Annotated in this window: 46 protein-coding genes (1 of these 46 running past the window's edge); 10 read left to right on the top strand and 36 right to left on the bottom strand. The window is 41.8% G+C overall.

Annotated elements, in window-relative coordinates:
- Positions 1-168, top strand: the 3' end of a protein-coding gene (locus ACIQXN_RS17480; RefSeq protein WP_402969425.1) for an AAA family ATPase. The gene continues 1,563 nt to the left of window position 1, outside the view; only the last 168 of its 1,731 coding nucleotides appear in the window; its start codon lies off the left edge, out of view; its stop codon occupies positions 166-168.
- A gap of 310 nt (positions 169-478) precedes the next feature.
- Here ACIQXN_RS17480 and ACIQXN_RS17475 read toward each other — a convergent pair whose 3' ends face one another.
- From ACIQXN_RS17475 to ACIQXN_RS17430, 10 genes are all read right to left on the bottom strand, one after another.
- On the bottom strand, positions 479-1,828 hold the full coding sequence (locus ACIQXN_RS17475; RefSeq protein ID WP_402969422.1) for an MFS transporter: 1,350 nt from the start codon (positions 1,826-1,828) through the stop codon (positions 479-481).
- Between the two features lie 117 nt (positions 1,829-1,945).
- A complete protein-coding gene (locus tag ACIQXN_RS17470) occupies positions 1,946-2,659 on the bottom strand; it encodes a 4'-phosphopantetheinyl transferase family protein (protein ID WP_402969417.1) in 714 nt (237 codons plus the stop codon).
- Between the two features lie 121 nt (positions 2,660-2,780).
- Positions 2,781-4,232: an MDR family MFS transporter gene (locus ACIQXN_RS17465; protein ID WP_402969490.1), complete on the bottom strand. Its 1,452-nt coding sequence runs from the start codon at positions 4,230-4,232 to the stop codon at positions 2,781-2,783.
- 2 nt (positions 4,233-4,234) lie between these two features.
- The gene (locus tag ACIQXN_RS17460; RefSeq protein ID WP_402969413.1) at positions 4,235-4,456 is read right to left on the bottom strand and encodes an MbtH family protein; all 222 of its coding nucleotides are present in this window, start codon (positions 4,454-4,456) and stop codon (positions 4,235-4,237) included.
- A 17-nt stretch (positions 4,457-4,473) separates the two neighbouring features.
- Positions 4,474-11,643 (bottom strand): amino acid adenylation domain-containing protein, encoded by a 7,170-nt coding sequence (locus ACIQXN_RS17455; RefSeq protein ID WP_402969487.1) that lies wholly within the window; start codon positions 11,641-11,643, stop codon positions 4,474-4,476.
- A 35-nt stretch (positions 11,644-11,678) separates the two neighbouring features.
- A complete protein-coding gene (locus tag ACIQXN_RS17450) occupies positions 11,679-12,593 on the bottom strand; it encodes an isochorismatase (protein ID WP_402969410.1) in 915 nt (304 codons plus the stop codon).
- Between the two features lie 24 nt (positions 12,594-12,617).
- Entirely contained in the window at positions 12,618-14,255 is a 1,638-nt protein-coding gene (locus ACIQXN_RS17445) for a (2,3-dihydroxybenzoyl)adenylate synthase (protein ID WP_402969407.1), read from the bottom strand.
- 20 nt (positions 14,256-14,275) lie between these two features.
- Positions 14,276-15,493: an isochorismate synthase DhbC gene (gene dhbC / locus ACIQXN_RS17440; protein WP_402969404.1), complete on the bottom strand. Its 1,218-nt coding sequence runs from the start codon at positions 15,491-15,493 to the stop codon at positions 14,276-14,278.
- A gap of 55 nt (positions 15,494-15,548) precedes the next feature.
- A complete protein-coding gene (locus ACIQXN_RS17435; protein WP_402969400.1) occupies positions 15,549-16,334 on the bottom strand; it encodes a 2,3-dihydro-2,3-dihydroxybenzoate dehydrogenase in 786 nt (261 codons plus the stop codon).
- Positions 16,335-16,573: 239 nt separating this feature from the next.
- A complete protein-coding gene (locus ACIQXN_RS17430; RefSeq protein WP_402969397.1) occupies positions 16,574-17,446 on the bottom strand; it encodes an alpha/beta hydrolase in 873 nt (290 codons plus the stop codon).
- A gap of 402 nt (positions 17,447-17,848) precedes the next feature.
- On the opposite strand from ACIQXN_RS17430, the gene ACIQXN_RS17425 reads away from it, so the two are divergent.
- From ACIQXN_RS17425 to ACIQXN_RS17410, 4 genes are read left to right on the top strand one after another with little or no spacing between them, the layout of a single operon-like run.
- The gene (locus ACIQXN_RS17425; RefSeq protein WP_402969394.1) at positions 17,849-18,817 is read left to right on the top strand and encodes an iron-hydroxamate ABC transporter substrate-binding protein; all 969 of its coding nucleotides are present in this window, start codon (positions 17,849-17,851) and stop codon (positions 18,815-18,817) included.
- A gap of 22 nt (positions 18,818-18,839) precedes the next feature.
- Positions 18,840-19,847: a FecCD family ABC transporter permease gene (locus tag ACIQXN_RS17420; RefSeq protein ID WP_402969391.1), complete on the top strand. Its 1,008-nt coding sequence runs from the start codon at positions 18,840-18,842 to the stop codon at positions 19,845-19,847.
- 28 nt (positions 19,848-19,875) lie between these two features.
- Complete coding sequence (locus tag ACIQXN_RS17415) at positions 19,876-20,868, top strand: FecCD family ABC transporter permease (protein ID WP_402969484.1); 993 nt, start codon at positions 19,876-19,878, stop codon at positions 20,866-20,868.
- Positions 20,869-20,883: 15 nt separating this feature from the next.
- Complete coding sequence (locus ACIQXN_RS17410) at positions 20,884-21,702, top strand: ABC transporter ATP-binding protein (protein WP_402969387.1); 819 nt, start codon at positions 20,884-20,886, stop codon at positions 21,700-21,702.
- A gap of 176 nt (positions 21,703-21,878) precedes the next feature.
- Here ACIQXN_RS17410 and ACIQXN_RS17405 read toward each other — a convergent pair whose 3' ends face one another.
- Positions 21,879-25,004, bottom strand: coding sequence for an MMPL family transporter (locus ACIQXN_RS17405; protein ID WP_402969384.1), 3,126 nt, complete (start codon positions 25,002-25,004; stop codon positions 21,879-21,881).
- On the bottom strand, positions 25,005-25,469 hold the full coding sequence (locus ACIQXN_RS17400; RefSeq protein WP_402969381.1) for a MarR family winged helix-turn-helix transcriptional regulator: 465 nt from the start codon (positions 25,467-25,469) through the stop codon (positions 25,005-25,007). It abuts the gene before it with no gap.
- A 172-nt stretch (positions 25,470-25,641) separates the two neighbouring features.
- On the opposite strand from ACIQXN_RS17400, the gene ACIQXN_RS17395 reads away from it, so the two are divergent.
- Complete coding sequence (locus ACIQXN_RS17395; RefSeq protein ID WP_402969378.1) at positions 25,642-26,175, top strand: YtxH domain-containing protein; 534 nt, start codon at positions 25,642-25,644, stop codon at positions 26,173-26,175.
- Between the two features lie 47 nt (positions 26,176-26,222).
- Here ACIQXN_RS17395 and ACIQXN_RS17390 read toward each other — a convergent pair whose 3' ends face one another.
- The 12 genes from ACIQXN_RS17390 to ACIQXN_RS17335 form a co-directional block, all read right to left on the bottom strand.
- The gene (locus tag ACIQXN_RS17390) at positions 26,223-28,004 is read right to left on the bottom strand and encodes an ABC transporter ATP-binding protein (RefSeq protein WP_402969481.1); all 1,782 of its coding nucleotides are present in this window, start codon (positions 28,002-28,004) and stop codon (positions 26,223-26,225) included.
- Positions 28,005-28,035: 31 nt separating this feature from the next.
- A complete protein-coding gene (locus ACIQXN_RS17385; RefSeq protein ID WP_402969375.1) occupies positions 28,036-29,778 on the bottom strand; it encodes an ABC transporter ATP-binding protein in 1,743 nt (580 codons plus the stop codon).
- Between the two features lie 311 nt (positions 29,779-30,089).
- Positions 30,090-30,980, bottom strand: a complete 891-nt coding sequence (locus ACIQXN_RS17380) for a peptidylprolyl isomerase (RefSeq protein ID WP_402969372.1) — start codon at positions 30,978-30,980, stop codon at positions 30,090-30,092.
- 238 nt (positions 30,981-31,218) lie between these two features.
- Complete coding sequence (locus ACIQXN_RS17375; RefSeq protein ID WP_402969369.1) at positions 31,219-32,292, bottom strand: ABC transporter substrate-binding protein; 1,074 nt, start codon at positions 32,290-32,292, stop codon at positions 31,219-31,221.
- Positions 32,289-33,092, bottom strand: coding sequence for an ABC transporter permease (locus ACIQXN_RS17370; RefSeq protein ID WP_402969366.1), 804 nt, complete (start codon positions 33,090-33,092; stop codon positions 32,289-32,291). The genes ACIQXN_RS17375 and ACIQXN_RS17370 overlap by 4 nt, the downstream gene beginning before the upstream one ends.
- Before the next feature lies 1 nt (position 33,093).
- On the bottom strand, positions 33,094-33,897 hold the full coding sequence (locus ACIQXN_RS17365) for an ABC transporter permease (protein WP_402969363.1): 804 nt from the start codon (positions 33,895-33,897) through the stop codon (positions 33,094-33,096).
- The gene (locus tag ACIQXN_RS17360; protein WP_402969360.1) at positions 33,887-34,996 is read right to left on the bottom strand and encodes an ABC transporter ATP-binding protein; all 1,110 of its coding nucleotides are present in this window, start codon (positions 34,994-34,996) and stop codon (positions 33,887-33,889) included. Before ACIQXN_RS17360 ends, ACIQXN_RS17365 begins: the two co-directional genes overlap by 11 nt.
- A 75-nt stretch (positions 34,997-35,071) precedes the next feature.
- The gene (locus tag ACIQXN_RS17355) at positions 35,072-35,614 is read right to left on the bottom strand and encodes a helix-turn-helix domain-containing protein (RefSeq protein WP_402969357.1); all 543 of its coding nucleotides are present in this window, start codon (positions 35,612-35,614) and stop codon (positions 35,072-35,074) included.
- 335 nt (positions 35,615-35,949) lie between these two features.
- Positions 35,950-37,332: a protoporphyrinogen oxidase gene (locus ACIQXN_RS17350; protein WP_402969354.1), complete on the bottom strand. Its 1,383-nt coding sequence runs from the start codon at positions 37,330-37,332 to the stop codon at positions 35,950-35,952.
- 140 nt (positions 37,333-37,472) lie between these two features.
- On the bottom strand, positions 37,473-37,967 hold the full coding sequence (locus ACIQXN_RS17345) for a GNAT family N-acetyltransferase (RefSeq protein WP_402969352.1): 495 nt from the start codon (positions 37,965-37,967) through the stop codon (positions 37,473-37,475).
- Positions 37,968-38,085: 118 nt separating this feature from the next.
- Positions 38,086-40,119 carry a Na+/H+ antiporter gene (locus tag ACIQXN_RS17340; protein ID WP_402969349.1) on the bottom strand — a complete coding sequence of 678 codons (2,034 nt, stop codon included), beginning with the start codon at positions 40,117-40,119 and terminating at the stop codon, positions 38,086-38,088.
- A gap of 292 nt (positions 40,120-40,411) precedes the next feature.
- Entirely contained in the window at positions 40,412-41,302 is an 891-nt protein-coding gene (locus ACIQXN_RS17335; RefSeq protein WP_402969346.1) for a diacylglycerol/lipid kinase family protein, read from the bottom strand.
- Between the two features lie 395 nt (positions 41,303-41,697).
- Between ACIQXN_RS17335 and yhfH (ACIQXN_RS17330) the strand changes: the two genes are divergently transcribed.
- From yhfH (ACIQXN_RS17330) to yhfH (ACIQXN_RS17315), 4 genes are read left to right on the top strand one after another with little or no spacing between them, the layout of a single operon-like run.
- Positions 41,698-41,835, top strand: coding sequence for a protein YhfH (gene yhfH / locus ACIQXN_RS17330; protein WP_402969343.1), 138 nt, complete (start codon positions 41,698-41,700; stop codon positions 41,833-41,835).
- A gap of 40 nt (positions 41,836-41,875) precedes the next feature.
- The gene (gene yhfH / locus ACIQXN_RS17325) at positions 41,876-42,019 is read left to right on the top strand and encodes a protein YhfH (protein WP_402969478.1); all 144 of its coding nucleotides are present in this window, start codon (positions 41,876-41,878) and stop codon (positions 42,017-42,019) included.
- Positions 42,020-42,041: 22 nt separating this feature from the next.
- Positions 42,042-42,182 carry a protein YhfH gene (gene yhfH, locus ACIQXN_RS17320; RefSeq protein WP_402969340.1) on the top strand — a complete coding sequence of 47 codons (141 nt, stop codon included), beginning with the start codon at positions 42,042-42,044 and terminating at the stop codon, positions 42,180-42,182.
- A 23-nt stretch (positions 42,183-42,205) separates the two neighbouring features.
- Complete coding sequence (gene yhfH, locus ACIQXN_RS17315) at positions 42,206-42,346, top strand: protein YhfH (protein WP_402969337.1); 141 nt, start codon at positions 42,206-42,208, stop codon at positions 42,344-42,346.
- A 149-nt stretch (positions 42,347-42,495) separates the two neighbouring features.
- Here yhfH (ACIQXN_RS17315) and ACIQXN_RS17310 read toward each other — a convergent pair whose 3' ends face one another.
- The 12 genes from ACIQXN_RS17310 to ACIQXN_RS17255 all read right to left on the bottom strand — a co-directional run bounded on the left by ACIQXN_RS17310 (position 42,496) and on the right by ACIQXN_RS17255 (position 57,308).
- The gene (locus ACIQXN_RS17310; protein WP_402969334.1) at positions 42,496-44,130 is read right to left on the bottom strand and encodes a PucR family transcriptional regulator; all 1,635 of its coding nucleotides are present in this window, start codon (positions 44,128-44,130) and stop codon (positions 42,496-42,498) included.
- A 255-nt stretch (positions 44,131-44,385) separates the two neighbouring features.
- On the bottom strand, positions 44,386-44,601 hold the full coding sequence (locus ACIQXN_RS17305) for a hypothetical protein (protein WP_402969331.1): 216 nt from the start codon (positions 44,599-44,601) through the stop codon (positions 44,386-44,388).
- Positions 44,602-44,615: 14 nt separating this feature from the next.
- Positions 44,616-46,100 carry an NCS1 family transporter gene (locus ACIQXN_RS17300; protein WP_402969328.1) on the bottom strand — a complete coding sequence of 495 codons (1,485 nt, stop codon included), beginning with the start codon at positions 46,098-46,100 and terminating at the stop codon, positions 44,616-44,618.
- A 43-nt stretch (positions 46,101-46,143) separates the two neighbouring features.
- Positions 46,144-47,562 carry a dihydropyrimidinase gene (gene hydA, locus ACIQXN_RS17295; RefSeq protein WP_402969325.1) on the bottom strand — a complete coding sequence of 473 codons (1,419 nt, stop codon included), beginning with the start codon at positions 47,560-47,562 and terminating at the stop codon, positions 46,144-46,146.
- Positions 47,563-47,577: 15 nt separating this feature from the next.
- A complete protein-coding gene (gene preA, locus ACIQXN_RS17290; RefSeq protein ID WP_402969322.1) occupies positions 47,578-48,864 on the bottom strand; it encodes an NAD-dependent dihydropyrimidine dehydrogenase subunit PreA in 1,287 nt (428 codons plus the stop codon).
- A gap of 26 nt (positions 48,865-48,890) precedes the next feature.
- On the bottom strand, positions 48,891-50,249 hold the full coding sequence (locus tag ACIQXN_RS17285) for an NAD(P)-dependent oxidoreductase (protein WP_402969475.1): 1,359 nt from the start codon (positions 50,247-50,249) through the stop codon (positions 48,891-48,893).
- 545 nt (positions 50,250-50,794) lie between these two features.
- Positions 50,795-52,051 carry a GTPase HflX gene (gene hflX / locus ACIQXN_RS17280; RefSeq protein WP_402969319.1) on the bottom strand — a complete coding sequence of 419 codons (1,257 nt, stop codon included), beginning with the start codon at positions 52,049-52,051 and terminating at the stop codon, positions 50,795-50,797.
- 370 nt (positions 52,052-52,421) lie between these two features.
- Positions 52,422-54,542, bottom strand: coding sequence for a heavy metal translocating P-type ATPase (locus tag ACIQXN_RS17275; protein WP_402969316.1), 2,121 nt, complete (start codon positions 54,540-54,542; stop codon positions 52,422-52,424).
- A complete protein-coding gene (locus ACIQXN_RS17270; protein WP_402969472.1) occupies positions 54,535-54,897 on the bottom strand; it encodes an ArsR/SmtB family transcription factor in 363 nt (120 codons plus the stop codon). The genes ACIQXN_RS17275 and ACIQXN_RS17270 overlap by 8 nt, the downstream gene beginning before the upstream one ends.
- A 202-nt stretch (positions 54,898-55,099) precedes the next feature.
- Complete coding sequence (locus ACIQXN_RS17265) at positions 55,100-55,300, bottom strand: cold-shock protein (RefSeq protein ID WP_034304915.1); 201 nt, start codon at positions 55,298-55,300, stop codon at positions 55,100-55,102.
- A gap of 339 nt (positions 55,301-55,639) precedes the next feature.
- Positions 55,640-56,140 carry a nucleotidyltransferase family protein gene (locus ACIQXN_RS17260; protein ID WP_402969313.1) on the bottom strand — a complete coding sequence of 167 codons (501 nt, stop codon included), beginning with the start codon at positions 56,138-56,140 and terminating at the stop codon, positions 55,640-55,642.
- Between the two features lie 292 nt (positions 56,141-56,432).
- Positions 56,433-57,308: a helix-turn-helix transcriptional regulator gene (locus tag ACIQXN_RS17255; protein WP_402969311.1), complete on the bottom strand. Its 876-nt coding sequence runs from the start codon at positions 57,306-57,308 to the stop codon at positions 56,433-56,435.
- Positions 57,309-57,671 lie beyond the last annotated feature (363 nt).

The following is a 57,671-nucleotide window of genomic DNA, read 5'->3' as shown; positions in this document are numbered from 1 at the left end:
CAAGCCCTTTTCACCCAGGCAATCCAGGAAACAGAAAAATTAATCGATTTAAACCGACCACAATATGAGGAACTTGTAGAGGCCCTGCTGAAAAAAGAAACCATTGACGGCACGGAAGTTCAAAATATCGTGGATGCTCACGAGGCAAAGGTTCTTTCGTTTTCCTAATGACTTTTTGAAAAACATAGCAAAAGAACCCATGTTGAACTAACTGTTCAACATGGGTTCTTTGTTTGTTCTGCCTTTTTGACTACATGCCATCGAACAGTATATGTTCGACGCATTTCGTGGCTTATAAGCACGATGACATACTTCACAGTTTCTTATTGGATATTTTATATAGGCCTTCCCTTTGCACATTTGAGAGCAATACTTAGCATTTACATTATAGCTCTTGAAATTCTTGTCGCAAACTTGGCAGATATATTGAGCCAATCCCATCCCTCCTTAACACAAACAACAAAAAGATATTTCTTCATTAGTCAATCTTCCGGTATCCATTTATTAATGGCCCTAATTTCAAACGCTTCGTGAAGTTATGTTTATTTTGCACAAAACTGATTGATATCGCTGCTATAAAAGCAGGGATGGCAAAGCTAAGAAAATTTATATAAATAGGTAACTTCCACTCTATTAATAGCCCACCGATTGTCGGACCTACAATGGCTCCTAACCTTCCTATACCTAAAGCCCACCCCAGCCCTGTCGTTTTTATCTGTGTCGGATAGAACATGGAGATGTAAGCATTGTTTAAGTTTTGCGATCCAATTGTCGCTGCCCCGGCTATCGCAACCAAAACATATAGAATAAGGGACCCTGGTTTAAAACCAAGTAAGACTAAACAGACTGCCCCAATACTGAAGTAAGTGATCAACACTCGTTTTGACCCAATTCGATCCGCAAGCCAACCACCGCATACCGAACCGATGATGGCTCCGATGTTCAAGCAACATAGAAACAGTAAGCTAGAATTCAATTGATACCCCGCTTTAATCATCAATTGGGGCAACCAAGTACCCAATCCATATACCATCAATAATCCCATAAAGCATGCAATCCAGAACATGATGGTAGACCTTCCCCGTTGATTCTCGAAGAGCTTGACGACAGGAACACCCGATGTTGATAGATTCATGATAAATCGGTCTGTATCATGTGGTATATAGGAAGGGTCTAAACGAGCCACTATTTCTTTGGCTTTTTCATGCTCTCCCTTTTCCACATAATAATAAAGGGATTCAGGTAAGTATTTAATTAAAAAGGGAATGGCTACTAACGGAATGGCCCCTATAAAAAACATCCATTCCCAACCTAATTCCGGTATTACTTTCATTCCAAAAAGAGATACCAATATACCACCGATCGAATAACCGCTGAACATGATGCCCACCATCATATTCTTGATTGGCTTAGGAGAATATTCAGAGGTAAGCACGACTAGTAATGGCGGAATGCCCCCCAACCCGAGACCTGCTAGAAAACGGTAGATTGCAAAATCGACCGGTCCTTTCGCTAAACCCGTCAATAAGGTGAACGATCCAAAGAGGGCAACACAAGTAATGATTACTTTCTTCCTCCCCACCTTATCCGCTACGATTCCGCAAACAAGTGAACCTATTAAACCGCCTACCAATGTTAAACTTCCTATAAACCCTAAAATGCTGGGGGCTGTCCCCCACTCTTGGCTCAAGGTTGGAATGACTGCTCCATAAACAACTAAATCATAGCCATCAAAAAGGATAAGGAAAATACACCATAGTAAAACAGATAGATGAAAAGAGTTGAATTTACTCCCTTCAATAACCTGGGCAACATTAATTTGCTTCAATTTTTTATTTCCTCCATATGTAATAGAATCTATAACCAGACTTTGGCCAAATATGCCATCGTTGTTTTCTTTTCATCTAGTTTACGTCGAAACCACTTTTGCCAACGTCTGTCATATTCAGGAATGACAGTTCAAACTCTCGCATAATTCTTGAAAAATGACGCATGTGGGTTCACTTCTAAACTGGTCATCTTTTGCATGATGAGCACAAACAGACAAGAGATATCCACTGTCTACCATATACTGCTTACATATGTAGTCCGTAATCTGTCTATCTGTATGTATATCTGTTATCTGAACGAATCCATCAGTATGTTTTTTCATAGAAAAATCCTTTAATGGTTTGGATAAGCCCTCTCCAACGGCTTTAACATAACTTTCTTTCAAGGTCCAAATATCATAAAATGTAGCAATACCGTCATCCTTAGCATTCAGCAAGTCTTGATACTCTTCTTCAGAAAAAAACCCCTTAGCAAGGGGCAAATCATATGGTCCCATGTACTCTATATCCACTCCCACAGCATCATCATGAACAGCACATACCACGTATTCACCGGAATGAGAGATATTATAGTGAATGGAAGGGTACTCCGACAAAAATGGCTTGCCATAATCATTGGTTTCGATTTTCAGCTCCCTGTCTATCGAACCATATCGTTCTTTCAATGCAAAACGGACTAACAAATCACCTATCAGGGAACGGTATGCGTCATCAATCTTCACGAATCTTTTGATTCGAAGCTGTCTTTCTTTTGAAACGTGAAAGAGTAATTTGTCTATACCCGTACTTTCTCTGCTCTCAGGTAATTTACAATAATATAATTCAATCATTCCCTATACCTCCCTTCATTCTCTTAACCTTCTATTAAATTCTACTTTGGACAAATAAATAGGGGCCGCTGAATAAAATCACAGCAACCCACTATTTTCTTGCATGTCCACCTGGAATTTTTCACTTATTAGCTGTAATCGTTTCTGTCTTGGGAATATCTCTTGTTTTCTGATTTGGCAGTAGGCTCTTAAAATCCTTCTTCTTCAAGCTCAACGAGATGATTAGACCTATCACAAGAAAGACTGCTGAACCAAGGAGAGCAAATTGATAAGACGCTAAATCAATCTGTACCATTCCTTCTGTGCTCTTCTCACTTGTTCCCAAAGCGCCTAAGACACTGGCTAATATGGCTACCCCTACGGCAGACCCTACCCGGTTTTGAACATTGAACAATGTAGTGGCTCTTCCCATTGATGAGGAAGTCACATTCGTGAAAATGGAGGACTGTACAGCAATCACTGCATGCCCTAAACATACGCCGACGCCAAACAATAAGGCTCGCAAAAACCAAGGATTCGCTGTCGGGCCGACGATACTGATCATAGTAAAAATCAAAGCTGTTCCCAGAAGCCCGAGGCAAATGATCTGTTGGCCATTCAACCTCTTGGACGTCCAAGGAATCATCCTCGAAGCAATCATAAGTCCCAGTGCCTCAGGAAAAGTCGCCAATCCGCTTTCCAAAGCCGAGGCATTCATGGCATTTTGGTACATTAACGGGAACACAAAGAGCATTCCCATTAATGCAGCCTGAGATAATAAAGAAATAAGTCCGAGTGATCGAAACAACCTGTCCGACAATAGCCTTAAATTAAGCATTGGTTCCTTCACCCTTAATTCCAACCATACAAACAAACAGACAAGTATGAAACCGATTATGCCCGTATACACAATGACGGGAGAATCCCATCCCTTTGAAGGACCTGTACTCAGTGCATACATCAACATCGACAAACCCAAAGCCGATAAAAGAAAACCTGCCAGGTCAAGCCTGCCGGCCGCTGGCTCTTTATGTTCCTTTAAAAATAGCAAACCGATCAGCAAAGCTACGATTCCAAAAGGGATATTGATATAAAAGGCCCAGCTCCATGATAGCTGTTCCGCAAAAAATCCACCGACAATTGGTCCGATCGCAGGGGCAAAAGCAATGGGTAGGATAAGTGTCCTTGACACTTTCGGCCGTTCTTCCTGAGTAAACGTCCTAAATAAGATCGCCATTCCTACCGGAGTGAGAAGTCCACCTCCTGCACCCTGCAATGCCCGAAATAAGGTCAAGTTCTCAAGGCTAGTCGCAAATCCGCATAGAAGGGAAGCAAGCGTGAAAACACCAAGTGCCAACAGGAAAATCTTCTTCGTTCCAAAGCGGTCTCCAAGCCATCCCGATATTGGGAGAAAGACCGCAAGACTTACTAAATAACCAACATTGATGCCGCTTGTGGCTGAAGGAGCGACATGAAATTCCCGACTGATGTGAGGCAAAACCACATTGACGATCGTGCCGTCCATAGAAACCATGAACATAGCCATTACATAAACGATACACACGACCAATTTAGGGTTTTGATATAGCCGCAATCTCAATTGGTACCTTCAAGACACGAAACACGCTTCAGGCTCTTAGGCTGAAGGTCTGTCCAGTTCGCATTAATGAATTCCAAGCAATTTTTTCTGCTTTCTTCTCCATAAATGGAGGACCAGCCTTCTGGTATGTCCAAAAAGGCGGGCCAAAGGGAATGCTGGCCTTCTTCATTTATCAATACTTTATACGTACCATTTTCATTCTCAAAAGGGTTGGTCATTCGTATCTCCACCTTCTTTAATTAATTGCGTAATTTTTCATTGTCGATAGCTTATTTGCAATCACCTGTCCGATTTCCGCAAGTGGCTCAGGTTGGCACATATCCTTATGACGGCATGCGATATCATGTTGTTCAATCTGTCCCCTTATATAAGGTTTCCATGTATCCGTTGTAAGATTTGGGAACCACTCTGGTATGAGCGTTGATTTAAAGAACAAGACATTACCATTGAAGACTCCAGGTTCATGTTCGCCCATGATCCGAACGGAATTAACGTACGTTTCTTTCAAGTTAAGGATCGTCTCTTCTTCCAAACTAGCTAATGCACTTCCATCTTGGCGCAGGATTTCTATAGCACTAGCATCATCTAAAGGCTTGTCTCCTAAACTATCAGGATCATATCCTCCCAAGGCTAGCAGGGCAATTAAGGCTTCCTCATCTCCAGGGGCTTCGGTCGATGGCAAGAAATGACTTGGGAATGCGTCTAGTATGGCTACAAGTTCTACATCTTCCCCCTCGTTTTGCAAGAGGGTGGCCATGGCGTGCACGACATTTCCGCCCAGTGACCAACCTAGTAAACGGTAAGGTCCTTCTGGCTGGACCGTCCGGATATGTTCGATATAATCCGCTGCCATCTCTATCAATGTTTCCGGATAACGCTCACGCTCGGAAATCCCCCGAGCTTGCAGTCCATATATCGGGTAGTCTGGACCAAGGGCCGTCATTAGCCCGGCGTAGCACCAGCTCAACCCTCCCGCTGGATGTACACAGAACAACGGGAGTTCCTCGCCACTTTTGCGTAGTGGCAACAAGACATCCAACGCACTCTGGCTCGAGCCCATTTCAAGCCTTTCAGCTAGGCCAGCAACTGTCGGTGCCTCGAATAAGTTCCCGATGCTCAATTCAACGCCAAGCGCTTCACGTATTTTACTCATCAGCTGGACGGCAAGCAGGGAATGCCCTCCCAGATCAAAGAATCCATCATCGATTCCAACGTGTGAAAGATCAAGGACTTCCATGAAGAGTTTACAAAGGATTTCTTCTTGAGGCGTCCTTGGTCCACGCCCTGATACGGCTGCACCAAAATCTGGAGCTGGCAATGCCTTTCGATCCAACTTTCCATTCGCTGTCAAAGGTAAATCGGCCATTTCCACAAACGCAGATGGAATCATGTAATCTGGAAGGCTTGACGCAACATACCGACGCAATTCGGCTGAATCAAATACTGTATTTGCCGCTGGCACAGCATAAGCCACCAATCGCTTATCACCGGGCTGATCTTCACGAACGATGACGGCAACTTGTTCTAATTCAGAGCACTGGGCAAGCAAGGCCTCAATCTCTCCAAGTTCAATACGGAAACCACGAATCTTGATTTGATGATCGGCCCGTCCCATATAATCCAATGAGCCATCCGCACGCCACCTGGCTAAATCTCCAGTCCGATACATCCGAGTTCCTGATGGACCAAATGGATTGGCAACAAAACGCTCTGCTGTCAAGCCATGACGCCCAAGATACCCGCGGGCTAAACCTGAACCAGCGACATACATCTCCCCAGTCACTCCTTGCGGTACCGGTTGTAGGTTCGCATCCAGTATATACACTCCAAGATCCGGTATGGCACAGCCTATGAGACTGTTCGCCTTCACGGAAGTGACATCCCTGTTAAGTTCCAGATAGCTTACATGGACGGTCGTTTCTGTAATCCCATACATATTAATTAATCGCGGCGCAGTTTCCGGATGACGGTTATACCAATCCTCCAAGCGGCTTAGTTCAAGTGCCTCCCCACCATAAATCACATAACGCAATGCAAGTTCCTGTCCAAGTTCTGGATGGTTACGATCTGCTTGCATTAACTGATAAAATGCGGATGGCGTCTGATTAAGTACCGTAACCCCTTCCTTTACAAGAAGTTGTAAAAATTCTTCAGGTGATCGGCTGATTGCATGAGGAACAACTACAAGCTTTCCGCCATGAAGAAGCGCGCCCCATATTTCCCAGACCGAGAAATCAAATGCATAAGAGTGGAACATCGTCCAAACATCATCCGAGTTGAAATGATACCAATCTTCTGTCGATCCAAAGAGCCTCGTTACATTCTGATGAGGGATGACGACACCTTTTGGTACACCCGTTGAACCTGATGTATAAATGATATAGGCTGCGTTTAAAGGTGATAAAGGCTGTTTCCGTTCACTATCTAGTGGGTTATCTGTTGAATATTGTGACATTTCCACTAACGTGCTTGGTTCATCTAATACAATTTGTTGGATATCATGCAGATTCGGAAGACTATTTGCCACATCGGAACTTGTAAGGACGAAGCTAGGCTTCGCATCTTGAAGCATGAAAGTCAACCTATCGATTGGATATTCTGGATCTAGAGGCAAATAAGCCGCCCCTGCTTTCAGAACAGCAAGTAACCCAACCACCATCTCCAATGATCTTGGTGTGGCCAATGCTACAAACTGTTCCGCCCCTACCCCTTTAGCCATTAGCATACGGGCAAGCTGGTTTGCCTTATTATTTAGCGCTTTATATGTTAGGGATTCTTGTTCATATACAGCAGCAATTTTATCTGGATACCTGTTCACTTGTTCTTCAAACAACGCGGGTAAACAAGAATGAGGTATTTCTTCTCCATGCTGATTCCAATCAACAAGAATTTCTTGACGTTCACTCGGCGCCAATATTTCTAATCGGCCGATTTTCTGATTCGGCTCCGATACAGCACCTTCTAATACCCGTACAAATCGATTAATCATCAACTCAATTGTTTCAGATTTATATAAATCTGTACTATATTCAAGAAGCCCACTCATACCATCCGGTTTTCCTGTGTCATCATGCAATTCCCTAATCTCAATCGTCATATCAAATTTCGAAGTCCCCACGCTATATAGCTCTAGGTTGGAGTGAACGCTCGGCAGCTCCAGCTTTGGCTCAGGCGTATTCTGCAGGGCAAGCATGATTTGGAATAATGGGTGCCTAGACCGCGAACGTGGTGGATTCAGTTCTTCTACCAATCTTTCAAAAGGCAAATCCTGATGTTCATAAGCATGTAAATCAACGTTTCTTACCCTTTCAAGAAGTTCACGGAAAGTAGGGTTTCCAGAAGTATCCGTGCGCAGCACCAGGGTATTAACAAATAACCCAACTATTTCGCTCAACGCATCGTCACTTCGCCCTGCAATCGGACTTCCAATTGGTATGTCAGTACCCGCACCAAGACGAGTAAACAGGGTGGCAAGTCCCGCCTGCAATACCATGAATAAGCTGACTCCATTTTCACGAGCCACATCAACCAATCTACGATGCAGGACAGGTGAAATGGTAAATTTCATTGTATCTCCCTTATAACTTGGTTCTATTGGGCGAGGGTAATCCATGGGCAACTCCAACTGATCTGGAAGATTGGCTAATGTCTCCTTCCAATAATCAAGCTGCTCCTTCACTAAACTAGCTTCATCGCTCTCTTTACCCAACAGCTCTTCTTGCCAAAGCGCATAATCTGCATATTGTACCGGAAGAGGCAGCAAATTAGGAACCTCTCCAAGAACCCGGGCTTTATAGGCTGCAGTCAAATCTCGGGTAAGAGGTGTAAGGGACCATCCATCGGCTACTATATGATGTAAGAGTAAAACTAAAACGTGCTTATCCGGTTTAACCGAGAAAAGCTGCGCATAAATGGATGGCTCCACTGCAAGATTAAAACTATAACGTGTCGCGACGGCTATCTCCGTATCCAGATCCGATTCATTTATACTAGTTATTAACAATTCAACCCGTGCTTCAGAAGGGTCGATGATGCTTTGATGAGCATTCCCCTCTGTCACTGGAAAAATCGTCCGTAACGTATCATGATGAGCAACGAGGTCATTGATTGCTGCCTCGAGAGCATTCGTATCAAGATCGCCTGATAATTCTATGACCAACGGAATATTATAGGTTGGGCTTGGACCATCAAGACTGTGTAAGAACCATAATCTCTTTTGGGCAAAGGAAAGAGGTATTTTCTCAGGCTTACTCATTTTTTTCACGGGCAATCGCGCACTTTTCCCATTAGAGAGCTGTTTTGCAAGGCCCGCCACGGTCGGTGACTCAAAAATCTTCCCTATGCCCAGTTCCACTCCAAATGTATTACGTATACGGGCCATTAAGGTTGACGCAAGGAGTGAGTGTCCGCCTAAATTAAAGAAACTATCATCAATCCCAACTCTAGATAGACCCAGAACCTCGGCAAACAACTCACTCAAGATTTCTTCTTGTGGTGTTCTTGGTGCCCGATCTGAAATCAGATTGTAGAGATCAGGCACTGGCAAGTCTTTACGATTAAGCTTTCCATTGGGAGTTAGTGGTAACTCTCGCATAACAACGATTGCGGATGGGACCATATAATCGGGTAGACTACTGCCAACAAACTCGCGAACCTCTCCTGTATCCACTGTTGAATCCATTGAAGGAACAATATATGCCACAATTCGTTGATCTCCGGGGCTATCTTCACGAACAATCACGGCTGCCTGTTCAACCTCGGGATGTTGAGCGAGCTTCGCTTCAATTTCGCCAAGCTCAATTCGGAAACCACGTATTTTAATTTGATGGTCAGTGCGACTAATATAATCCAGTGAACCATCCGCTCTCCAACGAACCAAATCACCTGTACGGTACATCCGGCTGCCCTTAGGACCATTCGGGTTGGCCACAAAACGCTCTGCTGTTAAATCCGGGCGACCTAGATACCCCCGGGCTAGTCCTTTCCCTGCAATATATAATTCGCCAACGACTCCGGGAGGGACTGGTTGCAAACCCGCGTCAAGCACGAATAGCTGCGTATTCCATAGCGGTGAACCGATGGATGGCATGCCCGTCTGGTCAGAATCAAGCAATTTTGATGTCGACCAAATCGTCGTTTCCGTAGGACCATATAAGTTTGTCACTTCACACCCTAATTCCTTTAATGCAGTAGCTAAACTAATGGAAAGAGCCTCCCCACCAACAAGCACCTTGAGACCCTTGATCACGTCTGGATAATTGGTTACCATTGCATGCCAAAGCGTTGGTGTCGCTTGCATGATGGTAATGTCATGCTCGGTAATTATGTCTGCCAAAGCCTTAGGTTCTTGAATCTTCTCCTTGGCAGCCACGACACAGCTTGCTCCATTAAGAAGTGGCAGGTACATTTCTAAACCGGATATATCAAAAGCGATGGTAGTAACCGCCAGAAGCCTATCTTCTTGGTTCAAGGAAAACTGACTTTGCATGGAGGAAAGGAAGTTAATCAAGCTTTCCGATTGAATGACGACACCTTTTGGATTCCCTGTTGATCCAGATGTATAAATCATATACGCAGGGTTAAGCGGTGACATGAATCCATTCCTTAGTGTGTCATCCAAATTCCCATCGGGATATTTCCCTGATGCAAGAGCTTTCTCTTTCTCTTCCAATATGATGAGATCCGTTTCGCTAACACTTGGTAATTGTGAAGAAATTTCCCGGTTTGTTATAAGACAAATAGGCTTCGCGTCCTTCAGTATGTATTCAATGCGATCGATTGGATAATCCGGATCGATCGGTAGATATGCGGCCCCTGTCTTTAATATGCCCAACATGACCACCACCATATTAGCCGAGCGTGGTAGGGCAATCGCCACGAATTTTTCCGGTCCTAAATCTTTTTCCAATAGAAGATGGGCCAGTCGATTGGCGCGCTTATTCAGTTCGTCATAACTAAGGACATTCTTTTCATCGACCAAGGCTGTTAGATAAGGGCTTTGCGCTACTTGTTTTTCGAACAATCCTGGCAAGTTGGCAGGCGGGATTTCCTCGGCAGTTTGATTCCACTGATGCATGACCCTCTCACGTTCTTCTGGTAAAAGCACTTCAAGTTCCCCAATCATGTGGACCTCTTCTGCAGTGGCCACCTTCTCGAGCAACCTTAAGAAGCGCGTATGATGAATGCCTAACTCCTCCATACCATAGACTTCAGGGTTTGCATCCAAATCGATCCGTAGTCCATTTCCATCAGACTTGTCGTAAATATTTATCGATATGTCGTCGACGGGTCCTGTAGCCAGTTTATGGGTAATCCCATGATTACCCGCAAAGTCCAGTCCATAATCAAAAGGCATGACATTGATTTGTGGACCGAACAATCTTTGATTATCACCAAGGAGCTTAAGGTCACGACGAAGCTCTTCGTGCCTGTAATTTTGATGGCGACGAATGTTACGCACTTCGCTTGATACTTGCTTCACTAACTCCTTCAACGTCATATCCGGTCGGACGGTTAAACGAAGGGGAAGTAAATTCATCACCATACTCGGAATATTAAGTGAAGCAGATCCTAAACGTCCCATCATCGGTAGGGAGAGGATGACATCTTGCGTTCCCGTCAGACGATGAATATATACAGCGGTAACAGCCATGGCCACTTCATGCCATGTCCCCGAATATTTACGAGCATTTTTTTTGAAAGACTGTGTGGCAAAAGATGATAAATATCCTGTTTGGCTAAGAAAACCGTTAGACGTCCTAGGAGCGCGTTCGGCAAGGCTCATGACTTCCGGTTGATCAGCAAAACGCTCCATCCAAAAATGACGATCCGCTTCGAATTTTTCGGATGCCCTGTATCTAGCATCTTCTTCCAGTAGCTTAACGAATGGACTAAAAGCTACATCTTCATAGGGTCGACCTTCGACAAACGCTGTATACAGTTTCGACACTCGTTGCGATAGTAGTGAAAACCCAAAGGCATCCATGACAATATGATGAATCCGCTGATACCAGAAATACCGTTCTTGTCCGACCTTAAACAAGGCTTGAGAGAATAGTCGGTCCGTCTTTAAATTAATGGGCTGAAGCAGGTCTTCTTTCATCCAATGCAAGGCCTTCTCTTCAGGCTTTTCTTGATCGCTTACGTCCAAGAACTGGAAGGGAATTTCACCCGAATCCCCCATGACTTGATAAGGTCCATTTTGGTCTTCCCCAAAGTGGATGTGTAAACTTTCAGCCTCTCTCACTGCCTTGGTTAAGGCTTCTTCAAACTTACTTATATCGATGTTCCCTTTAATCTCTATGTATTCACCCGTATTATAAATCGGGTTATCCGGTTCCAGTTGCTGTGCAAACCATATACCGGACTGCGCACCCGACAATGCAAAGCGTGTTTGATTCTCCATATTACTCACCTCATCTACCTCCTTCTCAACTAGGATCAAGCTAAAACTTTTTGGGAAGACAGCAGGTTCCACCAATCAGCAATTGTCGGGTTTTCAGCCATTTGCATGAAATTGATTTCTGCCCCTTTTCCTCTTAAAATTTCTACAAGACTCATCATGCGAATGGAGTCCATCCCTCTGTCGACTAAATCCTCGCTATCATCGAGTCCTTCTGAAGGGTCTTCGCCAAGAAGTTCAAAAATCAGCATTCTTAATTCATCTAATGACAAATCCCCCGTTATTTCCTGCGTCGCAACGGCTGATGAATCTTCGCTGACTTGTAATTGATCAAGCAACTGAAGTGTTGAGGTGGTAAACGCACATCGTTCCGCTGCATATTTCAAGGCCATTTTATGCTCTTCCAACGAAAAATCGGCTACCGCATCTGCCACTAGGAATGACTGTATATCTTGCATAAACGCTTCACTTGCGGTTAAAAGGCAACCGATATGCGCATATACACCGCAAATAATAAGTTGGTCACGTCCCTGTTCCTCCATTAATTCCAGAAGATTCGTTCTTTTGAATGCACTGTATCTCCATTTAGTCAGCACGATGTCATCATCAGATGGAGCAACATCACTTACGATTCTTGTTTGATTCGGATCATCATCGAGCCCCGTTCCCCAAAAGTCTGTCAGGAGCGCACGATCCTTGGGATTTTGATCTCCCGGTTGAGCCGTATAAACAACCGGTATGCCTAATTCCACACATCGATTCTTAATGGTTGTTATGTTCTTCAATAGTTCCGGTATCGGTGAATCATTTTTTTGATAAAAATCGATAAAATATTGTTGCATATCATGAATGAGAAGAACCGAACGCTTCGGTTCCGCCTTCCACTCTACTTTATTTTTTGGTAAATCAGACTCAGCTGGCATTGCATATGGTGTGATAGCGGGAATAGCCATCAAATCACTCCTTTTTCCTATAATTTATTTTAATAGTGTTGCTATTTTACGTTCATTTAGCTTGTCAGAAATTATTTGGCGCAGGGCTTTTTTACTTACTTTTCCTAATGGAGTTTTAGGAAAAGCCTCAATAAATTCCACTCGGTCGGGAATTTTAAATGTAGCCAATCCCCTGTCCTTCAAGAACTGTTTAAGTTCTCTAGCTTTAGGGGCTTCCCCCCTAGGAATCACGAATGCACAGGACCGCTCTCCAAGATATTCATCAGGCATCGAGACGATGGCTGCATCATGAACGGCTACATGAGCTAGTAGATGGTTTTCTACTTCCTCCGCCGCAATCTTTTCTCCGCCTCGGTTGATTTGATCCTTATCCCGTCCTTCAACGACCAAATAGCCTTCAGGATTCAAGCTTACCAAGTCACCCGTCCTGTAAAACCCATCTTTAGTGAAGGCCTTCTCGTTATGCTCTGGTGCTTTGTAATAACCGCAAATTGTATAAGGGCCCCTTGTTAATAACGTCCCTACTTCACCAGGTGCAACTTCCTTATCTTCTTCATTAACCACGCGGATTTCATCAAACTCAGACATCGGCCTTCCTTGAGTGTTCACGATAAGCTCTTTTGGATCATCAAGCCTTGTATAATTCACTAGGCCTTCCGCCATGCCGAATACTTGCTGTAGTTTACACTGAAATGCCGGTCCTACTCGACGAGCTGCCTCCGCACTAAACTTTGCTCCTCCAACTTGCAAGACTTGAAGGCTAGATAAATCGTCAGTACGTGTCGAAACAGCATCAAGCCATCTCAAGGCAAGCGGCGGTACGAGTGCAGTAATCGTCGCACCATGCTTTTCAATGAGAGGGAACGCTTCATCAGGGCTTGGACCAGGTGAAAGCACAACACGTCCCCCGCCATACAATGTGCCGAGAATACCAGGTGAACTCATAGTAAAATTATGGGCAATCGGAAGAACAGCGAGATAGATACTATCTTGATTGATCCCGCAAATTTCCGCACTCAGCCGCAAACTGTATATGTAATCATCATGCGTCCTAGGAATCAACTTTGATAATCCGGTACTTCCACCAGATAACTGTAGGAAAGCGACATCACTAGACTGAACGGTCGTATCCGACAATTCGTTAGAATCATCATATAACCCCTCTAAATCTATAAACTCCTCTGCATCTCCTGACACAATTACATTCAACAAGGTATCATTCTTGCTTTGAATGTCTCGGGCAAGTGTCCTGTAGTCAAATCCACTCTGCTTATCTGGAATGATGTAAGCAGTAGCTTCAGTGAACTGACAAAAATACCCGATTTCATTACTGCGATGCGATGGAAGAGCATATACCGGAAGTGCCCCGATCCTGAACAAGGCGAAAATGACGTCAAAAAACTCGATGACATTAGGAAGCTGGATGACAACTCTGTCATTTTTCTTTATTCCAAGCTTTTGTAGGCCGACCGCTAATCGATCTGCTCGACTATCCAGCTCAGCATAAGTCAGGTTTCTTTCCCCGCCGGTAATGGCAATCCGATCACCATGCTTCTCTGCTCGGTCACGTAGCATACCGCCGAAAGTTTCTCCCTTCCAACAGCCTTCTTTTCTATATAAATCAGCCATATCCTTAGGCCACGAAGTAAAACCGTCTAACATATCTTTCCCCTCCATGCCAGTTACTTTGATAAATCCGTATCGATCCCCATTGCGCGAAGCATGGTTTGAAATTTAGCCGACGTTTCGGCCAGTTCCTCTTCCGGTTTGGATTCACCGACCACTCCAGCTCCGGCAAATAAACGAAGCGACTTTTCCTCCACTTCTGCACATCGAATCGTGACGACCCATTCGCCATCACCTGATGCATCACACCATCCAACCATCCCCGTGAAATATCCCCGATCGAAAGGTTCGATTTCCAAGATTGATTCCCTTGCCCGTTCAAACGGCGAACCGCATACGGCAGGAGTCGGATGAAGGGCGATGGCAAGCTCTAAGGAAGTCGTTTCAGGATCTGCAAGTTCCCCCTTCACTTCCGTCGATAGATGCCACATCGTCTCTGTACTTATTACCGACGGGCTTTTGGGGACTTCAATCTTCTTGAAGAATGGACGAAGTGCTTCCGCCACTGCCTCCACTACGACAGCATGTTCATGTAAATCTTTTGAAGACGAAAGCAGTTCCTTCGAACGTCTTTGGTCTTCCACCGGATCGTCACTTCGAGGTCGAGAGCCTGCCAAGGGATTAGCCACCACGTGCAAGCCAGTTCTTGAAACAAGTAATTCAGGGCTCGCCCCGATTAACGTCTTCTTACAAGCACTTGAATCTTCTTTCTTATTCAAGTCAACGGCGAATGTATAACCCTTTGTATTTTGTCCAGCCAAATTATGAAGCAACTGATTGATATTCACTCTTGCCGAGGAAGTAAGATGCAAGGATCTGGCCAACACGATTTTGTCCAGATGGCCATTTGCTATTTGGGTTAGCCCTTTTTCGACGCCTTTTTTATACTGAGCGGGTTCTGGAACGGAATTGGTAACGTATGTGGGAATAGAATCGGTCTCTGGCGTTCTACCAACCCCATATTCTTGGGAAAGTACAGATGTTAGTACTTTTTCAGGCACATGTAGTTGTGCAGCCTTTTTATAATCGAATGGGATCGCCCCCGTGACGATAGGATTGTCATGTCCAAGCTCTTTTGCCCGCTCCAAAGTAGCTACCACCCTGTTAGCAAGATCCTCCATCTGGTCCTCTTTTGCTTCATTTCTTGGGACAGTCATCAACGAACCTTTTCCCAATATGGTTTGGTTCGGGCTTGATAGGAAGAAATCACCTACACGGTAATCATCCAGCATAGGCTTTTCCAATACAGTAGAATTATATGGTTGCTTCGTCATTTGCTTAACCCCTTCGTCATTGAATAGTCTGATATTATCGTTGATATCCGTGCGATTAAACTCCTAGTGTAGCTCCACCATCCACAAGAAGATTACTCATTGTAATGTGATTTGATTGGTCGGATATAAAGAAGAGAATGGCATCCACAATGTTCGAAGGCTCGGCAATTTTTTTCAGTGGGATTCCTACTTTAAATACTTCAGGCGTGCCATCGATTACTGATTTTGCTCCATTATCCCCTTCCCATAAAGACCACTGCATTTCTGTAGCAGTCGAACCAGGAGCAACTATATTACAGCGAATATTATGCTGTGCTAATTCCAGCCCTAAGCACTTAGTAAACATTGTCGCCGCTGCCTTGGATGCTGCATAAGCCGCTAAATTGATTCGTGGAACACTCGCCGCATTTGAACCCACTGTAACGATGGATCCTTTTTTCCGGGATACCATATGTTTACTCACCGAACGGGAGACATTGAAAACACCCGTAGAATTGACGGCAAAAGTCCTTTGCCAATCTTCATCACTATATGACTCGATTAATCCCGGGCTAAGTACCCCAGCTACATTCACCAATATCTCTATCGGTCCAATCTCACGTTCAATGGTATTAACAATGCTATCAATGGCAGAACCATCACTCACATCAGCTGTAAACCCATATACCTCTAAACCCTCAGACTTCAAAGCATCTACATGTTTCTGTAATTTATCAGTTTGGAAATCCACTGCCACTACAACGATGCCGAGCTTTGCTAACGATTGGACCACTGCAGCTCCAATCCCTTGCGCCCCTCCCGTTACAAGTGCAACTTTTCCCTTACATTCCTGAAAGTACATACTTAACTCTCCCTTTCTTGATAAGAGAATTTCATCTAGTGTCATACCGCAATAAATTCTCTGTTCATTATAAAAATTGCGGGAGAGGCCCATTCAGTAAAAGGGCTCCCGCCATATACTTATTTTATAAATATACCTTTGACCAATAATGATAATCATTATCATTTAAATTCTACAGGTAATGTTATACATTTCTACCTTCATGGTCAATGGGTATTCTTTGATTTGCTAAGAAAGACCTATTCCTTAACAGGTCCATTTGCCCTTAATGCGAAACGCAATCCTTTGTTAATCAATGGGGGTAAAACAGAAACATGATTTTCCTCATCGAACTCCTTGAACTTCACACATAACTGTCTTTTTGCTATATTCCTTAAACGATCAGTGAATTCTAATGCGTTTTCATTCATGCCACTTTTGTGTTTCTTTTCGAATTCTCCCACTCCAACAAATAAGGAGATATCCCTATCTTTACTTTCCAACCGCTTCAGGAACTGATTCTCTTCTTCAGAGAACCATTTTTTATTCCAATGAATCGAAGGACTACCTGCAATGTAGGTTTGAAATGCATCAGGGTTCCTGTATAACGTATAGAGGGTAAAGAGCCCACCTAATGAATGACCCAGAATAGTCTGACTATCCCGATTGATAGGAATGGAACTCATAATTTTCGGTTTGAGGTCTTCTTCAATAAAATGCAAAAAATTTTCCGCGCCCCCATGTGCAGGCCACTCTCCACCACCTGGTTTCTTTGGTAATTCTGAATAATCAACGGGTAAGGTGAAGTCATAATAACGGGCATCGGAAAATGGCCCTTCAATCGGATATCCAATACCGACGATTACTGCAGGCACGATCCCCGTCTTCTCAGGCTTCTTCGATTGCAAGCGCATTGCCTCTACGATCGTTCCAAATACCGAATTGGCATCAAGTATATAAATGACTGGATATCCCTCAGCCGGCTCAGGCTCTCTTGGTCGATAGATGAAGATTTGGTACATGCGCCCTTCCATGCTAGATTTCATCAGAAATTGACTCGTCCCTTTCAGAACTACTTCTTTGTCTTCCCTATAGTGATCCGCTACGGATTCCTTGTACTTTTCTTTTTCCATGCTCTTTCATTCCTCCCATTATCTAATCTTCGACTACGCCTTCACTTCTATTAATTTTCTATTTCATAAGCCATTTAGTGATCGTACTAACTTCCCACCAAATGATAATATTTCTCATTTAGTTTATCAACTGTGTTAAAATTTGCAACATATCCTGTTCCTTAATCTCTTTTTCAAAGAAAATTTAGATTATATTTATTTTTTCACAAAAATACTATTGATAATTTCACAAATTACCTATATATTGAATATTGCATGATAATGATAATCGTTATCAATAATTACCTGCACTCATTTACTAGTTTCATAGTTGAAAAGGAAAAAATTTTGACTTCTAGAGAGCATACATAATCTTTGAAACACATTTATCTTTAAATCATTTAGAATAAGGGGAGTCAGAAAATGAAGAAAAAGTTAATGGTACTTGGTATGGCGGCTGTTTTTAGTATTGGGCTTGGAGCTTGTGGCAATGCTGAAAACAGCTCTGGGGATAATTCTGAAAAAAGCAGTGCGACTGAAACGCAAAAACAAAAGACACAAAAGGTAAATTATCTTGGTAAAGAATATACCCTTCCTTCTGAAGTCAAGAAAATAGCAACAGCAAGTTTGGAGTCCATGGAAGATGCCGCTATGTTAGGCATTAAACCAGTGGGAGCTATAACGGTGGGTGGAGAACTTCCAGAATATTTGGCGAAAGATCTTGAAGGTGCACAATCAATTGGTGAGAAAATGCAGCCAAACTATGAAACACTTTTAAGCCTTAAACCAGATGTGATCATGTGGACATCAAAATCCGACGGTACAGTAACAGAAAAAATGGAGAAAGTGGCACCAACATTCCCTTACTCACATATTTCTACTGATTGGGAGGACAACTTACGGTTAATGGCCAAGCTTTCCGGCAAGGATGACAAGGCTGAATCCATCATCTCTCAATACAAAGAAGATGCTGAAAAAGCAAAAGTAGAAATCAGCGAAAACCTTAAGGATAAAAAAGTACTAGTTGTGAGAGTAAGAAACGGCAGTCTATTCCTTTATCCTCAAGATGTATACTTCAACCCAGTTTTATACGCTGATTTAGGATTAACTGTTCCTGAGGAAATTAAACCAGTCAAAGCACAAGAAATGATTGCATTAGAGAAATTTGCTGAGATTAATCCGGACTATATTTTCCTACAATTCTCAGAGAGCGAAAATGCTGAAAAACCAAAAGCTTTAGAAGAGTTGGAAAGTAACTCCATCTGGAAGAGCATTGAAGCTGTTAAAAATGATAAGGTTTTTGTGAACTCTGTTGATCCTCTTGCGCAAGGTGGAACAGCGTGGAGTAAAACGGCATTCTTAAAAGCTGCATCGGAAAATTTAGCTAAATAAGCAGTAAGGTGCGTTGATTGATATGGCAAAAATAAATTCATTACCGATCATAATTCTATGTATCTCACCCGTCATAATTATTCTGACAACCATTTTGTCCATTCTTTATGGTGCAAAAAATATAGACTTTATAACAGTATGGAATGCATTTTTGCATTATGACCCGGAAAATGTTGATCATGCTATTATAATCACTTCGCGATTACCAAGGGTTCTCGGTGCCCTTCTTGTGGGGGCATTTTTAGCCATATCAGGAGCACTCATGCAGGGGATGACAAGAAACTATCTTGCATCCCCTTCAATCATGGGCGTGACGGACGGCTCTGCATTTGTCATTACACTTTGCATGGTGTTCGCTCCAGGCATGTCTTCCTTCCATATGATTCTTTTTTCAATGCTAGGATCCGCCTTAGGCGCCGGCATAGTTTTTGGTTTTGGTTCATTATTACATAATGGCTTATCCCCGGTTCGCCTAGCCATTATCGGGACAGTAATCGGGACGTTCTTGAGTAGTATTTCGGCTGCGATAGCTACCTACTTCCAAATTTCCCAGAATGTTAGTTTTTGGTATAATGCTAGATTACATCAGATTAATCCCGAAATCCTGAAAATCGCCATCCCCATTGGAGCAATAGGCATCATCCTTGCTCTAGTCATTTCCAAGTCCATCACCATTCTATCTCTGGGGGATGAAGTCTCCATAAACTTAGGTCAACGTACAAAGCTTGTCAAGATCGTTTCCCTGCTCTCTATCGTATGCCTAACAGGCATTGCTGTGGCACTTGTAGGGAAGATTGGATTTATCGGACTGATCATCCCACATATCACACGCTTTTTAATTGGAATTGATTATAAATGGATCATTCCCTGTGCGGGTGTAATCGGTGGGATTTTCCTAGCATTATGCGATGTAATCAGTAGGTTCGTTAATTATCCATTCGAAACGCCGATTGGAGTCGTCACCTCCTTGATCGGTATCCCTTTCTTCCTATATTTGATAAGAAAGAAAGGAGGAGAAAAAAGTGTATAATACTTCATCAAAACGGTTGGTCATCACCATGACAGTCGGAATATGTTTAATCATTGTGGCAAGTTATTTAAGTTTAGTAAGTGGTACCTTCGATATGGCCATCATGGATGTTGTTCGGACATTATTCCGAATAAACCCGGTGGCAGACTATGATTTGGTCATTTTTGAGTTCAGGCTCCCCCGCATTGTCATTGCTGGTCTAGTAGGTCTTGCGTTAGGCATTGCAGGGGCTGTCATCCAAGGTGTAACGAGAAATGGATTGGCCGACTCTGGTATTTTAGGAATAAATGCAGGAGCTGGGACCGCCATCGTCATCTTTATGTATTTCTTTCAAGGTACATACATTGGAACAAGTTCGGATTGGCTGTCCATCATGAGTGTTCCGTTGTTTGGATTGATTGGTGGAATGTTGGCTGCCCTCATCATTTTCCTTTTTTCCTGGAAAAATGGGTCCCTTGATACGAGTCGCTTTTTACTGACGGGAATTGCCATCAGCTCAGCATTCGGAGCCCTTTCGTTATACATATCTTTGAAGATGAAATCCTCGGATTTCGAAATGGCTACCGTATGGATTTCCGGCAGTATCTACTCTGCCAATTGGAAATATATCATCGCCATGTTACCCTGGTTAATCATCCTAATCCCCCTCATTATTAAGAAGGCCTATTTATTGGATTTGTTTCAACTGGAACAAACAAGCATAAAGAGCCTTGGGGTTTCCGTAGAAAGAGAAACGTCGATCCTCTTACTCAGCAGCATCGGTTTAGTGAGTGCGTGTGTTTCCGTCTCAGGTAACATCGGATTTATCGGGTTGATGTCTCCACACATCGCCAAACACCTTGTCGGGATCCATCATAAACATGTACTTCCTGTATGTGGTGTAATCGGTGCCTTCTTGGTAATCGTTTCCGACTATATAGCAAAAACGGTATTTGCGCCGGCAGAATTGCCGGTTGGAATCGTCATTTCCATTATCGGAGTTCCCTATTTCCTTTATTTATTGATAAAAGAAAAAAGATAAAAGGAGAGATGTCCCGTGAGCATTCTTGAGATGGAAAATTTGGAAACAAGTTATGAGAAATTCACAGTGTTTAAAGATTTAAATTTGGAAATAAAAGAAGGATTAATCACCACCATCATTGGTCCAAATGGATGTGGTAAATCCACTTTGCTTAAAACAATAGGCCGTATCCTTAAGCAAAAAAAAGGAACCATTTATCTACAGGGGGAGGATTTAAAGGCGATTCACACAAAGCGAATTGCCCAGTTAATGGCCTTGCTTCCTCAAACCCCCGTAGCACCTTCTCAATTGAAAGTGGAAGAGCTTATTTCATACGGCAGATATCCACACCGGAATAATGTAAACAAATTAACAAGAGAAGACAAAGAGAAAATTGAATGGGCCATGGATATTACCAAGACCATCGCTTTTCGTGATAGGGAGATTGCCAACCTCTCCGGAGGACAACGCCAAAAGGTTTGGCTGGCCATGGCCTTAGCACAGGAAACAGGTATTTTATTGTTGGATGAACCCACCACCTACCTTGATATGGCCCATCAGCTAGAAGTGCTTAGCATCGTCGAAAAGTTAAATAGAGAACAAAAACGGACCATCATCATGGTTTTACATGACATCAATCATGCGGCCCGCTTCTCAGATGAAATCATCACCATGAAAAATGGAGAAATTATCAAAATCGGATCTCCATCCAAAACGATTACACCGGAAGTCTTGAAAGAGGTCTTCCAGATTGATGCACGGATCATGATAGATCCCACAAATGGGGCTCCAGTATGTTATGGTTATGATAATATCGTTCAACAAGAAGATAAAGATGTTTATATGGCTAATTAATCATTTGTCAGAATTAATATAAAGGCACGCGTCCGGGTGCCTTTTAGACTTTAGACAAACTCGGGAGAAAAATGTAAACGTGGATTTCCACTACAGGCACTCGCTTTCCGCGGGCGGTCGGGAAGCCCTTTTGTCGACAAACTCAAAGGCACCCATCCGGGTGCCTTTTTCACACATTATTTCTCGTAGCGATCTTGATTCACAAACGGCCACCAATTGGATTTTCCGAACGTTGCAACCATCACCGGGATAAACAGTGGTAATATGATGAACGCATATAGGACCAACCCTACTAATATTAATGTGGCAATCTCAAGAAGTGACAAAACCCCCGCAGGCATCATGGCTGCGAACGTACCTCCGAGAATGACAGCCGCAGAAATAATGACCGTCCCCATTTTTCGCATGGATAGATACATCGCTTCTTTTACAGGTTTATCTTTCCATTCATTAAAGCGATCCATCAAGAAAATGCTGTAATCAATCCCCAGTGCAATCAAGATAACGAATGCGAAGAATGGAACGGCCCACCCGATACCCGCATACCCCAGAATGTTAACGAAAATCAATTCTGTAATGGCTGCCGCCGTGTAATATGTCAAAACAAGTGAAACGATTAAATAGATGGGCATAACCAACGACCTAAACATAAAGAAAAGAACGATTGCAATGCCAGAAAGCATCAACACCACTGTCTTGGAGAAATCAGCCTCCGACATCATGCTTAAATCATGATGGGTGCTTGTAATTCCACCTATAGCAATCTTGGCATTTTCAAGTTTCGTTTCTTTCGTTACATTTTTAACGGCTTCCTCAATCGTATCAATTTGTTCAATTGCTTCATTAGAATATGGATTCGTCTTGAAGATAACATCGAAAGTCATCACTTTGCCATCTTCAGATAGATAGGTATTCAATGATTCCCCAAATTCCTTACTTTCTAATACTTCTTTTGGAATATGCATGCCTGTGACCGTTTTATCCGTTTTAGCAAGGCCAGATAAATAGCCCTGTGCTGAAGATAGACCATCATGAACTTCATTGAGACCATCCGCACTTTGGGTCAGACCACTTTCCAATTCACTGAGCTGACTGCCCATATTGGAAAACCCATTTAATAAATCTTGCTGCCCACTGTTCAAGCTTGTAAGGCCGCCTTCAAACTGGGTAAGATTCTTAATGACTTCACTTTGTCCATTAGCCATTGTCGTTAACCCTTTTTGTAAGGTATCCACACCTGAAATCAACTGCGTTAGACCTTTTCCAAGGGCTTTTTGCCCGTTCACGATTTCTGCCATGCTTTTATTTGCAGTATTCAGCCCCCCAGATACAAGATCGAGGTTCTTATTGAGTTCCGTCAGTCCAGCCGCCATTGGCTCCAAGCCGCTCTGTGTGCCTTGGACCGTTTGCTTGATTGTTTGGTAGTTCACATCTGCCTGAAGTTCCGGATTACTTGCTTCCATTTTTTCAAAAGATGCATTCAACCCCTTAAGGCTTTTCGAGACAGTATTAAGATTCGTTTGGATATCTTTGTATCCACTTTTTAGCTCACTTAACCCAGCTGTGGACTGTTGGTACCCTTCCAAAAGAGTTCCACTGCCTGTAGCCAATTTTTCTAAGTTTGTCTTAACGTCATTCAGTCCTTTTTTTACATCCCCAGTACCCATAGAACCATCGCGGATACCCGCTTCGATACTCGTTAGCGCTGTCTCCACTTGACCGATTCCACTTTTCAATTCATTGGTTCCAGATATCAGGCCACCAATTCCATCCGTTGCCTGTTTTAAGCGTGGTCCGGATTCTGACAGTTCACCGCCTGCCGTCTTTAACCCGTCGCTAATTTCTTTAATCCCATCATTACCTTCCCCAATTCCTTTTTCCAATGTCTTGGCTTGATTGGAGACAAATAAATCCTCTATAGGCTCACCGATTGGACGAGTTACAGAACGGACGACATCGACGTCATCAACCTTCTTGATTTCCTCGCTGATCTTTTCGGCAAGACCGACATAATCTTCTGAATCCATCCGTTCATCATTTTGAATGACAATTTGTGTTGGCATGGATTGACCTGGCCCAAATTCATCGGCAATGATATTGAAGGCCATGATCGAGGGAACGTCATCCCCCGCTTCTTCAAGGGAATTATAAGAAATCTTCCCTTCATACATGATCAAAAAAGGAACACAGACAATCGCCACTGTAAGCAAAGCTAACAACGGACGATTCAAGGAAAAGCTTCCTAGCCTTCCCCATAACTTACTTTCGCTATGCTCAAGTTTCCCTTTTGATGGCCAGAATAGTTTCTTACCAAGGATCGCCATGAAAAATGGAACAATCGTATATAGGGCAAGCATCAAGATAAAGACCCCAATGGCCACCGCAGCGGCTGATTGATATAGCTTAAATGTAGAAAAACCAATGGCAGCAAAGCCTATCATTACGGTCAACCCGCTGAAGAAGACCGTTTTCCCTGCCGTACGATACGTTTCCACAATGGCTTCCGTCAATGATTCCTGTGTCGATAGTTCCTCTTTGAAACGGCTTAACAAGAGTATGCAATAATCGGTCCCTATTCCGAACAAAATCCCAACCAAGAAGATCTGGGTATACGACGAGATTGGAAAATCCCAACGGTCCACTAAAAAGGAAACAATCGATTGGGAGCATAAATAGGTGAAGCCCACCGTGATCAGAGGAATGAGTGGCGTCACGACCGACCGGAAGACTAGGAGTAATACCACCAATATGAAGATAACGGTGATTCCCTCCGTTTTCTTCAATCCTTCCTGAGAATTGGTATTGAGATCTTCATCGATCATCCAGCTGCTCGTGTAATAATGTTCAACATCTATTTGGTTCAATTCCTTATAAAGAGCGTCAATGACTTCTTTTGCCTCACGGTCCCCTTTGTTCATGGCGATTGAGGTCAAGATTGTTGATTGATCTTTCGAAACCAACTGCTCTTTAAGGGATGGTTCCTTAAAATGAGTCAATATTTCCCTGATGCCTAGTTCCGATTTATTCTCTTCTAATTTTTGAATTCCCTTTTCAATCTCTTTCCTTTCCTCGGAAGTCAACTTCTTATCACTATGGAAAACAAGGGCCACCTGCGATTCGTCTTCATCTTGTACTTCTTTTAACAGTTCATTCGCCATTCCGGAAGAATACTCTTTTGGCACATCCAACTGTCCTTTTTCCTTGACGAGCTCGGCCATATTCGGAGCGAGGAACAACAATCCAACTGTAATGACGATCCAGGCCGTAACGACCGCCCATTTACCCTTTATAATCGCCCTCATTTATCTTTCCTCCCCTTTACCGGTCTTCATTTGAATAAATGTCTGCGAAAGTTTTTCATATGTATCCAGAAAACTAACAATCTCTTCATATTTGAAATTTCCCATGATCGTCTCTACTAATATATGAATTTTCCGTTCCGTTTCCTGAAGTAGTGCTTCCCCCTTTTCAGAAAGCTTCAAATGCACGACCCTACGGTCATCAAGGTCACGGGCACGCTCTATCAAGCCTTTCCCTTCAAGTCGGTTAATGCTCGATGTGACCGCGCTTTTATTGACGTAAAAAGCTTCGCTAATTTCGGTCGAGGTACAGTAATGCTGCTGTTCGATAAAACGTAAAGTATAGTACTGTTCGTTAGTCAGTACATCACAAATCTCGTCTTTAATTAAAAGCTCTCCCATCTTATTCACATAGAAGGAAACCTTCATGTATCGATCGATCAAGTCGGTAACATTATTATTCCTCATCCTTTCACCCCCAGAAAAAATAGTTCAATTACTTAACTATTTGCCATCTTACTACGAATTGGATTAAAATGTCAATTATATGACATTTTTGTTATTACTCGTTTAAATCATGAAAAATCAGGGAAATAAAACCGTAAGAACATACTAACCATCTTAAAGGAGGAAGTATTTAATGAATCAATCAACTAAACAAACTGACTCTAATAGCAAACTACTAAAAGGGATTATTATCGGAGGAATTGTAGGAGGAGCTTTAACTTTATTGGACTCGAATACAAGGAATAAAGTTAAACGTTCAGCAATTTCCTTAAAGGATAATTCCATGAATATGGTGGAACAGGTTAAAGCAAACCCTGGTGAAGTGAAAGAACAAATGGTTTCCGGCGTGAAAGGTGCAACCGATACGATCAAAGAGGCAATCAATGACGTTGAAACCTTATATGAAACCGTTAATGAAGAAGTTGTAGGCAAAGTTTCGGAAGTTAAGGATATTTCCACGAACGCCCTTGATTCAGCGAAAGATGCAACAGGTGAATTAAAAGACATTAGCTCCAAAGTCGTCGTGGCAGGAAAACAATTGAAGGAAACTCCTTCACAATCACTGAATACAGATACAGATAACAATAAAAAAGGCAAAAAAGACAGCGATGAAATGGTTACTAAATCTGAATTATCCAATGACAAATCTATCTCATCTAACTTCTAACACACATTAAAAAGAGCAGAGGACTTCTCCCACTGCTCTTTTTCATTTTAAATATTAAATTGGCTATCGTACAAGCCTTTATAGAACCCTTGGCTCATTATGAGCTCACTGTGTGTGCCTACCTCTATGATTTCACCATTTTTTATGACCAAAATCTTGTCGGCAGTTTCTATAGTCTTCAATCGGTGGGCTATAACGAAACTCGTGCGCCCCTCGGTCAAACGGTTCACCCCTTTTTGGATTTCTATTTCCGTCCTTGTATCAATGCTCGATGTCGCTTCATCCAAAATCAATAAATCCGAATTCGCCAAAATGGCCCTCGCTATTGCCAAAAGTTGCTTTTGCCCTTGGCTTAAATTCATACCGCCTGATGTGACCTGTGTCTGGTACTGATCTGGCAAATGTTTAATGAAGCCATGGGCGGAAGCAATCTTAGCCGCTTCGATAACCTCAGAGTCCGTAGCATCTAAGCGACCATACCGGATATTTTCCAAAATGGTCCCTGAAAAAAGAAAGGTTTCCTGCAGGACAATGCCGATTTTCTTTCGTAAATCACTAACTTTATAGTCTTGTATGTTTCGACCATCAATCTTAATCTGACCTTGATCCACCTCATAAAACCGGGATAGCAAATTAATAATCGTCGTTTTCCCCGACCCAGTCGGACCAACAAGGGCAATGGTCTGCCCTGCTGATGCCGTAAAGTCAATGCCCTTTAGAATCGGTCGACCTTTGGAATAGCCAAAATGGACATCAGTAAATTCTACATCCCCCTTAAAGGCATCGACGGGTATTGCATCTTTTTTATCCAATATATCAGGCGTTTCATCTAAGATTTCAAATACACGTTCGGCTCCTGCAATGGCCGATTGAAAGGTATTCAGTAGACTGGATAGTTGATTGATCGGCCGGAAGAATTGCCGGGAGTACGTGACAAAGGCTGCAATGAGTCCTACCGTAACCGTTCCTTGGACGGCCAACAAAGCACCGACACCGATGACAATAGCCAAGCCGATGTTATTAATGAAATTATTAAGGGGCCCCAAGAATCCGGACACGGTATCAGAAGCCATTGAAGACTGGCGCAGCCTCTCGTTAACAGCTGAAAACTGGCTGAAAACTTTTTCTTCTTTCCCGAATAAAGTAATGACTTCCGTTCCCGAAATGGATTCCTCAATGAATCCATTTAACTCCCCTAAGTCACGCTGCCTTTTTATGAAGTTACTGCTGCTGTACTTGATGATTTTTTTAGTCGTGAGTATCATCAGCGGGACAATCAGTAAGGTCACAACGGCTAAAATGACATTCATGGAGAACATTGCGATTGTCACGCCTGTAATCATTAGCAGTGAATTGAAAATTTGGATGACACTTTGGCTAAGTGCATTGTTCAATTGATCAATATCGTTCGTTACCCGGCTCATCAAGTCTCCATGAACCCGATTATCAAAAAATCGTAAGGAAAGACTGTGGAGTTTATCATATAAGTCTTTACGCAGCGTTCGAATGGTCCGTAACGAAACATTGATCATGATTGCCGTCTGCAGCCAGGTGAACAAAGATGACCCGATATAGACTGCTGCAAGCACACCTAGCATCCTAACCGTACCCGTTATATCTTTTGGAATGATATAAAGGTCAATGATCCTTCCAATCAGATATGGGCCTAATAGACCAAGTAAGGTTGAGAGCACCACGAATAGTATTGATAGGACCATACCAGCCTTCTGCTTCTCTAAATATTTCCATATCCTTTTCACTGTCCTCTTTTTATTTTTTGCTTGAACGACTGGACCACCAAACCCTCTTGGTCCCCGGGCTTTCCCCATCACATCGGATGCTGGAGGTTGATTCATCTGCTTACTCATGAAGGGTCGCCTCCCTTCCGCTTTGCGTCCGGTAAATATCCTGGTAAACGCGACTTTTTGCAAGCAGTTCTTCATGTGTACCTCTCGCTTCAATCATCCCGTCATCCATGACAAGTATCTGATCGGCATCTATGATGGAAGAAATTTTGGAAGAAACGATGAATACAGTCGAATCGGTATATTCCCGCTTCACTGCCTGTAGAATCTTGGCTTCCGATAGAGCATCTACGGCTGATGTGGAATCATCCAAAATCAGGATTTTAGGTTTTCTGATAAAGGCCCTGGCAATGGATAACCTTTGCTTTTGACCACCTGATAAATTGTTTGCACCCTGAGCCAACCTATACGAAAATGCCCCCTCAAAACCATTCACGAAATCAAGAGCTGCCGCTGACCGAGCGGCTGTTTCCATATCAACTAAACCGGCATCCTCTTTTCCATAGCGTAAATTTTCCTCGATGCTTCCAGAAAAGAGAGAGGCCCTTTGCGGAATATATCCAATTTCATCCCTTAGATTTTTTAGAGGGTAATCCTGTAATGAGATGCCGTTAATCGAAATCGTACCAGTATCAGGATCATACAAACGAGGAATCAGCTTAACGAGGGTTGATTTTCCACTGCCCGTTGAACCGATAATCCCTATCTTTTGCCCTCCTCGAGCATGAAAGCTAATATCTTTAATCACATATTCACCATTTTTGCTATAACTGTAATTCACACGTTCAAACTTCACATCCCCTGCCCTTGCCTGAACTGTTGCAGGTTTTGAAGGTTCATTAATATCAATTTCCGTTTCCAATACTTGCTGAATCCGTTCTGCCGAAGGAAAGGAGCGAGTGATCTGCATCAAGGCGTGACTACTCGACATCAATCCGTTCATGATGATATTCAAGTAATTGATGAAAGCTAGTATAACACCAACCTGCATCGTTCCATTTTCAACCCTAATCGCCCCCATCCACATGCCTGCCACTACACCCAAATTGATGACAAATAATAATATGGGCATTAAGGCCATAATCGTTTGTTCGGCCGCTATGTTTCTTTTCGTGAGCGTATCATTAAACCCCTTAAAACTTTCCTTTTCAAATTCCTGGCGATCAAAGGCTTTAATGACTCGGATACCACTCAATGTCTCCTGAAGTTTTGTATTCACATGATCCATCGCTTCCTGTACCCGCTTAAATAATTTACCAGCTTGTGAGGAAAAGTAGATAATGGCGACCATCAATAAAGGAACAGCGACCACTAACACTGGAAACAATTCACGCGCTGTCATCCAGACAATAACGACGCTTCCAATAAACATAAGCGGGCCCCGTACAAATATCCGTAAAGTCATCATCAGAGAATTCTGTACAGATGTAATATCATTGGTCACTATCGTGATCAGCTTTCCTGTTCCAAACGAATCAGTGTTTTTGCTAGAAAAAAGTTCCGTTTTCCAAAAAACATCCCTTCGCACATCCGAAGCAAAATGAACAGCGGCCTTAGTACTATAAACGGTACAACCCAATCCACCTATCAGTCCAATCACTGCAGCTCCCAGCATCAAAAACCCCAGTCTAATGACATACCCATTGTCCTGGTTGGAAATGCCATCATCAATAATATGTTGCATCATAGTGGGCTGCAATAAATCCATCGCTACCTCTATACACATAAGTAGCGGTCCTAAAATTACAAACAGTATATATGGCTTCAGGTATGGTAATAACTTTCTAAAAGACTTCACTAGGCCATCCCCTTCTTTCTAGTTGCCCATCCTTATTGGGGCAATTCCCCTCTCCATTTAAAAGTTTCTCTCGCGCTACTCTTTGGATAATCCATACAGGGAAAATATTCTTGTCCATTTTATGTAAATAAGTCATCCTATCGATTAATTTTAAACCCAAAAATCCTGAAAAACAATGGAATTCCTCCTGAGAGCCACGACCTCTACAAATGATCCCCCTTTAAAATTCCCAATCTAAAATTGGACTCTTAAACAAAAAAATGGTGCAAAATCGTTTATTCAACGAAGTTGCACCATTTTTCCTTATTACATTATTCAGTAGCTTCAAATGTATTGCTTATATCGTAATCTTTCTTCACTTCTTCTAACCAAACCGCGTATTCTTCTTGTAGCTTATTATTTAGAAGCGCTTCTTTAATTTCTTGCTTGTTATCTTCTAAATTCGCCTTTTTAGCTTTCTTTTCACCTGTAACTTTTATGATATGGTATCCATACTCCGTTTTGACAGGATCACTGATTTCATTAACATCCATGTTAAAGGCAACGTCTTCGAATTCCGCTACCATGCTGCCTTTTCCGAAGTATCCTAAGCTTCCGCCTTTTTCTTTCGTTCCTGCATCCGTAGAATATTTAGTCGCAAGCTCAGCAAAGTCTCCTCCAGCAGCAAGTTCTTTTTCTACTTTTTCCGCAGTCTTTTTGTCTTCCACTAAGATATGACTAGCTTCCACTTGTGCTTCTTGAGCAAACGTATCTTTATTTTCTTCAAAATACGCACTGATTTCGTCATCTGTAACAGTGATCCTTGGTTCTACTAATTTTTTCGTATGGAGATATGCCACGATATCTTGTTTAAATTCAGCAAGGGAAGAACCACTCGCTTTCAATTGCTCTTTCAGTTTTTCTTCTCCACCGTAAGACTCTGCTAAAGTATCGATTTCTTTCTGGATTTCTTTATCGGTTACTTTAATGCCCTCTTTATCCGCTTCTAGCTCAACTATTTTATCTGTGATTAATTGATTAACTGTTTCCGCTCCATAATTTTTAACAAGCGTATCATGTAGCTCTGCCTCTTTGATTTTCTCTCCACCCACGCTCGCTACGGTCTTATCAGAAGTAACCACCATCGCGTATATGAGGATGGCAGCGATGATTAATATGGCCGTTGCCCATACATATGCCTTCTTGCTTTTTAATACATTCATATTCTCTCTCCCTTGACTTTTGTTCTTATACTAGCAGGAAATTATTAAGAATACCTTAAGATTCCCCTTCACTTGCTCTTACTAATGCCTTAATGATTATACTAACATAACTTTATCTTCACTGATATTTTAGAGTACCAAAGGAACTCCGCTTATTCCGATGAAAAACTAACCTGATATGAAAATAAGCATGGTCTTAGAAGAAGAAAACTGCTTCTCAAACCATGCTTTTATATAATTATTTACGGTGCATTTTGAATTCTAGATAGAGGTCGTTATATCGGGCTAAGTTTTTCTTTCCGATATTTTCATACACCTCTAATTTATCGGTCATTTCAGGAGATGGATAAAACCGTTCATCCTTCACTACGTCTTCAGGTAAATACTCCAATGCTGCCTTATTTGGAGTAGAGTAGCTTACGTATTCCGTATTCTGTGCAGCTACTTCGGGATCGAGCATGAAATTAATGAACTGGTGGGCCGCATTCACGTTTTTCGTTGTTTTCGGGATGACCATATTATCAAACCATAAGTTCGAACCCTCTTTAGGCACAACATATTCAAGGTCTTCGTTTTCGGCCATGATTTCAGAAGCCACTCCAGACCAGACGATTCCTAGCGCCGCTTCTTGTGTCTCCAGGAGCATACGGCTCTCATCGCCAACAATGGCTTTAATATTGGGAGTGAGGCTATCGAGCTTCGTTTTGGCTTCTTGAAGGTGTTTTTCGTTTGTATCATTCAGGGAATAATTCAACGAATTCAGACCCATGCCCATTATTTCGCGAGCACCATCCGTTAAAAGGATTTGGTTTTTCAGGTCGTGATCCCATAAATCCTCCCAACTTGTTATTTCTTTACCGTCAAGCATCTTGGAATTATACACAACCCCAACAGTGCCCCAGAAATAAGGAACTGAAAACTTATTTTCTGGATCGAAAGGTAAGTCTATAAACCGCTCATCAATATTTTTCAAATTCGGAAGTTTGGAATGATCTAATGGAATCAACAATTTTTCTTCGCGCATTTTATCAATCATATATTCGGATGGCACAGCCACATCATACGTGGTACCACCCTGTTCAATTTTTGTCATCATCGCTTCATTCGAATCGAACGTCTCATAAATAACCTTGATCCCGGTTTCTTCCTCAAAGCGGTCGATTAAATCCGTATCAATATAGTCTCCCCAATTGTATATGGTCAGCGTATCGCTGCTTGTAAACCCTTGCGATGAATTCAACTTCGATGTTGCATACAAAAGCAAGGCAGAGACGATTGAAATGACTAGGAACATCTGGACAATTTTCTTCATCTTTTCCCCCCCATTCCCGTATGCTTGACTCGCTGCGTCACAAAGTAATAGACAACGACCAGTATCAGCGTCACAAAGAATAGCAAGGTCGATAACGCATTAATATTCAATGAAATTCCCCGGCGGGCCAATGAATAGATCTCTACTGATAAAGTTGAGAACCCATTACCCGTCACAAAGAACGTAACCGCAAAATCATCCAGCGAATAAGTCAAGGCCATGAAAAATCCTGCAAAAATACCGGGTGAGATATAAGGTAGAATGACTTTCGTCAATACATTCCAACGGCTCGCTCCTAAATCACGCGCGGCATCAATCAGGGTAGGGCTCATTTCTTGAAGTTTTGGAAGCACCAGTAACACAACAATTGGAATACTAAAAGCAATGTGTGATAACAGTACCGAGTAGAACCCCAGCTTGATACCAGCCATCGTGAATAGAATCAAGAAGGAAGCACCAATGATTACATCCGGGCTGACAATCAGGACATTATTCAGGGATAAAAAAGAATTTCTCATTTGGCTATTTGTGAATGAGCGAATGCCAATCGCTCCTATGACCCCGATAATCGTGGAGATTAGGGCCGACAATAAAGCTATCACGATAGTATTCAACACAATGATCAACAGCCTTGTATCCTGGAACAACTCTTTATACCAATCCAAAGTAAAGCTCTCGAAATCATACATCGTTCCACCGCTGTTAAACGAGTAAAATACTAAAAAGAAAATCGGTGCATAAAGTACCAGAAAAATCAGGACTAGGAAAACTTTCGATAATGGTGATAATTTTTTGCTCAATTTATACACCCTGCTTTCGGTTACCCGTTACGAACATAATCAGGAACATAATGATAATTAAAAAGACGGCAATTGTGGAACCCATTCCCCAGTCCTGGGTCACCAAGAAATGCTGTTCAATTGCGGTTCCGAGTGTAGTGACCCGGTTTCCTGCAATCAACCTTGTCAACATGAACAGTGATAATGCCGGGATGAAAACAACCTGGCAGCCAGTCTTAACGCCGTCAATCGTTAATGGGAAGATTACGCGTCGGAATGTCATCCATCGAGATGCGCCTAAATCATTAGCCGCATCCACAAGTGTCGGGTTCATTTTGTCCAAGGCATTGAATATCGGTAAAATCATGAATGGAATAAAAATATAAACGGAAACGAATATGAAACTGAAATCAGTAAAGAGTATTTGCCGTTTACCGATTCCTATCGCTTCTAAAAAGGCGTTGGTCATGCCATATGTGCCGAATATGCCAAGGAAAGCATAAGCCTTTAATAATAGGTTAATCCAAGAAGGCACAATGACCAGGAGCAGCCAGAGCTGCTTATGTTTGGTTTTCGTCAGAAGATACGCAGTTGGGTAGGCTACTAACAGCGAGAATGCTGTAATTAAAAAAGCATACCAAAACGAACTAAGTGTCATCTTCAAATAAACGGGAGTAAAGAATTTTTGATAGTTGATTAACGACAGGTTGCCTTCAATATCGAAAAAGGAATAGTACAGAACCAGTAAAATCGGTGCAATGACGAAAAATGCGATCCATAAGACATAAGGGATAAAGTAAATATTCCTAGAGAATCTATTCTTCATGGCTTTCCCCATCGCTATACGCTTCTAAACGCTTATCGAATTCTTCCTCTGTTTCTCCTAAACGCATGACATGTATCGATTCAGGATCAAAGAACAGTCCGATTTCGTCCCCGACTGTCACCTTTTTCGTCGATTGGACCAACCACTCATTCCCATCATGGTCATAGCAGCTAATTTCATAATGAACACCACGGAACAGTTGGGAGTCCACGCGAACTTGCAGTTTCCCTCGATCGACTGAAGTGATTTCCAAGTCTTCAGGTCGAATGACGATATCCACGGCTTCATTACGATTCAAGCCTTGGTCCACACATTCGAATTTCCTTCCCACAAACTCCACAAGATAATCATCAATCATCTTCCCTTTTACGATATTGGACTCACCGATGAAATCCGCTACAAAACGGTTCAAAGGTTCGTCATAAATGTCTAGAGGCGTCCCGCTTTGTTGAATCTTCCCTTTATTGAGGACAAAGATTTCGTCTGACATCGCAAGTGCTTCTTCCTGGTCATGAGTGACGAAGATAAACGTAATGCCAAGCCTCCGTTGCAATTCCCGCAATTCGTACTGCATCTCAGTACGCAGTTTTAAATCAAGGGCTGACAAAGGTTCATCTAATAGGATGACTTCTGGTTCATTCACAATCGCCCGTGCAATCGCTACCCGCTGACGCTGCCCGCCTGACATTTCCCTGATTTCGCGATTTTCATAGCCATCCAAGTTCACAAAGCTTAAGGCTTCTTTGACCTTAACCTCGACATCGGTATTTTTCATTTTTTTAATCCGAAGTCCAAATGCCACGTTTTCAAATACATTCAAATGTGGGAATAAGGCATAATCTTGAAAAACCGTATTGACCTGACGTTTATTGGCCGGAACATCATTGATTTTTTTGCCCTCAAAATAAATATCGCCTTTGGAAGCTTCCGTGAATCCTGCTATCAAGCGCAGGATGGTTGTCTTTCCACAACCGGAAGGCCCCAGAAGGGTATAAAACTTACCTCTTTCGATTTCAAAACTTACATTATCTAGTACAACAGTATCGTCATCGAATTGTTTCGTAACATTTTCAAATCGTATTATCTTTTCGTTTGCCATAGATACTTCCTTCTTTCCATTGAACCGCACATCCATTTATCCAATAGACAAGCGTTTGCAATCACTAGATTTCTTCTATAAATATGATTCCGTAACTACAAGCAGTAATTCTGATGGCCCATCGAAATCATTGATGATTTGATGTTCCTCCGATGCATGGAAATAAATCGATTCGCCAGCTTTCACAAAATAAGTATATGTACCAAGCTTTACAATTACCCTGCCACTCAATACATACCCAAAGGTTTCTGACAGTGACGGTTCAAATTGCTTGAATTCCCCTTTTTCCTGAAGGGTCAGCCTAATGGGCTCCATTTCCTTTTCATTGGATTCGGGGACAAGCCATTGTATTTGATAACCGCGTTCTTCATCGATGAAAAATGTTTGGGCCTCTTCCTCATACACGACCTTTTGAACCTGCTCCTCTTCATCAAAGAAGTTTTTTGGGGTGCATCCAAGCACTTCGAGGATATTAAAGAAAGTCTCTATTGAAGGTGAACTTAAATCTCTTTCTAGCTGCGAGATATATCCTTTGCTTAAATCCGTTCTCTCTCCCAGCTCTTCCTGAGTCAATCCTTTTTTTAAACGGAGGTTTTTAATTTTTTTACCAATATGCATAGTATTACCCTCAATCCGTTTAGGAATAGTAAACTTCCAGTCAATAAAGTTTTATATTAGTAAACTTTAAGTTTAATTTGATTTTTAAATTAACGGTTTTTATTATACAGGAATTAAGTAAAACTTCAACGGAAATGAAAGGAAAGAATCACGTTAAAATAAGGTAAATATAAACGGTTAGTCCTTAAATGGAATTAAGATATGTTCTATTTTTTCAATTCGGATTCATTCAATCGTTTGATTAAAGTGTACCCGTTCACACGAACATGCCATTCTCTATAGACTTAAAAAAGATAGAAACAATAAAAAGAACTGCCTTCATGGCAGTCCCTAAGTCATAGTTTGGACGCAATTTCCTGGGCCTTTTTCTCCCCATCCGCGATACAATCAGGTATTCCTACTCCGTAATACGAACAACCCGCAAGAAGTAAATTTGGATATTTTTCAGTGATTTTCTCCTCCAAGCATTGGACAATGTACGGATGCTGAATGTGATAATTCGGCATATTATCCTGCCATTTTGTGACCTCGCTCGTTACGGGTTCCTCAGAAAGATCCAGGCTTTCTTTTATATCACCTAAAGCCACTTGGATCAATTGCTGCTTTGATAAAGACTGTAACTTTTCATAATCAGGGTTGGAACTCTTATAAAAGAGCCTTACTAACAACTGGCTGTTCTCTGAGGTATGTTCCCATTTCCTGCTTGTCCACGTACAAGCATTGCATATCAAATCACTATTTTCACCTACAATAAAACCTGTCCCATCAGGCAGTGTACTATCCGGGATATCAAAACCAAGGTAAATGCTAATCATCGAACTATTAAGCAATCCTGCAAAATCCTGGTCCAGCTCAGTATCACCCAATATTTTTTGAGTAGTCGCATGCGGAGTACATAGGACGACGAAGTCCATTTCGATGTTTTCTCCATTTACTAGGGACACCATAAACCGATCATCCTGTTTCTTTATCTTATCAACCGGGCTGCCTTTTAAAATTTCGACGGAATCAAGGAGTACCTCCAACCGTTCAATCAACATCGTTAAACCGTTCTTAAACGAGAGGAATTTCTTATTTCCCTTGCTCTGATATTTTTCCTTATTCTCCGATAATCCACGGATAATGCTACCATAGTCATTTTTATAGTCCAGCATCTCCGGTAAAGTCTTGGCGATTGTCAGGTCATTTAACTTTCCAGAATAAACGCCGGATAAGACTGGAGATATCTGCTTTTGAACCAGTTCCTTACCTAGAAATCTCTCTAAAAATAAACCAATTGAATCATTCTTCGTAAATGTCTCATTTCTTGTATAAAAATCCTTTAATGCGTCTACCTTTCCTTCTGCAGAAACAAGTTCGGACTTGGCCAGGGACTCCAGGCTCATCGGAATACCAAATAGAGCATCCTCAGGAATTTTCTTCAGTTCCCCATCTGTATGGATGAACGATCTTCCTGTGGCATTGTACACCACTTCATCTTCAAGGCCCAATTCTCTGATAAATGATTTTATATTTTGTTTTCTGGCCACAATCGAGTCCGCACCAGCTTCCATCTTAAATGCGCCATCATGGACCGTATTAATTTTACCTCCCAACATATCCTTTCCTTCTATCAATATTAACCTTACGGGAAGACTGTTCGCTTTCACAATCTTTTGTAAATGATACATGGTCGACAATCCGGTAATACCTCCGCCAATGACTCCAACTGTTTTCATATATTCACACCTCTATTAGCATACTTAACAATAAATAAAGTGTACCATAAGGCAGAAGGAAAATTAAAACAGCCAGGAATTCATCGTGGACTTTTGAACCAGGTGTAACATTTCCGACAAATTCCCCATGTCAGGAACTCTTAATACACACGTAATCTATACTCCATAATATGCATCCAGCCGCTCCTCCCTTCCTTCTTTACACCTGTATCTTGAAATCCAGATTTCGAGTAAAGGGCTTTTGCCGCTACATTCCTTACATTTACCGCGAGTACAATACAATCCTTTCCTGGAAAAAGGTCGGTTGCAAACCCTGGGAGGATTTCCAATGCTTTTCTACCATATTTTTTGCCTTGATGGTTATGATCGATAAGAAACCCCCGTAATAGAATCGCCCTTTCATTTTCCGTGAATGGTTTTATAGCTTCCCCGATATGCAAAACAAAAAATCCCACTGGGGCTTCATCCACCAAAACAACGATTGGATGTCTGTCAGGATCCTCATCACAATACCTCAGAGACTGTTCTGGCAAGGCAGAATACACCGCTTGATCTTTCGGAAGATAAGATAGTGATTTACCGTATTCCTCCTGATAGATAGCTAATGAAACAGTTTTTGTTTCAATGTTTCTCATCTTATTTCCCCCATCTTTCGTTTAATCTTCTCATTTTCTCTATGAATGGTCGAAACTCCTCCAAAAATGCGAAAAAGCACTGCCAAGTTTACATGACAGTGCTACTTCTCTCTATATTTCAGTGGCTGTTTTCATTGATTGTAAGTGCTTCGCGCAAATTGATTTGCTGACGAATTTTATTGGCAACATCCCGTGAGATTTTTCGATTTTCAAACATATGCTGTACTTCGTCACGCTCTGCCTGAATCGCCTTATAAAATAGTTCTCTTTCGTAATTGAGCATTTTACTTGGAGTACGCCCTTTATTTTCTCTTTTATATCTCATGATAAGTAATTTATACTCTTCAATGATCATGGAAGAGGTCTCATGGTTTTCAGGAGTAATACCTGCTTGTATCTCTTGAATGGCCACTTTATACATCCTGATCTTAAGATCTTTCACTTTTTCCAATCTTTCTAAATCGATTCTTCTTATTTCTTTTTTATTTGGGAAAAATAACTTGAACACCTGTAGTGCTGATCGTCTGAAAAGTGTCATGGACCTGTATAAACGGAATTTCATCCGATTAGTGACCGCGCCTTCCATACGTTGGATATATTCCAAGCAAGTATATGCCGATTCTCGATCCACTCTTTCCTCTTTAATGAGTTGATCAAGGAATGCCCTTTCGGCTTCAAGGGCTTTAAAGCGAAGGTCTTTTTCTTCTTCTCCGATAGCATTTGAATTCTTATCCTGATCAATATAGAAAAGTGCATTGATTTTCGTATGGTATCTCGAAATAATCGACATAGCAGCTTCCCGGTTCTCATCCGTCATCTGGGATTTCACAATTTTAATCGCCGCTTGATGTGCATGAATGGTAGCCAGTCTTAGCTTGTCAGCCTGCTTATCCACCACTTCCTCTTCCTCAGCATTGGCCACGATAGGAAGGAAGACGCTTGCGACGATCAGAGACAGTAATATGACGCCCGCTGCGATGAAGATGATTAACGAACGCTGCGGAAAGGGGCTGCCATCAGCTAGTACATACGGGATGGAAAAAGACCCTGCAAGTGTAACTGCTCCGCGGACTCCGGAAATGGTGATAATACCGGCCTCTTTGAAGTCCGGTTTTTGGGCACCCGATTTTTTCGTCATCCAGCCGATTGACCAAGAAGCGGTGATCCAGATGTATCGTAAAACAAAAAGGAATAGGGTAATGACAACGATATAGAGAATCACTTGTCCATTATGGAATTCTGGATCTTGGAATATGATCTTGGCCACGCTAGGAATTTGCAGACCCAATAGAACGAATACAAGACCATTCAATACATATAGAATCACAGACCATGTACTCTTAGAGACGACCTGCAATTCAATCGTTGGTGATAGCTCTCGATCTCGTTCAATGGCATGAACGATTCCTCCTGCCACCACAGCTAAAATACCTGAAAGGTGGAAATGCTCCACAACGAGGAATATGATAAAGGGTGTGAGGATTTGGATCAACATATGCATCGTTACATCTTCCATACCTAAACGACGAAGGATGACACGTAGCCTGATAATGATGAAGGATAAAATAGCCCCGCCTACAAACCCGCCAATAGCTATCCCGATAAAGCTGAACGTTGCATCGACGAGGGAGAAAACCCCTGTGACAGTGGCCGCAACAGCGAATTTAAAGGCTACTAGACCTGATGCATCATTCATTAGCCCTTCCCCTTCAAGAAGGTGCATGATGCTTTTCGGCAACTTAACCCTGCTTGCCAAAGCACTGACCGCAACCACATCCGTAGGAGATAAGATGGCTGCCAATGCAAATGCAGCAGGCAATGGAATAGAAGGAATCATCCAGTTAATAAGATAGCCTCCTGCCCAAACGGTTACGAATACTAGACCTAAAGCAAGCATGAGGATCGGCGTCCTTAACTTCCATAGGGCTGTGCGTGGCACATTTTTGCCATCGTTAAATAAAAGTGGTGCTATGAACAAAAGCAAAAACAGTTCTGTTTCCATTTGTATATGTATACCTAAAGGTAAGAGTGCTATTATGACACCCAGTGCTATCTGAATTAAAGGCACTGGTACAAAAGGGATAAAATGATTGATTATATTAGACGCTCCTATCAGTATAAGCAACGCTAATATAACTAGAAAAAACTCCATACGAACATCCGACTTCCTTTCTTAACTATTCTCCTAACTATAAGCGTACCATAATATGTCGCCTTCATTCATTCAATAACTATCCTTCCCTTGAATTATTACGAATTATCTATACATTTCATCTAAAACCTGTTGCCCCTAACGCTACGTAAGGGATTAAGATGAGGATGAGGTGATGGGAGTGTTATTTAAAATCAAAGATATTACCGATATAAACACATGCATACTAAAGAAAAGCTGTACGGCCTTTGGTCGAACAGCTTTCCCATTATATATGGTCATTATCAATCCGTCATGACTCTCCCGGAACAAACAAACTCAGGTGATTATGCAATACTTCAGCTTGAAAAGGCATTTCACTACCTCTTTCTCCATCCATGTTAACAAGTAGATCCTCTGGTGTAGATACACGAAGCTTGGAGGTTTGAATATACTCTATTTCCTCATGGTTCTTGATTTCTCCCCTTATTAAACTTGGAATGATTTTGAGGATAAGCGGAATGGAAAGACTTTTGATGATAAATGTATGCAGTTTACCGTCATTCACTTCCGCATCTGGTGCAAGTTGTTCAAAACCACCGACAGAGTTGGTCATTGTTGCGACCAGTAAATAAGTCTCACCAATCCACCGTCCCTGATCATGTTCCACGGTTATAGGAAATGGCGTCTTCTTGACTAACGTCTTGGCCCCTTCTAAAAAGTAGGAAAGTGAGCCAAGACGTGTTTTTTGCTCCACGCTCACATTATAGGTAGCCTCTGCAATTGCTCCGACCGCTAACACATTCATGAAATACTGATCATTGATCTTACCAATATCCGCTTCCTTAACATCCGAGTTTTTGAGCATCTCAATTGCTTCAACCGGATCTAACGGTATATGAAGCGCCCTAGCAAAGTCATTCACTGTTCCGAGCGGGATTATCCCGAATTTTGGCCTATGCTCCTGTTCGGCCAACCCATTCACCGTCTCATTCACCGTACCGTCTCCCCCCATCGAAATAACGGCATCGAACTTACCCTCACAGGCCTCCTTGGCAAACTTCGAAGCGTCCCCTTCACCCTCAGTCTTCCGAACTATTACATGCTCATAGATATCGCCAAGCACCTTTTCTGCATTAGGCAAAATTTCTCCTGCTTTTTCTTTTCCTGAGGAAGGATTGATAATAATCATTACTTTCGACATATTTGACCTCCCGTTATTTACTTCTACTAACAAGTTACCTCATAACTAAAACACCAAAACCACATTCCCCATTCTTTTACCGTGATACTTCTACAGAGGCACACCTTTCACGCTCATTCTTACTATTCTTCTGTTACATAAAACCAATCTAGTTGAACATGATAAATTCCGTTGATTCACGTTTTACCACGTCACAAAAGAACCATTTTTCTGGAAAATGCATAGGAAAAATTTCAAAAAAGCGTAGAAACCCCTATTCTTATAAGGTTTCAAAATGAACATAAATTTTTTCTGATTTTTATGATAAATACCTATACTTTTCCCAATATAAGGTATATACTGTATTATAACAACAGACAGACAACAAAAACTGTACTATAGAAAGGAAGTGTAGCATGCAAACGAATCAATTAGAAAGTATCAAGGTTCAGTCTTTAACAACCCAATGTGCAGAATGTGGTGAAACACTTTTTAATGGCACAGAATCTTACCTGATGGAATGTGATCGCTGTCTTTCTAAACGTGAGGAATAAATCGCTTTAAAATAGATAAAAACCCTTAGAGGAGGAAGCCATTTTGCAAACTAAAAAATCGATTGAATTTTTCAACAGTATACCTGCCAAACACTGTCCAGAATGTGGCGACCATATCATCGAACATGCCGAATCTTACCTGATGGAATGCGACCGTTGCCTTTCTAAAAGCGAAGACCACTAAAACAATTGAAGGAGGAACCTATATGCAAACCAAAAATCCGATGGAATTTTTCAGAACCCTTCCACCCAAACAATGTACCGAGTGCGGTGAACAAATCATCGAACAAGCGGAATCCTATTTGCTGGAATGTGACCACTGCCTTTCTAAAAGCGAAAACTATTAAACACACAAAAGGAGGAATATATCATGCAAACCAAAAATCCAATGGAATTTTTCAGAACCCTTCCACCCAAACAATGCCCGGAATGCGGGAATCAAATCATAGAACAAGCGGAATCATACCTCGTGGAATGTGACCACTGCCTTTCTAAAAAAGATGAATATTAAAAAAAGCTACTGACATCGAAAAGCTGTAAACGCCAACTCTTTGATGTCAGTATATTTTTGCCACGGAATTTTAGTCCTACCTGCCATGACTGTCTCCACATAGAAAAAAGGATGCCTTTTAGACACCCTTTCATTGCATGCATTAAATGTTAGTTCTCCACAAACCCATCCACTAAATTTTCATTTCCCTTTCTCTTGCGAAGTTTTAAATAATCTAGAGCAAAAATCATGAATTCGATGCCCAAACGTTGATCAGACCTCATGAAATTCGCACCTAATAATCTTTCTAATTTTTCAAGGCGATGGTAAAGCGTTTGTCGAACGATAAATAACTGTTTAGATGTCTCCTGTTTGGAGCCGTTACAAGCTAGATACGTTTTCAAGGTAGGCATCAACTCGCCATTATTTCGTTTATCATATTCGATTACGGGCCCTAGATATTCATACACGGTTTCTTCTAAATTTCCATGTTTATTAATGAGGGCAATCATTCTATACATATGTAAATCTTGATAAAAAAAGCTTTTGTTTTCTTCTGTTAGGGTCTCCTGAAGTAATAAAGTCTCACGTGCTGTATCGTAACTCTTATAAATTTCACTTAACTTTCCTACATATTTTCCAAATCCAATAGTAAGCATATTCATTCGGTTCCGGCCGGTAGCATCCATCTTCGCTATTCGATCCAATGCCCTCGTCACTCTTTCTTTCCAGTCTTCAGGTGAACGGTTATCCCCTAGGATAAAAACCAGATGTTGGTGAATCTCCATGGAAAAAACCTGAAATCCATACTGCTCAAAAACGGATCTAAACAGGATCTTGAAATATGTTCCATCTAATTTAGTAGAACTTTTATTATATCTTGTTTGTTGTTTGCAGATACAAACGATTCCGCCCGCCAATTGCATTTTCGGATCGATGTAAGAAAGCTGCTCTCGAATGGCTTCATCACTACATTCCCCTTCGAGCCAGTTCGTTAGCCACTTACTTTCTTCAGATATTTTCTTTTCTTCTAAATAGATTTCACGTAATAGATATTGTGCCAAAGCCGTAGCCGTTCGATCCAAGATGAGGGAATCAAAGTCGGTGAGCTCTCTATCACTACTATAGATGATTAGTTCCGCATAATTCTCCCCAAGAACACGAATCCTTTGTTTCAGAACGAATTTACTTGAGTGAAGTTTATCTTCAGAAATTTCTGTTAACAGTTGGTGGATAATTTTTTTCTTTATTTTAGGAATGTAGGCTATATCACTCTCATTAGAAACAAGCATAACCTGAACATTTAAATACGAATGAAGAAATTTTAGAATTGGTTCATAATGGTCGATTTCGAGGAGTTTTTTATTTAGCTGCTGGGAGTAGGTTTCTAAGTTGGAAATCATTTGATACTGTTTATTAATGATTAAAGAATGAATATCCTGAGTAATTTCAACAAAAGGGACTTCTTGATTAAATAAGATAAGAGGAAAACCATGCTCATCTGCAAGATCGATGGCAGACTGCGGAATGGACATGGAATGAGTAGCCATCTCTATACAGAGTCCTGCCGCTTCACACTTAATGAGCTGACTTAGATAAGAAAGAAATGTGCTATCGGAATCTTTCCATCCTAAACCGGTGGTAAGAATTAGTTCATTTCCATTTAATAAGTGGCTGATTTGGGTGACTTCCAAACAGTGGACCCATTTCACTTGGCGCTTTAATCCACTGATCCCTCCGACTACATCTGTCCGGTTAAAATGCCTGCGCTTAAGAATTTCCTCAATTGTAATCGACGTATTCATCCATCCACCATCCTTTTATAGAGCTATAGAATCTATTATAAACGGACAGTCAGTAAATCTCCAGATACTGGACATAATATCTAACGTCAAAATTCTACAAAATTTTCAGTTATTTTTGTAGAAATCATGCTATACATTTCATTTTCCTTAAGTCACCTACCTTTATATGTCGATATTCATTCATACATATCCATAAAAAATGACCTATTCAAGTGAAAATAGGCCGCCTTAACAATTCCATTTATGTTTCATTGTTTAATGGGGTTCTGTAAAAAGTAATGTCGAGAAATACTTTCTTCCTTCTGGTGTTTTGATATTTAACTGCTTCCATTCCTGTTTCGTTCCTTCAATCAATTCGAAATCAAGAAAAGCGCCACTTAAATTTTCAGAGACTCGGGTGATTTTGTACCCGCGTTCAAGCAAAAAATCAATTTGTTCCCTTTCTAAGCGATACTCTTGATATTCAGACATGTTCCACGCCCTCCTTAATTAACGTTCTTCCCGGCTAAAGACATATTCAGTAACTCTTTTTCGTCTTCTATTCTCTCTCCAATAACCCAATCCCTTCCAACGGAAATACCTAAATATTTCTCATCGCTCGGATCCATAATTTCCGCTTGTTCATACTTCTTAAACCACCAGTATTTAGCCAGTACATAATAGCTTGCACTTCCAAGTACGAAACCGACAATGAAAGAATAATTGGAGAATATCGTGGCACCAATTCCCCCAATAACCCAAGCAATGATCCCCGCCCAGTTTACACCGTTCATGTACTTATACTGTCCTTCACCTTCATATAAATCTGGTACATTGACACGGCGCTTACGTAGAAAATAATAATCGGCCACCAATATGCCCACAATGGAGGCTAATATCCCGCCGACAATTAATAAAACCTCGATGATAATGCCGAAAAGGCTCCACGGTTGGACAACGATACCAATAATCCCGGCTACAACAACCCCCGCCCAAAACGGCATTTTAGGACCCAATACATTCGAGAAAATTGTCGCTGCCGGAATGACATTGGCCGTAGTATTCGTTGACCATTGTGCAAAAACTATCATGAGTAAAAGGACGCCAAGGCTAATGCCGCTGGCTGACCCCTGTATAGCTACAACTGGATCATAATTGGAAACTGCCATGTAAGAAACCGCTCCAATAATGACCATGAACGTTTGGGTGATGGGATAGGTAATAACATTCCCTATAATTTGTCCCTTATTGCGCTTAAACCAATTCTTCTCATTTTTCGGTGCCTTTATGAAACGAGATAGCGTCGGCATATCCGCTGTTAACGTTCCCCAAAATCCCATATTAGACATGATGACGACCATGAAAGCTGTTACGGCCGCTCCCCCGGTAACCGGACTCTCAATCCAGGACCAAACTTCCCTGCCTTGTGCTATCGCTTGATCAGAAAGCGTAAAATACATCCAACCGGAAATCAAGATGATAACGGGGGCTGCCAAATCGGCAAACCGTTCGATTGACTTGATTCCCATCGCTGTATTAACCAATTGTAAAACTGCAAAAACGAGAAAGCAGATAAACCAATTGTCAAAGTTAAAAAGAGTAGCGAAAATGGCATTCATCGCCGTTGCACCAAAATAAGTGTTCAGACCAAACCAGCATGAGGCAACAAACGCCCTGACAAGCGAAGGAATATGAGTGCCTATCGTTCCAAAAGGTGCCCTCATGTATACAGGAAATGAAATACCATGCTCAACCCCTATATCCCCGGTCATTGTCATCAAAAAGCCAAGGACCACGCAGGCAATGACTGTAGCGAGTACAACCCAACCAAGCGATAGGCTTTGGATCCCGTTTCCTCCAATGGCAAAGGCGGCCAATACAACCGCCATTCCTACCCAGATGAATCCAAACCCCACTGCGCTAATGTTCTTCTCTCTATGCGGTATTGGCAGCAAATCGGGAGACTTTAAATAATCTTCTTTTTCACTCATCCATAAAATCCCCCTTTCATTTGCTTAAGAACTTCTGGCAACTTTAGACCGGAAGCTTTTGCTCTGAATCAGACTCGAGTGATGTATTGTATTTAGCCCGCTTCAAGAACTGTCCTTTTCCAGCCTCTCCTACAAATTGTTTATCCCGAATGACAAACTGACCGCGCGATAAGACCGACACCGGTTCACCTGTAACTTTCAGTCCTTCAAAGGCATTGTAGTCTACAGCCATATGATGGGTATCTGCAGAAATGGTCCTCTCCACTTTCGGGTCAAAGATGACAAGATCGGCATCGGATCCTACTGCAATCGTCCCCTTTTGCGGGAACAGCCCGAAAAGTTTAGCTACTCTCGTAGAAGTTATGTCGACAAACTGATTCAAAGTGATGCGGTCTTTTTTGACCCCCTCAGAATAAAGGATGCTCATACGGTCCTCAATCGTCGGACCTCCGTTCGGAATTTTTGTAAAGTCGTCACGCCCCAGGTCCTTTTGTCCTTTAAAGTCAAAGGAACATTGATCCGAGCCTATGGTTTGCAGCTGGCCTGTCTTTAAGGCATTCCATAACACTTCCTGGTCCTTCTTCTTCCTTAATGGTGGAGACCAAACATATTTAGCCCCTTCAAAATCGGGCTTTTCAAGATAGCTTTGATCCAGAACAAGATATTGAGGACATGTCTCTCCCCAGATATCAACGCCTTTATTTCTTGCTTCGGTAATCTTCTCTACCGCATCTTCGCAAGTGACATGAACGACGTAAAGTTGGCCATTTGCCATCTCCGTTAATTTCGCCGCTCTTCCGGTTGCTTCTCCTTCAAGCTCCGGAGGCCTAGTTAAGGCGTGATAAATCGGATCCGTTTGTCCTTTAGCGAGTGCCTGTTTTGTTAAATAATCGATGACATCTCCATTTTCCGCATGGACCATGACAAGTGCCCCAAGTTCCTTTGCCTGAAGCAAAGTCCGATAAAGGGTCGCATCATCTGCTTGAAAGACATTTTTGTAAGCCATAAACACCTTAAAAGAAGAAATCCCTTCTTTTTCGATGATGTTTGGCAGCTCAGCCAGCACCTCATCATTGATTTCACTGATCATGAGATGAAAGCTATAATCGATGGCTGCTTTGCCGGCCGCTTTGCCATGCCACGTTTCAATGGCATTCTGTAATGGCTCCCCTTTTTCCGTTAAGCAGAAGTCAATGACCGTCGTCGTTCCTCCATATGCTGCTGCAATCGTTCCCGTTTCATAATCATCCTTTGTGGTCGTCCCGCCAAAAGGCATATCCAGATGGGTATGTGGGTCTATTCCTCCAGGGAAGATAAGGGCCCCCTTGGCATCAATGATTTCCGCTCCATCCGCTGAAAGGTCTTTACCGATCAACGTTATGATTTCGTCTTCTATTAAAATATCTGCTTGATACGTATCTGCAGCTGTTGCAATGGTTCCGTTTTTAATAATTTTTTTCATAGATTTACCCCTCCATTATTTTACGAAATCAACACGTTCATTACCGATATTCCCAAGCAAACCCTGACGCTCATTCCATGTCATAGGAGCTAAATCGCTTTCCATTTCAATCATGTCGATGGCTCCATCGACCGGACATACGATTGAACAAAGATTACAGCCGACACAATCTTCTTCACGGACTCGTAAGAATGAGTTACCTGAAGTGTCCTTTAGCATATCAATGCATTGGTGGGAAGTGTCTTCACAGGCTATATGGCACTTATTACAGTTGATGCACACGTCATTATTGATGCGGGCCACTACTTTATAATTCAAGTCCAGGTTTCCCCAATCGGAATATCGCGGTACGGATTTTCCGACGATATCCATCACGGATGCAATTCCTTTTTCATCAAGATAATTAGACAGACCGTCAATCATGTCTTCAACGATGCGGAAACCATGATGCATGGCGGCGGTACAAATCTGTACGCCTGTCGAACCCATCAATAAAAATTCAACCGTGTCCTGCCAATTAGAAATGCCCCCAATACCGGAAATTGGTACATTAACCCTTGGGTTCCTTGCACATTCAGCTACCATATTCAAAGCGATTGGTTTCACTGCAGGACCACAGTATCCACCGTGGGCCCCTTTCCCACCTACATGGGGAATCGTGTTCCACGAATGAATATCCACCCCTGCAAGGCTGTTGATCGTATTGATCATGCTAATCGCATCCGCTCCCCCTCTTACAGCTGCTTCTGCCGTGACCGTGATGTCGGTAATATTAGGGGTAAGCTTGACGATGACCGGTTTCGAGGCCACTTCCTTCGCCCAATATGTTTGTTTTTCCACCAGCTCAGGCACCTGACCCGAAGCAGCTCCCATTCCTCGTTCGGCCATCCCATGAGGGCATCCAAAATTCAATTCATAACCATCCACGCCCACAGCTTCTATCCTTTTGATAATTTCATGCCACTTTTCCTGCTGCGGCTCAACCATTACGGACGCTATGATTGCATGATCCGGAAATCTCTTTTTCGTTTCATATATTTCCTGGAGATTCACTTCAAGCGGTCGATCCGTAATCAGTTCGATATTGTTGAATCCCGCTACTCTTTGTCCATTAAAACCGACAGCTGCAAAACGGGAGGAAACATTGAGGATTGGATCCCCAAGCGTCTTCCAGACAGCTCCTCCCCATCCGGCTTCAAAAGCCCTCTGGACTTGATACCCCGAATTAGTTGGTGGGGCCGAAGCAAGCCAAAAGGGGTTAGGAGATTTAATACCTGCAAGATTAATTGATAAATCAGCCATTGATACGCCTCCCTATTCTCATTTTATTAAGCTATGTCTTCTGCCTTGCTCATTAAAATTCCATCAATCTCATAAGCTGTCATTTTCCCTTGTTGAGCAGCGGAAACGACCATCGCCTCTCCTTGGCCCTTCCCAAAGATGACATCCCCACAGGCAAATACCTTCTCATTGGACGTCTTGTAGGAATCTCCGGTCAATGTAACGACGCCCCCATCGTGCTCAATGTTGAATTGTTCAATCAGATCAACATACCGTGATTGTCCTATCGCACGAATCACACCATCAGCTGGCAAGATAAATTCAGAGCCTGCAATCGGAATCGGACGTCTGCGTCCATCTTCCCCTGCCTCGCTAAGTTCCATTTTCACACACTCGATGCCCGTTACCTGTCCCTTTTCATCAGCCACAATTCTAGAAGGATTCGTCAACCAATGAAAATGGACTCCTTCCTGTTTGGCAAACTCATATTCAAAATCATAAGCTGTCATTTCCGCCTGAGTTCGACGATAGATGATCCCAGCTTCTTCAGCCCCAAGACGGACCGAGCAGGTTGCAGCATCGATTGCCGTATTTCCAGCACCTATGACCACCATCTTCTTGCCAACAAATTTATCAGTAATAGCCTCCGTTTTCGTTGCTTTAACGAAATCGATTGCGTCGTATACTTCAGCCAAGTCCTCTCCTTCAATACCTAGTTTCGGTACTTCGGACATACCAATTGCTAAAATAACAGCATCATAGTCCTTAACCAGTTGTGTAGCGGCAATGTCCACTCCCACCCTGGAATTCGTTCTTATCTCGACATCAAGGCTCTTTACTTGATCTACTTCCCAATAGGAGATGTATTGTGGCAAACGGAAGGAGACTATTCCGTACGTGTTCAATCCGCCAGGGTTCTTCTCGGCTTCGAAGATGGTTACGCTGTAGCCAAGCAAGGCCAATTCCCTTGCTGCAGACAAGCCCGCAGGACCACTGCCGACAATGGCGACCGTTTTGCCATTCTTCTTGCCGGCCTTGAATAGAGCTTGTTTATTTTGAATGGCCCAATCTGTGGAATAACGCTGGAGATCTCCAATAGGGATTGGCTTTGTAGAATGATTCAGGACACATGCCCCTTCACATAGCTCTTCTGTCGGACATACCCGCGCACAGCTGGCACCGACCGGATTGGCCGTCATGATCGTTTTGGCCGAACCCTTTAAATTCCCTGATGAGATTTTTTTTATAAAAGTTGGAATGTCTATCCCTGTAGGACAGGCTTGGATACAAGGAGCATCATAACAGTATAAACATCGATTAGATTCTTCCAGCGCCTCTCTTGGGGTTAAACCCCTCTCTGCCTCTTGGAAGTTTCTCTTCAAATCGTCTTTTAACGCGCTTGTCATATCCATCTACTATTCTCCTTCCAAAGAAATTATTGTGGAAAATAAAAAGGTAGGAATTGCTTTTAGTCTTCGCCTCAGCAACATCCTATCCCTACTTTTATGATGATTTATGGCTGTAGCACTGTCATTTTCTCTTTACAGGTTACACTTATAATCACCAATTGCCCCCTATTCATTTATTATTATCAAAATAAAATGAATATTCTTTATTTTATAATAGTAGAAAGGGAGTTACATTATACAAAGTGTAAAATAAAGCTAACTACATAATGTGCACTATGTAAGAACTATGTTATGTTTCTTTACAAAAACCGATAAATATAATCAGTATCCTACATTTTCTTGCTAACTATTCGCCATTTTTCGTATGCTTTACATACTTATCAACAAGTTGTCCACAAAATAGAAAGCCTCGAAACTTCATTTCAAGTTTTCGAGGCTTTCTCCCTAAGTATCCACAAGTTATGCACATATATATCATATGAGTACAACTTGCACACACTTATTAACATGTTCTGAAAATCCGGCATAGAAAGGCAATATAATTAGTCCGTCACATAATCTTGATATTTTTCGTAATCTGTCTGCTTGCATTCAAGTTTTATTTTGGTTCCGTTTTCCTCATATTCGGTTTCCGTTATATGGCCGTTTTCATTAAAATAAGATACTAACTGTCCCTGATCGTACGGAATCAACATTTGACAGTGAATATAGTCCTTAAAGATATGACCCCGAACTAGATCTATCAATTCCTTGATGCCCACCTTATGCTTGGCTGCCATATAAACGGAATCATGGTTAACCTGTGGAATTTCGATATCAGTCATATCCGCTTTATTATAAGCAAAAATAGTCGGTATTTCTTTAATGCCGATATCCTCTAGAGTCTGTTCGGTTATTTCTATTTGTTGTTCATGATTAGGATTGGAATAATCGACAACATGTATCAATAAGTCAGCCTCAACCACTTCCTCTAAGGTGGAACGGAATGCCTTAACCAAATGGTGCGGCAGTTTAGACACGAATCCGACCGTATCCGTCAGTAAAAACTCCTTATTATCCGGCAATGGAATGTTTCTAACGGAAGTCTCAAGTGTAGCGAAAAGCATATCCTTTTCAAGTACCTGTTTTTCCGATGTAGGATGGAACATGTCAATTAACGCGTTCATGATCGATGATTTCCCGGCATTTGTGTAACCCACTAAAGACACAACAGGTATGGCATTCTTTTTGCGTTGTTTTCTCTGAGTTTGACGGTGTGCTACAAGCTCCTCCAATTCCTTATTCAATACACTGATGTTCTCCTCAATTCTCCTGCGGTCAAGTTCAAGCTGCTTTTCCCCAGCTCCCTTGTTGGTACCCACTCCACCGCTCTGGCGACCTAATGATTCCCTTAACCCGATAAGGCGAGGTAGCATATATTGAAGTTTTGCCACTTCTACCTGGAGCTGGGCTTCCTTCGTCTTAGCACGTTGCGCGAAGATCTCTAAGATGAGAATAGAGCGGTCAATCACCTTACAATCCATATCTCGCTCCAAGTTTCGCAGTTGTGAGGGTGACAGTTGGTCATTAAAAATCACAACATTCGCATCCTTATGCTCCACTAGAGCTTTTACTTCGTCAATTTTCCCTGTCCCGATGAAATGTGAAGAAGTGACCCGATGTAGATTCTGCGTGATGCTTCCTACCACTTCCACCTCACAGGCTTCCGTTAAATTGGCAAGCTCCTCCATGGAATAAGTAAAATCCTTTTGATTATTCAGATTGACTCCTACTAATATTGCCTTCTGGTGTAACTCCATCCTTCCAAATCCCTTCCTGAACTCCCTTAATCTATTTCAACAAACGCACAAAACCGTGGTCTGCATTCCTTAAAAGTCAGCCACATTGTAGCACACTACCCATTCTGTTCAAAGTATTAGCCTGGATATGCTTTCAATATATCCTAATTTCACAACAAAATAACAGAACTCTACATTAGTCCGTTTCTTTCCATCCCATTAAGTCACGGTCTTGGAAACTTTCCTAATAATTAGTTCATGGAATTTTAACGTTTCACATGAAACGGTAACAATAAAAAGGGTTTCCGTATTCCTTAAAAGGAATCAAGAAACCCTTTATCTTTCACTCTTTTATTCTTTTATTCTTTTATTCTTTTATTCTTTTATTCTTTTATTCTTTTATTCTCAGCAATCTTAGACTGTTCAACGTCACAAGCAACGTCGCACCCATATCGGCGAAGATCGCCATCCAAAGTGTTAACCAGCCCGGTGCAATCAACAATAAAGCCACTACCTTAATCGCCAATGAAAACGTAATATTCTGCTTAATGATCTTTAACGTTTTCCTGCTTAATGAAATGGTGTACGGCAGTTTCGATAAATCATCACCCATCAGGGCGATATCTGCTGTTTCAAGAGCTGTATCTGTACCTGCTCCTCCCATCGCAATCCCTACCGTGGAAGCTGCCAAGGCAGGGGCATCATTGACACCATCGCCAACCATGGCCACTCGGTCATACTTCTGTTTCCATTGTTTGATGGAGGAGAGTTTATCCTGAGGCAATAATTCCGCTTGAATCTCATGAACACCAGCAGCTGCGCCAATTACTTTTGCCGTCCCGATATTATCCCCGGTCAGCATGATCGTTTTTTCAATCCCCAAGGCATGTAATTTACTGATAGCTTCCTTACTGCTTTCCCTTATTTCATCCGCCACGGCAATCAGTGCAAGAACATTAACTTGATTGCCCAGAACCATCACCGTTTTTCCTTCGTTCTGATAGTCAAGGATCTGGTTTTGAACAGATTCAGAAATGGTTAGGTCCACTTCATCAAAAAGATTTGGTTTACCAATGTAATAGACTTCTTGATTAATTGTTCCTTTCAACCCTTTACCTGTTAAAGCTGTGAAATCTTCAATCATGAGAGAACGATAGTCTATGGCCTGGCTATCCGCTTGTTGGAGAATGGCCGTCCCCAAAGGATGTTGCGAACGACTTTCTAAAGCAGCAGCAATTCCTAAAGCGTCCCTTTCACTCATGTCAACAACCATCATCGAAAAATTCGTCACTTCAGGTCTTCCCTTTGTCAAAGTACCCGTTTTATCAAAAGCAATCGCCTTTAAGGCACCCGCTTCTTCCAAATGGATTCCGCCTTTGATTAGGACACCGTTTTTCGCTGCATTCCCAATGGCTGTCACAATGGCAATGGGTGTGGAAATGACCAATGCACAGGGACATCCAACCACTAGCACAGTCAATCCGCGGTAAATCCATTCTCCCCATTCTCCCCCCATCATCAGTGGTGGAATGATTGCAAGTGCCAACGCAATCAGCATAATGGCCGGAGTATAGAATTTTGCAAATTTATCAACGAATGCTTGAGAAGGGGCCTTCTCTGCTTGTGCCTCTTCTACAAGATGAATGATTTTAGCAATCGTCGTATCCTCAACCCTTTTCGTGACTTCCACTTCCAAAAGGCCTTCGCCGTTCAACGTCCCAGCAAACACTTCTTCTTCGACTGTTTTAAATAGCGGCTCCGATTCACCCGTAATGGCGGCCTGATTCAGTGTGGAGGCACCTTTTATGATCCTTCCATCCATCGCAAGCTTCTGGCCGGGTTTGACGATCATGGTGTCGCCCACCTCAATGGCATCGACAGCCATCATCATTTCATGATGGCCCCTCCGGATCAGTGCCTCTTTAGGAGCAATGTTCATAAGGGACTCAATTGAGTTTCGGGCTTTATCCATTGAATATTTTTCAAGTGCTTCACTAATAGCAAACAGGATGACCACAGTTGCACCCTCGCCCCATTCACCCAGGACTGCCGCTCCAATAATGGCTACTGTCATGAGCGTATGCATATCAAAACGAAGTCTTATCAGGTTTTTCAAACCATTCATGAATAAAGAGTATCCTCCGACTAAAATGGCGGTCCCATAACCAAGTACCGGCAAAAGACTACCTTCTCCATATTGCCGTTCCAGCATCCAACTGATAAAAAGGAGAATAGCCGAAAGAACCACCTTGAGATTCTCTTTTTGCTTCCAAATCGGTTCTTTTTCTGTCACTTGCTCCTGTTCGGTTCGAATTTTCAGATTATCAAAGGCTCCAGCCTTCTCAATATCTTCAATCGTCGCGCTTCCGGAAACGGATATCTTCGAAGCCCCGAAATTGATCTTTGCTTCCTTCACTCCGTCAAGTCCTCGTACATTGTTCTCAAACTTTGCTGCACAATTCGTACAGGACAGCCCTTGAATTCGATACGTCTTGTATTGAGACTCATCCATTTACTCTCACCTCCTGTTGATGGGCTAATGCGATAAGGATTAATTGTTTTATATGATCATCATCTAACGAATAAAAAGCTAATTTTCCTTCTTTCCTGTATTTCACAATGGAATGTTTATATAGAGTACGGAGATGATGGGAGGTTGTTGCCATGGAAGCCCCGATGATATTTGCCAAGTCACATACGCATAACTCTTCATCCTCACAAAGTGCATAAGAGATTTTCACCCGGTTTTCATCACCGATTACTTTAAACAACTTCGACATACTTGAAATATTAACCTGTCTTATTTCATTTTGGATACGGTTCACCTTTTCTTCATCATGCAGGTGAACCTCACACATGTCTTTCATTTCATCCATCTTCTCACATCCATTCATTCAAACCTACATTTGATTATAATATACCACATTTTACATTATACTCAAACCACCATTTGAATGTGTACGAATTCATTCCATTTTTAAAAATATATACACGTTTTAAAGGTTAGGTTATTTTTATACAACAAAAAAGGCAGATCCTATAAGGATCTGCCTTTTTTGTTTTCAGAAATTATGCTTTTTGAACGTTAGAAGCTTGAGGTCCGCGTTGACCTTGTTCTACTTCAAAAGTAACTTCTTGGCCTTCGTCTAAAGATTTGAATCCTTCGCTTTGGATAGCTGAGAAATGTACGAATACATCGTCTCCGTTTTCGCGTTCGATGAAGCCAAATCCTTTTTCTGCGTTAAACCATTTCACTTTACCTTGTTCCATTGTTGTTGCCTCCTAGTGCTAAAGCACATTGTATTACTATCCTTGCTCTAAGTCATCATCGAAACGAAAAGTAGTACTTTTAGTATTCTTAGTACCGAACATGAATAATTAAACTAAGCATACCATCAAATGGTAGGGATTGCAAATAGTTTAAGCAATCTTTTTCAATCCGTTTCTTTTAAGCCCTAAAACTAAAAGGAAACCTTAATCAAAAACACCCCTGTTTAATAAATAAAATTGAAAAGATCAAGTGAAAAATCTCCACCACTTATTACAAGGGACTCGTGCATTTGGGGTTGGCCGGAAAATTCCCAAATAGGAAAGTGACTCTGGACTTCCTTACATTTCTATATATAAATCTCGCCAAATTTCATCCCACTTTTTCTCCTGCATACGCTCACTATAGACGGGATATAATTTATTATTTCTTTTATATAATGGTGTAGGTTTTACTATCATTTCAAATAAATCAGACAATCCATAAGGTGTCATCACTTCTAGCTTATTATTATGTAATTTCACAGCGATTGCCGTTGGAATTTCAGGGAAATGAGCTACGCCATCATAAGAGGACTCGTAGGGATGAGCACCATTTTTTTCGTGCATGCGTGCTTGATTTTTTACAGACCAAGGTTGCTTCGGCATTAGCCCCTCAAGAATCTTTTCTAACTCCCTCTCCTTGCTTACCGAAGTATCTGTTCGGTCAAAATAAATAACGTCTATATCGTTGATAGGGGTCTTGATATGATGTAAGACATCCCACACTTTGTTTCGAAGCAATCCTGCACAAACCCAACAATCATTCATATTTACCTGTTCAACAACTTCTAACACTGACATGATGTATGGATCATTCGTCATGATTTCTTTGAAGAGAGTTTTATAATTTTTCAGGATTCATCCACCTTCCTCTTCTGGAAATATAATTTCAATTGAAAAAAATTGGCTTTATGACAAAAAACTCACCCTTTTGAGGCAGAGTGAAAGGCAAGCGATGATTTGCTATATTTATAGAAGAGAAAGATACCCGGGTTTCTTTAGTCTGCTTTATTATCCTCTTTTGGATTCTTCCACCCTAATCCCAATGATGTATACAATGCAAATATTATCTCAATACAAACGTCTATCATAATCATATTTCATCAAACCCTAAATTCACCGGCTCCAATGGTAGATACTCCTGCTGTAATATATTCGTTGTAGGAACGGTAGTATCAACTTCTTCAAACTTAAAGCCATCTGCCCATACTTTTCCTTTTCCTATTAAAAGCACCCCAAAGTGAATGGATGCACTATCACTTGGAATATCTAATACAACAGAATAAATATTCCAGTTCGTTGTACCATGTATCGAACGGTTATCCATATTATCAAATTGAATCATGTCACCTGAGGCATTATCCACCCGACACCAGACGCCACATTTTACAACTTTCTCTGTTTTTAAGAAACAGGATACTTTAATACGTTTCCCTTTCCAGTTATCTGCTGAAAAACTCTGCATCATCGTTCCGAATTGCCCTTCGCCTACATCGTTTTTTGAAGCCAGTAAACCTGATCTTGTTCCTGCATGAAAAACTTTCGGGTCGGTTAACATTTCATAAAGATTAGGGTGAGAACCACTTAATAGCCACCCTTTAATATTTGTTTTCTCTGTCATTTCAACTTCCTCCATTCCTTGTAGTGTTCGCATCAGCTTGCGATATTTACCTGGTGGCATTTTATATAGCTCTTTAAAAGAACGTGTAAAAGCTTCTTGTGACTGGAATTGTAGGTCAAAGGCAATTTGAATAATTCTTTCATCTGAATAGAGTAAATACATTGCAGCTGTCGCTAGTCTTCGCTTACGGATATATTCACTGATTGATATGCCTGTTTCTCGCTTGAAAACACGTGACAAGTAAAATTTGGAATAACCAAGTTCAAATGCATAATCCGCTAATTTCCAGTCATCTAGCAAACGGTCTTCTAAGAAATAAATAACATCTTGTGTTACCTTGCTATACATTTAGCTCACCTCACTTTTGAGTGTAAAGGAATTTATAAAGGTAATTTTGATATCATTTGCTATTCGAATTAAAATTCTAATTATTTCCTTTTTTTATATAAAAAAAGATGGCCTGAAATTTCAATTCAACCCACCCTAGACTACAATTCTATATGAAATTATTTAAATCCTTTCTTTTTTTCGCCTAAAGCTTATATGCCCTAACTGAGTTTCCCATCATTTTTATATTCTTTCGTTTATAGATATAAAAACACCCCTTTAGGTAATCTTGAACTATACCCCGAATAATGGACACGATAAAAAAAGTCCCTTATTCGGGGTTTTTCTATGTCCTCATATTAAAACCCCGTTTATAATCAATTT

It is taken from the genome of Peribacillus sp. NPDC097295 (genome assembly GCF_044761665.1).
GTDB lineage: Bacteria > Bacillota > Bacilli > Bacillales > DSM-1321 > Peribacillus.
This window is presented reverse-complemented; position numbering and strand designations above follow the sequence as displayed.

What these genes read in the sequence shown, in the direction of transcription:
- ACIQXN_RS17335 (WP_402969346.1), bottom strand. Translation starts at nt 41,302, where the DNA reads ATGTCGAAAGTAATGATTATTATCAATCCTTCCTCAGGAAAAGAAAAA.
- yhfH (WP_402969337.1), top strand. Translation starts at nt 42,206, where the DNA reads ATGCAAACCAAAAATCCAATGGAATTTTTCAGAACCCTTCCACCCAAA.
- ACIQXN_RS17395 (WP_402969378.1), top strand. Translation starts at nt 25,642, where the DNA reads ATGAATCAATCAACTAAACAAACTGACTCTAATAGCAAACTACTAAAA.
- ACIQXN_RS17355 (WP_402969357.1), bottom strand. Translation starts at nt 35,614, where the DNA reads ATGCATATTGGTAAAAAAATTAAAAACCTCCGTTTAAAAAAAGGATTG.
- ACIQXN_RS17350 (WP_402969354.1), bottom strand. Translation starts at nt 37,332, where the DNA reads ATGAAAACAGTTGGAGTCATTGGCGGAGGTATTACCGGATTGTCGACC.
- ACIQXN_RS17455 (WP_402969487.1), bottom strand. Translation starts at nt 11,643, where the DNA reads ATGGAGAATCAAACACGCTTTGCATTGTCGGGTGCGCAGTCCGGTATA.
- ACIQXN_RS17375 (WP_402969369.1), bottom strand. Translation starts at nt 32,292, where the DNA reads ATGAAGAAAATTGTCCAGATGTTCCTAGTCATTTCAATCGTCTCTGCC.
- ACIQXN_RS17360 (WP_402969360.1), bottom strand. Translation starts at nt 34,996, where the DNA reads ATGGCAAACGAAAAGATAATACGATTTGAAAATGTTACGAAACAATTC.
- ACIQXN_RS17260 (WP_402969313.1), bottom strand. Translation starts at nt 56,140, where the DNA reads ATGTCAGTGTTAGAAGTTGTTGAACAGGTAAATATGAATGATTGTTGG.
- ACIQXN_RS17445 (WP_402969407.1), bottom strand. Translation starts at nt 14,255, where the DNA reads ATGTTAGACGGTTTTACTTCGTGGCCTAAGGATATGGCTGATTTATAT.
- ACIQXN_RS17300 (WP_402969328.1), bottom strand. Translation starts at nt 46,100, where the DNA reads ATGAGTGAAAAAGAAGATTATTTAAAGTCTCCCGATTTGCTGCCAATA.
- ACIQXN_RS17415 (WP_402969484.1), top strand. Translation starts at nt 19,876, where the DNA reads ATGACAGTCGGAATATGTTTAATCATTGTGGCAAGTTATTTAAGTTTA.
- ACIQXN_RS17435 (WP_402969400.1), bottom strand. Translation starts at nt 16,334, where the DNA reads ATGTACTTTCAGGAATGTAAGGGAAAAGTTGCACTTGTAACGGGAGGG.
- ACIQXN_RS17405 (WP_402969384.1), bottom strand. Translation starts at nt 25,004, where the DNA reads ATGAGGGCGATTATAAAGGGTAAATGGGCGGTCGTTACGGCCTGGATC.
- ACIQXN_RS17305 (WP_402969331.1), bottom strand. Translation starts at nt 44,601, where the DNA reads ATGTCTGAATATCAAGAGTATCGCTTAGAAAGGGAACAAATTGATTTT.
- ACIQXN_RS17470 (WP_402969417.1), bottom strand. Translation starts at nt 2,659, where the DNA reads ATGATTGAATTATATTATTGTAAATTACCTGAGAGCAGAGAAAGTACG.
- ACIQXN_RS17425 (WP_402969394.1), top strand. Translation starts at nt 17,849, where the DNA reads ATGAAGAAAAAGTTAATGGTACTTGGTATGGCGGCTGTTTTTAGTATT.
- ACIQXN_RS17345 (WP_402969352.1), bottom strand. Translation starts at nt 37,967, where the DNA reads ATGAGAAACATTGAAACAAAAACTGTTTCATTAGCTATCTATCAGGAG.
- ACIQXN_RS17340 (WP_402969349.1), bottom strand. Translation starts at nt 40,119, where the DNA reads ATGGAGTTTTTTCTAGTTATATTAGCGTTGCTTATACTGATAGGAGCG.
- ACIQXN_RS17450 (WP_402969410.1), bottom strand. Translation starts at nt 12,593, where the DNA reads ATGGCTATTCCCGCTATCACACCATATGCAATGCCAGCTGAGTCTGAT.
- preA (WP_402969322.1), bottom strand. Translation starts at nt 48,864, where the DNA reads ATGGCTGATTTATCAATTAATCTTGCAGGTATTAAATCTCCTAACCCC.
- ACIQXN_RS17265 (WP_034304915.1), bottom strand. Translation starts at nt 55,300, where the DNA reads ATGGAACAAGGTAAAGTGAAATGGTTTAACGCAGAAAAAGGATTTGGC.
- ACIQXN_RS17275 (WP_402969316.1), bottom strand. Translation starts at nt 54,542, where the DNA reads ATGGATGAGTCTCAATACAAGACGTATCGAATTCAAGGGCTGTCCTGT.
- ACIQXN_RS17460 (WP_402969413.1), bottom strand. Translation starts at nt 4,456, where the DNA reads ATGACCAACCCTTTTGAGAATGAAAATGGTACGTATAAAGTATTGATA.
- hydA (WP_402969325.1), bottom strand. Translation starts at nt 47,562, where the DNA reads ATGAAAAAAATTATTAAAAACGGAACCATTGCAACAGCTGCAGATACG.
- dhbC (WP_402969404.1), bottom strand. Translation starts at nt 15,493, where the DNA reads ATGACGAAGCAACCATATAATTCTACTGTATTGGAAAAGCCTATGCTG.
- ACIQXN_RS17270 (WP_402969472.1), bottom strand. Translation starts at nt 54,897, where the DNA reads ATGAAAGACATGTGTGAGGTTCACCTGCATGATGAAGAAAAGGTGAAC.
- hflX (WP_402969319.1), bottom strand. Translation starts at nt 52,051, where the DNA reads ATGGAGTTACACCAGAAGGCAATATTAGTAGGAGTCAATCTGAATAAT.
- ACIQXN_RS17430 (WP_402969397.1), bottom strand. Translation starts at nt 17,446, where the DNA reads ATGGAAAAAGAAAAGTACAAGGAATCCGTAGCGGATCACTATAGGGAA.
- ACIQXN_RS17255 (WP_402969311.1), bottom strand. Translation starts at nt 57,308, where the DNA reads ATGTATAGCAAGGTAACACAAGATGTTATTTATTTCTTAGAAGACCGT.
- yhfH (WP_402969340.1), top strand. Translation starts at nt 42,042, where the DNA reads ATGCAAACCAAAAATCCGATGGAATTTTTCAGAACCCTTCCACCCAAA.
- ACIQXN_RS17365 (WP_402969363.1), bottom strand. Translation starts at nt 33,897, where the DNA reads ATGAAGAATAGATTCTCTAGGAATATTTACTTTATCCCTTATGTCTTA.
- ACIQXN_RS17285 (WP_402969475.1), bottom strand. Translation starts at nt 50,249, where the DNA reads ATGACAAGCGCGTTAAAAGACGATTTGAAGAGAAACTTCCAAGAGGCA.
- ACIQXN_RS17310 (WP_402969334.1), bottom strand. Translation starts at nt 44,130, where the DNA reads ATGAATACGTCGATTACAATTGAGGAAATTCTTAAGCGCAGGCATTTT.
- ACIQXN_RS17420 (WP_402969391.1), top strand. Translation starts at nt 18,840, where the DNA reads ATGGCAAAAATAAATTCATTACCGATCATAATTCTATGTATCTCACCC.
- ACIQXN_RS17380 (WP_402969372.1), bottom strand. Translation starts at nt 30,980, where the DNA reads ATGAATGTATTAAAAAGCAAGAAGGCATATGTATGGGCAACGGCCATA.
- ACIQXN_RS17390 (WP_402969481.1), bottom strand. Translation starts at nt 28,004, where the DNA reads ATGGGGAAAGCCCGGGGACCAAGAGGGTTTGGTGGTCCAGTCGTTCAA.
- yhfH (WP_402969343.1), top strand. Translation starts at nt 41,698, where the DNA reads ATGCAAACGAATCAATTAGAAAGTATCAAGGTTCAGTCTTTAACAACC.
- ACIQXN_RS17400 (WP_402969381.1), bottom strand. Translation starts at nt 25,469, where the DNA reads ATGAGGAATAATAATGTTACCGACTTGATCGATCGATACATGAAGGTT.